We start from the raw sequence: 57,223 nt of genomic DNA, 5'->3' as shown, positions 1-57,223 counted from the left end.
ATTCACCCGCCAACCTTCCCGGCGCAGCAGGATGTAGATCCGGTAGTACCCGTAGCGCACCCGGCTCTTGGCCAGATCGCAGATGCGCATCCGCAGCGGTGCCTGATCGGGCTTGGTCGAGCAGTAGCGGACGCCCGACCGGCCGACGCCGAGCGCGGCGCAGCCGCGCCGCTCACTCACCCTGTGCGCCTCCTGAACCTGGTGCACGAGTTCGCGGCGCCGAGCAGGCGTCAGAGCTTTTTTGCGAGCACGTCCTGCAGGATGTGCTTGTCGAGGCTCAGATCGGCCACGAGCTGCTTGAGCTTGCGGTTCTCGTCTTCGAGCTGCTTCAGCTGCCGCAACTCGCCCGTGCCGAGGCCGCCGTAGAGCTTCTTCCAGCGGTAGAATGTCTGCTCGGAGATGCCCATCCGCCGCAGCACCTCCGCGACCGGTGTCCCGGTCTCGGCCTGCTTCAGTGCAAAGGCGATCTGCTCTTCGGTGAACCTGCTCTTCTTCACGGCTCTGCTCCTCCCCTCAGGGTCTCACGAAACCGGAAAACTCGCACTCACGCAGGACCAAAGCGATGGGGGGACGTCAGCCTACGACGAGACCCTGCCGCTGATCCGCCCGTTATTCGAGGCGGTGTTCGGAACGCCGCCGCAGGGGCAGGCGACGGCCACTGCCCCAGACCTACGCATCCTGCTCCGAATGGCGTCGGGCATGGGTTGGACGGTGCTGCCCGATTATCTCTGCGCCGAGGCCTTCGCGTCGGGCCTGCTGGTCCGGTTGCCGATGATGCGGCCGGGGCCAGACAACCGCCTCTATCTCGCCTGGAACCACGGCGCGCTGCGCCATCCCCGCGTCGTCCACGCCCGCGACCGGCTCATGGCGGCTCTGGCCTCAATCGATCGGACCGAGAGCACGCGCGATTCCCCGTGATCGACCGGCAACGTGCCGCCTGCCCGGGTCGAAACGCGCGCCTTCGCTCAGGCCGACAGGCCAGCCTTGGCCGCGCGCATGGGGGCGGAGCGCTCGCCGATTCCCGCGGTGAAGACGAGGGCGTCGAGACCACCCGGAGCGGCCATCAACGAGCCGGCTTCGCGCACGACGCGGTAGGCGAACAGGTCGAGGGCTTCCGTTTAAGCGGCGGCTCCCACGTCGTTCTCCTCCGGGCGCCGCCGCCTGTCTCGGCGTGCCCCCGCGCTGAGCCATGCCGCGCCGTCCGTGTTTCGGCCGCTTCCGGCAACTAATTGCTCGCTGGCGTGACGCCCGCCGGGTCTAATCCGTCTGCCCTCTGGCACCCGTGGAGGACGGACCCATGCAATTGCCCGATTCACCGCCTTTCGATCCCGACGCGGTTCCGACCGACGCGGTGCTCTCCCGCGGTGGGCGCGATCTGCGCCTGGTCTGGGGCAACGGCGAGGAGGCCGTGCTCCCGGCGGAGACCCTGCGCCTGCGCTGCCGCTGCGCCTGGTGCACCCGCGACCGGATCGAGGGGCGCTTCCCCGAGGCCTTCGACGCGGTGGCCGTCACCAAGCTCGATCCGCTCGGCGGCTACGCCGTGAATATCGGTTTCTCCGACGGGCATGCCCGCGGGATCTTTCCCTGGATCTACCTGCGCGATCTCAGCCGCGCGGCCTGAGCGCCCCCTCCCCGTCCCTGCCGATTTCCGCGCGCGGCCCCGGCCTGCGCCCGACCAGCGAGTGCCCGTCATGCGCGTCAGCAGCCCCGAGACCGAGATCATCGAGACCGACCTTCTGGTGATCGGCGGCGGCACCGGCGGCCCGATGGCCGCGATCAAGGCCAAGGAGGCCGATCCGAAGCTCCGCGTCGTCCTGATGGAGAAGGCGAACGTGAAGCGCTCGGGCGCGATCAGCATGGGCATGGACGGGCTGAACAATGCCGTCGTGCCGGGCTACGCGACGCCGGAGCAGTACGTGAAGGAGATCACGGTCGCCAACGACGGCATCGTGAACCAGAAGGCCGTGATGGCCTATGCGCAGGGCTCCTTCCCGATGATCCAGTACCTCGACAAGCTCGGGGTGAAATTCGAGAAGGACGGCTCGGGCGAATACAATATGCGCAAGGTCCACCATATGGGGACCTACGTGCTGCCGATGCCGGAAGGCCACAACGTCAAGAAGGTGCTCTACCGGCAATTGCGCCGCCTCCAGGTCGGCGTCACCAACCGCTACATGGCGACCCGCCTGCTCAAGGGGCCGGACGGGCGCATCGCCGGCGCGGTCGGCGTCAACACCCGCACCTCCGAGTTCCTGGTGGTGAAGGCCAAGGCCGTGGTGCTCGCCTGCGGCGCCGCCGGGCGGCTCGGCCTGCCGGCCTCCGGCTACCTGTTCGGCACCTACGAGAACGCGGCCAATTGCGGCGACGGCTACGCCATGGCCTACCACGCGGGCGCGCAGCTCGCGAACCTCGAATGCTACCAGATCAACCCCTTGATCAAGGACTATAACGGCCCCTCCTGCGCCTACGTCACCGGTCCTTTCGGCGGATACACGGCCAACAACAAGGGCCAACGCTTCATCGAGTGCGACTACTGGTCGGGTCAGATGATGCTCGAGTTCTGGCGCGAGCTGCAGGGCGGCAACGGCCCGGTCTTCCTCAAGATGGACCACCTGCGCGAGGAGACGATCTCGGAGATCGAGACCATCCTGCATACCAACGAGCGGCCCTCGCGCGGGCGCTTCCACGCGCGGCGGGGCACCGATTACCGGCATCGCCCGGTGGAGATGCACATCTCCGAGATCGGCTTCTGCTCCGGCCACTCCGCCTCGGGCGTCTTCGTCGACGAGAACGCCCGCACCACGGTGCCCGGCCTCTACGCCGTCGGCGACATGGCGAGCGTGCCGCACAACTACATGCTCGGCGCCTTCGTGAACGGCGGCATCGCCGGCGCGGACGCCGCCGCCTATTGCGCGGCGACAAGCCTCGCCGATTACGACGAGGGCGCCCTCCTCGCCGAGCAGGCGCGCGTGCTCGCCCCGACGCGCCGGGAGGACGGCCTCACCCCGCACGAGATGGAGTTCAAGACCCGCCGCCTCGTGAACGACTATCTGGAGCCGCCCAAGGTCACGGCCAAGATGGAACTCGGCCAGCGCCGCTTCGCGGAGATCCGCGACGACCTCGACCTGCTCTGCGCCCGCGATCCCCACGAGCTGCACCGTGCGCTGGAGATGCAGACCATCCTCGATTGCGCCGACATGGCGGCGGCGGCCTCGCTCTACCGCACCGAGAGCCGCTGGGGCTTCTACCACCTGCGCACGGATTTCCCCGAAACCGACAACGCCAACTGGAACTGCCACACCGTCCTGTTCAAGGACGATACGGGCCGCATGGCGAGCGCCAAGCGCGCCGTCGATCCCTTCATCGTGCCCGTCGCCGAGGCGGAGATGAGCGCCTACCACCAGCTCCGCATCAAGACGCCGGTCGCCGCGGAATAAGTCGCTAGCTTATCCGGAGATTTCCATGCCGATCATCACTCAGGCCAAGAGTGCCGCAGTCGTCATCGACGACGACAAGTGCATCGCCGAGAAGGGCTGCCGCGTCTGCGTCGATGTCTGCCCGCTCGACATCCTCGCCATCGATGAGGACAAGCAGAAGGCCTACATGAAGTACGACGAGTGCTGGTACTGCATGCCCTGCGAGGTCGACTGCCCGACGAACGCGGTGAAGGTCAACATTCCCTACCTGCTGCGTTGAGGTCGACCATGGCATCCCTGTTCGAAAGCTTCGATGACGACCTTGAGGATCTCGCCGAGCGCGCCGCCAGCCCCGATGCCGGCATCCGCCGCGTGGCGATGATGGAACTGGCCGAGGCGGTCGGCGCCGAGGCCAAGGTCCTGCTGCTCAAGGGGCTCGGCGACGACGATGCCACGGTGCGCGCCGCCGCCGCCAAGGCCCTGGACGAGCATGACGGGCCGGAGGTGGTCGAGGGACTGGTGCGTTCCCTCGAGGATGCGGATGCCGAGGTGCGCCGCACCGCCGCCGAGACGCTCTCCGAGAAGAAGGAGCCCGCCTGCGGCCCGCTGCTGATCGCGCGCGCGGAGCATGCCGATCCCTTCGTCCAGGCCGCGGCCCTGCGGGCGCTGCGCGAGCTGGTCCTGCCCGATGCGCTCGCCGCCGCCCTGAAGGCCCTGCGCAGCCCGAGCCCGGAGGTGCGCCGCGAAGGGCTCGGCGTGATCGGCTACCTCAAGGCCGAGGAGGCGCTGCCCGCCCTGATCGCCACGGCGCGGGATCCCGACGCCGGCGTGCGCCGGGCCACGATGTCGGCCCTGGTCTTCCTGCGCTCCGGCGGCCCCGGCGTCACGACGCTCCTGGCCGGCCTGCAGGACGAGAATTGGCAGGTGCGCGAGGAGGCCGCCCTCTCCATCGCCAAGAGCCGGCTGTCCGAGGCCGTCGAGCCGCTGATCGCCGCCATGGCCGATCCGGTCTGGCCGGTGAAGACCAAGGCGGCCCATGCGCTGGGCCGGATCGGCGCCTCCGCCGCCGTCGACGTGCTCGGTCAGGCCCTGGAGTCCGAGGTCAGCAACCTGCGCAAGGAGGCCGCCGCGGCGCTCGGCGAGATCGCCCATCCCCGGGCCCTCGCCTTCCTGGAGCGCGCGGCGGAGGATCCCGATCCCGACGTGCGCAAGCTGATCCGCTGGGCCATCGGCCGCTGCCAGGCGGAGGCCTGAGCCGGGCACGAGCCCGATCCGGCCAACTCGCCAGCATGATCCCTCTCGTCGGATCGGCGAAGTATCTCGGCGCGCGGGTCGCGCCGGCGCTGGCGCCCCTCGCGGCGGAGGGGCCCTGAAATGAAGCGGGACGGGGCTCCGCTAACCCCGTCCCGTCATGCTGGGGAGCGTTTGAAGATCAGCGTCCGGTCCGAGCCGCCGCCGCCCCGAACATGATCCTCAGGCGCATTTCCCGGAAGGCGCCCTCCGCCCCATCCTCCTCGGTCAAGAGCGAGACGATGACCGCGACGAAGAAGGACAGGGGCATGCTGATGAGGGCCGGGTTCTTCATCGGAACGAACCACCAGGCTTGCGAGACCTCGGCGAGGCTCCGCCCGAGCACGTCCACTTGGACCGTGGGCGAGAGGCAGATCAGCAGCAGCGAGGAGAACGTCCCGACCAGGATGCTGGCGACCGCCGCCGGGGTCGTGAACCGCTTCCAAGTGATGGACAGCAGCAGGGCGGGGAAGTTGGCCGCTGCGGCGACGGCGAAGGCCAGCCCGGCCATGAAGGCGACGTTCTGGCCCTCGAACACGATCCCGAGGAACACAGCCAGGACGGCAATGGCGACCGTCGCGATCCGGGCGACGGTGAGTTGCTCGCGCTCCGGCGCATGGCCGTTGCGGACGACGTTGACCCAGAGATCGTGGCAGACCGTGGCAACCCCGGAGAGCGTCAGCCCGGCGACGACCGCGAGCATCGTCGCGAAGGCGACCGCGCAGATGAACCCGAAGAACCCGTTGCCGCCGACCGTGAGGGCGAGGAGCGGGGCCGCCATGTTGCCGCCGCCGCCGGCCTTGATCACGGTCTCGGGCCCGACGAGGACCATGGCCCCGAAGCCGATCACGAAGACCAGAAGGTGGAACGAGCCGATGATGCCGGTGGCGTAGAGGATCGACATCCGGGCTTCCTTCACGTCGGGAACCGTGAAGGCGCGCATCAGGATGTGCGGCAGTGCCGCCGTTCCGAACATCAAGCCGACGCCCAGCGAGATCGCGTCCCATCCGCTTCCCGCGACCTTGGAGCCCGGCTGGAGCACGCGCTCGCCGTATTTGTCGGCGGCCGCCAAGAAGAGCCGCAGCGGGTTCATGTCGAAATGGGCGAGCACCAGGAGCGCCAGGACGAGCCCACCGAGGGAGAGAAGCACGGCCTTGATGACCTGAACCCAGGTGGTCGCCAGCATGCCGCCGAAGATCACGTAGGTGAGCATCGCCGTGCCGACCACGATGACCGAGGCGACATAGGGCAGGCCGAAGAGGAGTTTGATCAGCGAGCCCGTCGCGACCATCTGCGCGATCAGGTAGAGCAGGATGACGGTCAGCGTGCCGATGGCGGCGGCCATGCGCACCGGCCGCTGTCGCAGGCGGTAGGCGACGACGTCCGCAAAGGTGAACTTGCCCAGGTTGCGCAGCGGCTCGACGATCAGGAAGGAGATGATCGGCCAGCCGACGAGGAAGCCGATGGAATAGATCAACCCGTCGAAGCCGTTCGACGTGATGATGCCGGCGATTCCCAGGAGCGCGGCCGCGCTCAGGAAGTCCCCCGCGAGGGCCCAGCCGTTCTGCCACGCCGTAATCTGGCCCCCCGCGGCGAAGAACTGTTCCGTGGTGCGGGTTCGCCTGGCGGCCCAGTAGGTGATGCCGAGCGTCAGCGCCATGAAGACGAAGAAGAAGGTGACGGCCAGTGGATTGTTCGCTGCCTGCATGGTCCCCTCCTCAGTTCAGGATGCGGCGCACGGCCTGGTCGTAGAACCGGTTCGCCCAGACGACGTAGACGAGACAGAGCGCGAACGATCCGACGATGGTGCCCGCACCGAGCAGGATGCAGAGCGACAGGCCAGGCACCAGGATCGTCCCCATGATGGGCTTCGCGAACGCAAACATGCTCATGAAGCCAAAATACATCGCGATCATCACAACGCTCAGAACGAGCGCGACGCGAGATCTTGTTCGCGAGAGTCTTGCGAATTCTTCGTCTTTTTCGTGCAGGGCTATTCTGTCCGGTGAAAGCATGCTGCGCCTCCGTCAATCGGCGTGTGGTCCGGCGAAACCCTTCCCGGAGACCGAAGCCTCCGAAGCCAGGGCGGCGCGTCTCGAAGACGGGTCGTGCCCGCGCCCTCAGTGGCCGCCGCGGCGATGCGGTTCGGCCGCCCGCTCTCCGAGGCCGGGTTGTGCTGCGCCGGCCCCCGGGCCGAAGGCGTCCGGACCGTCGCCGCTGTCGGCGCCGTAGCCCAAGGTCTGGACGGCCGCGTCGAAGCTGACCGGCTCCCGCGGCGTGCGGTCGACGTTGAGTTGGAAAATATCGAAGCGGTTGTAGTAGCCGACCACGTCGTGAAACTGCTTGGGTTCCACGCAGGCGGAGACGTCGATATCGGCATAGACGATGGCCTCATCGCCCTGATGCGGCTCCACGACATGCGAGCCGGTGGGGTCCAAGACCATGGACACGCCCGCGGGGGTCCGCTCGACGATGTCGGCCAGCGATGTGTCACCGCCGCAGACCGCCTCCTTCGCCGCCGCGTCCAGGACCGCGGAGCAGACGATGTTGAACACCTTGGCCTCGAAGGCGTGGGCTCCGGCGCGGATCTCGATGGCCCGCTTCAGATCGTAGGCCGCGCTCTCCCCCGGCGGCCGGGTCGGCCAAGCTGGCGGATAGGTCGAGATATGGACCTGCTCGCCCTGCGCCATCAGCGCGTATCGGGCCAGCGGATTGGTGTTCTCCCCGCAGATGAGCATGCCGATCCGGCCGATCTCCGTGGGCGTCACCCGCAGACCTCGGGCATCTCCGTTTGCCCAGACGAGCTTCTCGTAGAAGGTCGGCACGAGCTTGCGGTGGTGATTGAGGATAGCGCCGTTTCGCCCGATCAGGACGTTCGCGTTCCACAGGCAGCCGACGCTGGCCTCGGTGCTCTCGCTGAAGCCGAGCGAGACAAGGACGCCATGGCGCCGGGCGGCCGCACGTACCGCGCCGATCTCCGGCCCGTCGAGGCGGACGGACTGGGCCGCCAGGCGCTTGAACAGGTCGTGGTTGTGGATCGGGGCCCGGAGGGCCACCCAGAGGGGGAAGCCCGGCATGTAGCCCTCGGGGAACACCACGAGACCGGCACCCGCGCGCGCCGCCTCGCCGATCAGGGCCACCGCCTTCTCGGCCGTGGCAGCACTGTCCAGGAAGACCGGGGCAACGTGGCAGGCGGCAGCCTTGAACTGCGGATACGGTACGGACATCGACGCGGCTCCAGATCGGGATGCCGCATTTGCAGCAGAGGCCGCCGAGGCCGCGAAGGCGGAAAATCCGCAACGGCCCCTGCAATCCTGCCGTCCCATGCTCAAAATCGGTTCAAGTAATCTGCCTCTTGCGTGAACAGGTCGGCCAGGAAGCGCGTCACCGCCCGGATACGCCCGACATGCTCGATGTCTTCGTGGACACCGAGATAAAGCTCGCGGCGTACGACGATATCCTCGGGCAAAACCGGTACGAGGGCCGGGTTGGTCTTTGCCGAGAAAAGCGGCAGCAGGGCGATTCCTGCCCCCGTCGCGACGGCGGTCTGCTGGGCCGCCATGCTGGTCGACCGGAAGACCACGTTCGTCGGCTTCAGGACCTCGAGCAGCCAATGCACCGGCTCGATGGCGACGAGGTCGTCGACATAGTCCACGAAGTCGTGGTCCTGGAGGTCGGCGCGCGACGCGGGTCGGCCGCGTCGGGCGAGGTAGGGTTCCGAGGCGAACAGGGCCAGGCGAAACTCGCCGACCCGCCTTACCTTGAGCCGCGGACCCTGAGGAGGCACAAAGGACACCGAGATGTCGGCCTCGCGTTTGGTCAAATTGATCAGATGCCGCTCGGTGACGAGTTCGACGACGAGGCCCGGCATGGTCGCGGCGAACTCGGCGAACTTGGCCGACAGGTAGAACGCGGCGATGCCTTCCATGCTGGCGACCCGCACCCGGCCGGCGGGCTGGGTGCTACCGGGCAGGCCGAGGGCCTCGGGCACGGAGAACATCTTCTGCTCGATGGCTTCCGCGATCACGAAGAGCTTGTGGCCGCCCTCGGTCAGCAGGAAGCCGTCCGAGCAGCGCTGGAAGAGCTTCGTGTCGAGGCTCCGTTCCAACTCGGCGATGCGACGGCTGACTGTCGTGTTGTCGACCTTGAGCCGGCGGGCGGCCGGCATCAGCCGGCCATGCCGTGCCAGCTCAAGGAAAAAGGTAAGGTCGTTCCAGTCGAACATCGGGTGCGCCGGTGCGAAGCACGGCCAGAATCTATTCCCTCTGTTTCCACGGTGGAAGCAATGACTTGGCGGCGGGGAGCCACGAACCCCCTCCCCCTGCTGCCTGGAGGCGCGCTGGCGAGTTCCAGCGGGATTCTGCCGGATCACCCTGTCGCTCTGAGGAGCGGGACGGCCCGTGCGCGCTGCGCGTCTTGGACCTCGTTCCGTCCGGCCTTGACCGATCCCAGACCTCCGGCGCCGGGTTTGATCGACACAGCCCGCGACCCTTCGCGGCTGCGACAAGCATCCCAAAAGAGGTTCACGGCGTCCCAACACTCTTGTTGAGGGAGATATGTTTCGCGCGCGGCATAGTCAGTCGCACGAAGGGCTTTTAAGCGCTCGGCCTGAAGTATCGTCTCATCGTTGTGGAGGCTCTCTGCCGTTGAGGCGCGAACAGGCAGGGGGATCTGGTGATCGCGAGGGGATATTTGCGCTTCGGGCTGCACGTCCTGTTGGCATCGACGATGCTCGCGGGCGTCCGCATCGCCCCGGCGAGCGCGCAGCAGGCGGGCGGCCTCGATCTCGCGACCTTTCCCTATTTTCCGCAGCGATCCTCTCCCGGGGCGCCGGGGGATCCTTACGGCTCTCTCATCGATCGTCCCTCCTTGGCGGCCGGCACGCCGAACGCCACCCTCCTCGAATTCAACGCGAACTGGGGCAACCGCGCCATCGGTCAGGGGGCCGCTCTCACCGCCACCGAGACGCGCAACGGCATGCCGGTCGACGGCCTCACCGGCCGCGGAGTCACCGTGGCCGTGATCGACTCGGGCATCGATGCCAGGTTTCAGACGGCCAACCCCGCCGAGGGCTTCTCCGGCGTCCACCCCGAGTTTCTGAATCGCCTCGACATCCGCAGCAGGGCATTCATCGAGAACGAAGGGTCGTCGCTGGACATCTTCGACCGCGACGGACACGGCACCCATGTGGCCGGGACGGTCGGCGCGGCTCGCGACGGCGTCGGCATGATGGGCGTCGCGCCGGAGGCGAACCTGCTGGTCCTGAAGGGGATCGGCGCCAAAACGGAGACGGCGTCCTTCGATTCGACGAGCGCCCTCGTCTACGCGGCGAGCCTTCCGGACGTCCGCGTCGTCAACGGCAGCTACGGGCCGATGATTCCGAAGGGCTCGACCATCTGGAACACCGAGCAGGGTGGAGCGTCCCTCGATCGAGAGTACCGAGCGGTCTACGCCGCGTTGGCGGCGGGCAAGGTGCTCGTCTACGCGAACGGCAACGACGGCATCGACTCTCCGATCCAGGCGCGCAATCCCTCCGGCGTGCCACTGTTTCCGTTCATCCGTCCCGCAAATGCGCGGTCAGGCGTCTACAACGACGCAGGCAAGAACTACGATTTCTCCGCGCTCGCGAGCCTCCCGGGCAGCATCGTGGCGGTCGCCAATCTCGATGCGAGTCTGACGATTTCTCCGAACTCGAACCGGTGCGGCGTCACGGCGCGCTGGTGCGTCTCGGCTCCGGGCGGTGGCGAGGGTTCGGGAGCCGAAGGCATCCTCTCGGCCTATCCGCGGACCCTTCCCGGCCTGCCGGGCCTGCCCGCCGGGACGAACTACGTCTACGAGGCCGGGACATCCATGGCCGCCCCGCATGTCGCCGGCGCGCTGGCGGTGCTGTTCCAGGCCTACCCGACCTACCTCGCCCTCGACATCGTAAGGCTGCTCTTCGCCACCGCCCAGGATCTCGGCGCGAAAGGCATCGACGATGTCTACGGGCATGGCCTGATCCGACTCGACCGCGCGCTGAGCGCGCCGCTGATCGATCCGAACGCCGCCGCGAACAGCGAGAGCCTCGGTGCGGGCGAGACGCGCTACTGGTCGGCACCGTTCACGGCGGCGGGCAGCCTCGTGGTGACGGGCGCGAGTCGCGAGCCGGGCAACGGCAGCGAACTGGTGGTCGCCGGCCGCACCACGGTGCGGGGCGCCGTGCGGGCCGAGAGCGTCGACATCGAGGTCGACGGCACGCTGACCACCCCCCATCTCACGATCGCGACCAACGCCTCCCTCAGCGGCGAGGGCGACATCTTCGGCAATGTCGATGTTCGGGGCCTCTTCAGCCCTGGCTCCGGCAATTCCGGCGACCTTGTGATCCACGGCAACCTCAGCATGGCCAAGGGCTCCGCGTTCCTGGCCTTTCTCGACGGCTCGGACCACGAGGAGGCCGGGATCGGCTACAGCCTGGCGGTCGTCACCGGCGTAGGCAACACCTTCACCGCCGGCGGCCACCTCGTGTTCGACATGGTCGGCATGCCGGCCGGCACCGTGGTCGTCCCGCTCGGAAGCAAGATCCCCGTCGTCCTGGCCGAGAACGGCGCACGCATTCTCGGCCGCTTCGAGAGCATCGAGGTCACGTCCGAGAACGGCGCAACCGGTCTTCCCGACGCCTCGCGCATCGATCTCCTGTATCGGCCTGACGCCATTGTCGGCGCGGTCACGCCGGCGGCCTATGCGCGCCTGGAAGCGAACGGTGTCGCGATGACCGGGCGCCAGCGGGCGGTCGGGGGGGCCCTCGACCGCGCCCGTGGTGCTCCGGGCGATCCGATGTCCGAACGGGCGCTCGACCTCTTCGATCCGCTGTTCGATCTCTCCGCGCAGGCGCTGCCGAGGGCCTTCGATCAGCTCTCGGGCGCGGGCAGCAGCGCTTCCGCGCAAGCGTCCGTGGAGGATGCCCGCCGGTTCGGCGGGGTCATCGGACAGCGCCTCGCCGCCGTGAGGGGCGGTACGGCGGGGGTGCAAGCGGGCTTCGCCCCCAATCTCGGCACCGTCGAGAGCGGGACCGGTGGCCTCTTCGTATCGCCGACGAACCTTCTTCCGACCCGCTTCGCGGCCCTCGACGGCGAGGCCGCCGCGGGCCTCGCCCCGATCCAGAGGGCCGGCGCGGGCGTCTGGGGGCTCGGGTTCGGCAGCGGCTTCCGGATCGGCCAGGATGCCTCGGGCCCCGGCCTGCGGGCGCAGGGTGGCGGCATCGCGTTGGGCGTCGATCGCGCCGTCGATGCGGAGTTCGTCCTCGGCGGAGCCTTCGGCTATGCGCGCTCCGGCGTGTCCTCAGCCGGCGTCAGGGGCAACGCAGACACCTATCTCGGCGCCGCCTATCTCGGCTTCCAGCGAGGCGGCCTCGAGGTCGATGCCAGCGCCGGCCTTGCCTATGCGATCCTCGACACGGTCCGTACCTTCCAGCCCTTCGGCACGCCGCTGACGGCGCGCCAGAAGGCGGATGGGCTCGGCGCCCTCGCCTCGGTCGAAACCGGGTACCGTGTCGCGATCCCGACGTCGGCGGGGCGCCTCGACGTCAAGCCGCTCGTCGGCTTCGCCTATCACGACCTGCATCGGGGCGCCTTCACGGAGACGGGCCGCTTCGGCCTCGGTTTCGCGGCCCAGACCTTCGGCCGGGCGACCACGCTCGTCGGCGCGAGGACCGGGCTCGACCTCGTCGGCGCGGATGGCCTCAGGTTTCGGCCGGAGCTTCGCATCGGCTGGACGCACGATCTCCTGCAAGCGTCTCCTTTCGGGACCGCGGCGCTGCTCGACCAACCTTTTCTCGCCCGTGACGCCCGGCCCGGCCGCGACGGGGCGCTGATCGAGGCGAGCCTCAGCGTCTGGTCGAGCGAGAGCGTGAGCGTTTTCGCCGGGTTCCGGGGCGAGTACCGGGCGCAGGGGGCCAGCCATCAGGGCCATGCGGGGCTGAGGCTCGCATGGTGAGAACGGCGATCTTGGCGGCGGGGCGGCGAACGCAAATCCGCCCCTCAAGGCCCGCCGCGGATTCGCCGGGCGCGGCTGTCAAAACAGCTCGATCATCGATGTCTCGGTGTCCTGCAGCCGGGTACCGAGCGCTTTGGCGTCCGTCTCGCGCTGGACCTGTGACACGTAGCGGGCACGGACCGCCTCCAGCAGGCTATCCGGCTGGATCGGATGGGAGAGCTCGAAGCCTTCCAGCGACTGCCTGAGCGCGTCCAGCAGGCCGTGCAGCATGCGCACCGCCTCGCCCACCGCCTCGATCTGCTGCCGGACCACGTCTTGGAACTGGACTTGGCCGAAGACCATAAGCACCTGCTCGCCGACCTGCCCGCTCAGCGCCTCGATCTCCGTGAACTCGGCCTGCGCCATGCCGGCGACGGCCCGCGTGGTGCGCTCGGCGATGCCGTTGAGATCGGCCATCAGCGTCTGGATGCGCGTCTCTTCCGCCTGCGTGCGCTCGGCGTCGCGGGCCGCGACCACGACGCCTTCGATCGTCTGCTGGACGGCCGCGACTTGGCGTCGTGCCTGCGCGATGGCCTCCTGAGAGCCCTGGGCCAGGGCCTGGAGTTCGCGGGCGATGACCTGAAAGCCGATGCCGTGGCTGCCGGCACGGGTCGCCTCGATATTCGCGTTGAGGGCGAGCATGCGCGTGGATGCGCCGACCTTCTCCAGACCCGCGGTCAGCGCATCGAGGTTGCGCATCTGCTCGCCGACGCTGCAGATGGAATCGCGTTCCGCGCGGGTGCTCTCGAGGCGGTCGCGCAGATAGGCGTTGAGAGTGCCGGCAAGGGCACGCAGCGCCGCGTCGCCATCCTCGGCGAGGCCGACCATGCCGTCGCGTGTCCGGGCGACGCAGGCGGCACTGCGGGCCTGCGCCGCGTCGAGGGTCTGAAGGGCCGCGATGATGTCGCCGGCCGCCGTTTCCGTCTGGGTGACGACGCTGTGCAGCTGCTGCTCGGTCACGCTGAAGAAGGGATCGAGCTGCGCGAGCGTGGCGGCGGCCTCGGTCATCCCGCCGGAAGGCGCGGTCGGAGCCGTGGCGTCCCGTGCCGCCTCCGGCGGAGCGGAGGGAGCCGCCGGCGCTTCCTCGGCCCGCGGCGGCGCACGATCGTCACGCTGCAGAAGCCGCACGGCCAGGCCGCCGCAGCCCGCATAGGCCACCCCATGAAGAAGGTACCATGGCTGCACGACATCAAGGAGCGAGAGCACGGTGCCTGCGGCCATGCCTGCGGCCCCTCCGAGCAGGAGCGCCTTCTGTTCGAACCGGTCCAGGGGGAGGATGTCTGCGATCTGCATCGGGGCATGAGCCATGGAAAGGGGAACTGGCGTGGCAGCCCGAGACGCCGATCCGAGCTTGCGGCGTTGCATGCGCCGGGTCCGAGGTGGCCCGGCGGGAAATCAGGCGGCGCGTGGCTGGACGGCGGGCGCGACCTGCTTGATGACCTGCAGGAGCTTGTCGGGCTGGACGGGCTTCACCAGCCAGCCGGTCGCGCCGGCCTTGCGGGCCTCGTCGCGCTTCTCCTGCTGCGACTCCGTCGTCAGCACGAGCATCGGCACGAAGCGGGTGGGAGCGAGCTTGCGCAGCTCCTGGATCAGCTGCACGCCGTTGATGCCCGGCATGTGGAAGTCGGTGATGACGAGGCCGGGCACCAGGCCCGCCCGCACCTTGGCCAGCGCGGCCTCGCCATGGGCGGCCTGCTCCGTGGCGTAGCCGGACCGGGCGAGAATGCCGGCCATGCTCGACAGGATCGTCGGAGAATCATCGACAAGTAGGATCGTACTCATAAGACTCAACCCCTGATCAGAATTCCGGAGGACGGCCCTTTTTCGTTGAGAGGGCAGATTCGACAGTGAGTTCGCGTACAACGATGACTCAAACGAAGAATATGATTCTTTGGTAATCAGTTCGTTTCGTCGTTGTGTGCGGCTATTTTTTACTATAAGAGATAATCCTGCGGATCACATTTTCACAGAGTAGTTCAAAATCTTCAACAGAACGTGTTTTTGGTTTGAAATATTTGACGGGTCGCTGGTGTCCGAAGGCTTCGGCCAGGGCGATGTCGGACCGGATCCCGGCGAGCAGGCGCTCCCGGCCGAACCGGGTGCCGAGCTGCTCCAGGACCTCCCGCTGCATAGTCACCCGCAGATCGAGCTGGACGGGCAGGATCGACAGGCCCTGGAGGTCGGCATTCAGGGTGGTGGCGACCTGGAAGAAGGAACGCGCGAACTGGCTGACGCCGTCGATGGCGAGGTGGTGCAGGGTGGTGGGGACGAGGACATGGTGCGCGCTGGCGAGCGCGCTCACGAGCAGCGCGTCGGCGGTGGGCGCGGTATCGATCAGGATCACCTGATACATCTCGGCGAGCGGCTGGAGCGCCAGGGCGAGGCAGAGGGGCGGGATCGGGGCGGACACGCCCTCGAAGCCGCGATCGGCCGGCAGGATGTCGATGTTGGGATAGGCGGTCGTGCGGATACTTCCGGCAAGGGGCGCCCCGATGCCCCGGAACACGTCGTGCACCGTCGGCTGGCCGGGGGCCGCCTTCACGCCGAAGCCGAGACCGGCATGGCCCTGGCTGTCGAGATCGACCACGAGCACGCGGCAGCCACGATCACCGAGCGCGGCGGCGAGATTGACCGTGGTCGTCGTCTTCGCCGTCCCGCCCTTGCGGTTGGAGACGGCGATCACCCGCCCGCTCATCCCACGCGCTCTCCCCTCGGTGCCTCCGCCCGCGGCAGCCCGTCCAGACAGGCCGCGGCCGCGGGATCGGCCGGGCAGCCGCGGATCGTGGGGGCGGCCGCCATCAGCACCTGGAGGACGGCGGTGTGGGCCTGTTCGAGGCCGGAGAGATCGACGACGGGATCCGCCGCCCCGCGCAAGACGTCGAGCAGCCGCTCGGCCTCCTCGATGGGGCAATGCCCGGTGAGCAGAACGCAATCGTCGCGAAGGTCGAGGGGCATCAGACGAGGTCCGGCAGGTTGAGGATGAGGAGGACGCGGCCATCGCCGAGGAGCGCCGTGCCCGAGAAGCCCGAGAGCCCGGCGAGCAGCCCCTCCAGGGGGCGCACGATCACTTCCATCCGCTCGCGGAAGCCGTCGACGAGGATCCCGACCCGGTCCCGCCCGACCCGGACCACCATCACGGCCTCCTCCTCCGGCGGTTCGTCGTCCGCAGGCGGCAGGCCGAGGCTGTCGGCGAGCCGCACGAGGGGGATCACCGCGTCGCGCAGGACGAAGGTCTCACGCTGCTTGATGCGGTGGATCTGGGCATGGGGAACCTTCACCGTCTCGGCCACGGATTCCATGACCACCCCGAACTGCTGACCGCGCACCGCGATGGTCACGATGCGCGTCACGGCCATGGTGAGCGGCAGCTGCACGGTCACGCAGGTTCCCGCACCGACCCGGCTGGTCAGCCAGACATCGCCGCCCGCCTTGCGCACGGCGGAGCGGACCACGTCCATGCCGACGCCCCGGCCCGACAGGTCCGAGACCTCCTCCTTGGTGGAGAAGCCGGCGGCGAAGACGAGGTTGATCGCCTCCTCCGGGCTCATCTGCGCCGCCTGCTCGGCGGAGATCAGGCCGCTGCGCAGGGCTTTCTCGCGCACCGCCTGCGGGTCGATGCCCCGGCCGTCGTCGGAGACCTCGATGATGACGTTGTCGTTCTCCTGGCGCGCGGTGAGGCGCAGGGTGCCCTGGGCCGGCTTGCCCGACGCCCGCCGAGCTTCGGGGGATTCGATGCCGTGGTCCAGGCTGTTGCGGACCATGTGGATGAGCGGGTCGGCCAGACTTTCCAGCACGGTCTTGTCGGCCTCGGTGTCCTCGCCCTGGATGACGAGCGCGACCTCCTTGCCGAGCTTACGCGAGATGTCCCGGACGAGCCGCGGGAAGCGCTGGAAGACCTGGCTCACCGGCATCATGCGGATCGCCATCACGCCGACCTGCAGGCTTTGGGCGATGCGGTCGATGAAGGCGTATTGCTCCTTGATTTCCCGCCCGAGCTGGCGCGAGCCCGAGACCTGCTCGACCCGCTCGGCGAGATAGGCGAGGCCGTTCTTGGCCACCGTCAGCTCGGCGACGAAGTTCATCAGCGCATCGACCTTGCCCTGTTCCACCCGCAGCATGCGGGCCGGTGCCCGGTTCTCCTCGCCGGGCTTCGGCTCCGCCGGGCCGCGGGCGGGAGGCACGGGGTCCGCAGGCGGGCGTTCCGGTGCGGCGATGGCGATCGGCACCGGTGCAGACCGGTCGGCCTGCGCCTCGCGGGCGAGCAGGGCTTCGGCGAGCCGGGGTCCGTCGCCGCCATGCGCGGCGAGGGCTTGGCGCAGCTGCGTCGCCCGATCGGGGGCGAGATGCGGGAGGCAGCGTTCGACGACAAGACGCACGGCCTCGAGCCGGCCTTCCGCGACGCCGTCGTCGGTGATCACGCCGAGAAGTTCGGCCTGGGCGATCAGGATCTCCTCGGCCACCCGGCGCAGCCCCGAGGGTGCCCCCGCTCCGGGGGCGAGAGGCGGCACTGCGTCATCCTCTTCCGCCGGTATCGGGCGGCCGCCCGCGACCGCCTCGACGAGGCGCAGGAGAAGACCGGCTTCCTCCGAGGAGGCGAGAATGGCGATCCAGCGCAGGGCAGAGGCCTGCCGGCTGCCGGAGCCGACGATCCGCAGGAGCGCGGCGGCCGCGGCGGCGAGGCCGTCCCGATCGTCGGCGGCGAGGGAGCGCCGCGCCCCGGCGGCGAAGTCGCCGAAGACCTCGGATCCGTCCTGCGGTCCCGTCAGCGCGATCAGATCGCCCGGCCGGATGGTGGCCACGCTGGTCTGGTCGCTGACGTATCGAAGATGATCGGCGACCGCCTCTGCGGGGGCCGTGGAGAGCGCCTCGAAGCGCAGGACGCACAGGAAGGGGTCGAAGGTCTCGATCGGCGGGAAAGGTTGGCGCGCCACCACGCGCAGACGGACCAATCCGGGCGAGAAGGAGACGAGATGGGCCGGGTCGTCGCCGCGGAAGAAGCAGGCCTCGTCCGGCTCGTAGCTCCAGGCGGTGAGCGCTCTGCCGGCCGCCGCGCGGTAGGCCTCGCGCAGCGATTCCTCCGGCCAGCCGGCGATCCAGGCCGGCGGCGCATGCGGCGCGGAATCCGCACCCGCCGTCCCCTGCGAGGCGGGGGCCTCGAGCCAGCGGCGCAGGGCGGCGACGCGCTCCGCCATCACCCCCTCCGCGTCCTCCGGCAGCCGCTCGCGGCTCTCGAGGGCGTCGATCCAGTGGCCGACGAGGTCGAGGCTGTCGAGCAGCCCGTCGACGATCTCCGGCTCCAGGGCGAGGGCGCCGGCCCGGACCTCGACGAGCAGATCCTCCGCCGCGTGGACGAGGGCGGTGAGGGGGGCCACGTCGAACAGCCCGGAGGTGCCCTTCAGGGTGTGCACCGCCCGGAAGATGTCGTTCAGCGCGTCGGCGTCCTGCGCCTTCTCGAGCTGCAGCATGCCGCTGCCGGCGACCTCGAGGAGCTCCCGCGCCTCGGGGATGAACTGGGCGAGCAGGGCGTTCTTCACGACGCGGCTCCGGCCATCACGCGCGCGGCCTCCGCCAGCACCTGCGGCTGGACCGGCTTGACGAGGTAGAGATTGGCCCCGGCCGCGTAGGCGCGGGCCCGGTCCTGCGGCTCGCTCTCCGTCGAGATCATCAGAGCGGGCACGCCCCGCAGCTCGGGGGTGACGCGGCCCTGGCGCAGGAAGGCGTAGCCGTCCATCTTGGGCATGTTCACGTCGACCACGAGCAGGTCGAAGCTCTGCGCGATGGCCTTCTCCAGGCCCTCGAAGCCGTTCACCGCCTCCTCGACGGTGAAGCCCGCCTCTTCCAGGACGTCGCGGTAATACATGCGGACGGTCGTGGCATCGTCCACGACAAGGACACGCGCCATCTCAGGCCTCCGCGTCGAAGGGTTTCTGGTAGACGATCGCCTCCGCGAACTTGCGGATGGCGAACAGCGACGAGATCCGGCTCATCGATTCCGAATGGCCGAGGCAGACGAAGCCGCCGGGCCTGAGGGCCTCGAAGATCGTCTGGGCGGCGTCGCGCCGCGAGGCGTCGTCGAAGTAGATGAGCAGGTTGCGGCAGAACACGACGTCGAAGCCGCGGAACTGCCGGGTCGACAGCGGGTCGGACAGGTTGACCTGGTGGAAGGCGATCGAGTCCCGGATGTCGGGGAGCACCTCGTAGGCGCCGCGCACCCGCCGGGTGAACCGGTCCAGCGTGGCCTTCGGCACGTGCTGCACGGCGCGCTCCCCGTAGAGGCCGCGCCGGGCCTGCTCGATCACCGTGGTGTCGATGTCGGAGGCGACGATCTCGATGTCGTAGCGGTCGACCTCGGCCCAGTTGTCCAGCAGCTGGAAGGCGATGGAATAGGGCTCCTCCCCGGTGGAGCAGGGAACCGACCAGATCCGCACCGGCGCGCCCGGCCGCTTGGCGCGCACGACCTCGGGGAGGATCGAGCGGATCAGGCAGTGGAACTGGTATTCCTCGCGGTAGAAATAGGTCTCGTTGACCGTCATCAGGTTGACGAGCGCCTGGAACTCGGCGCCGCTCGCCTGGAAGCGGAGCGTGTTGAAGTAGTCGCGGAAGGCGACCTGCCCGGTCGCCAGCATCCGTTCCTGCAGGCGCTTGTCCACGAAGTAGCGCTTGTTGTCGCCGAACATGATGCCGGTCTTGCGGTAGAAGAAGTCGCGGAAGCGCGTGAAGTCGCTCTCGGAGACGTCGGGGTTGTGGGCGGCGGGCAGCGCGCTCATCGGCACCGGGCCCGTCAGGCGATGCGGCGCTGGGCGGCCTTGGCCGCGAAGCGCAGGAAGGGCTCGTCGGGGAAGCGCGCCACCACCGCCTCGATCTCCGGGATCATCTCCGGCGTGCCGATCTCGGCGAGGACGTCGAGGGCGGCGGCGCAGACATTCACGTGCGGGTCGCGGGCGAGGGCGCGCAGGGCGAGGGTGGCCGCCTGCGGATGGCGCAGGGACACGAGCACGTTGACGGCGAAGATGCGCCGGTCGCTGTCGGGATGGTCGAGGCCGCGCTCCAGGGCGCCGAGCATCCCCGCCTCCATCATCTGCAGGGTCTCGATCGCGGCGTTGCGCAGCCAGACGTCCTCGCTGCCGAGCAGGCCGAACAGATGCTCGGCCGCCTCCGCCGTGCCGATCCGCCCGAGGGCCGCGAGGATCGCCTCGCGCACGCTGGTCTCGGGCTCGCGGGCGAGCTGCGCGGCCAGGGCGTCGATGGCGCCGACGGTGTCGGGATCGGCGGCGAGGCGGCGGGCGGCCTCGCGCCGCACCGCCGCCGCGGGGGCGCCGAGGGCCGCGCGGGGATCCGGGAGGTCGTCCGCCGGAGCGGGGGCGGCGATGCGGCGGACAAGGGCCATGGCGACCTCAGGACACCCAGCTGACGAGCTGGGTCGGAATGGAACGGGCCGGGAGCGTGAGCGTCGCGCCCCCGCGGCGGATGAGCTCGGCCGGCATGCCGAACACGACGGCGCTCGATTCCGCCTCGGCGATGGTGCGGCCGCCGGCGGCGTGCAGCTCGCTCATCGCCGCGGCGCCGTCGTCGCCCATGCCGGTGAGCTCGACGGCGACGAGGCCCTGGGGGGGCAGCACCGCCAGGGCGGAGCGCACCAGGCGGTCGACGCTCGGATGCCAGCGCAGGGCCGGGTCGCTCGGCAGCGAGGCGACCACGAGCCGCCCGAGCCGGCGCTCGATCACCACGTCGGAATCGCCCTGGCCGATATAGACGTGGCCCGGGGCGAGGGGCACCGGCGTGGTCACCTCGCGGACGGTGAGGGCGCAGATCCGGTCGAGGCGCTGGGCGAAGGGGCCGGTGAAGGAGCCCGGCATGTGCTGGGCGATCACCACGGGCCAGGGCAGGTCCGCCGGCAGCTCGGGCAGGATGTCCTCCAGGGTGCGGGGCCCCCCGGTGGAGACGCCGATCAGGATGCAGCCCTCCGGCCGCCGGGCCGCCGGCGCGCGGCGCGGCTGGGGCGGCGGGGCCTGCCGGGTGCGGCGCATGCGGTCGAGCAGCCCGTGGGCGCGCCGCGGCTTCGCCCGGGCGGCGACGCGGACCTTGTCCACCATCGCCTCGCGGATGGTGCCGATGTTGAGCGAGACCGTGCCCCCCGGCTTCTCGACATAATCGACCGCGCCGAGCTGCATCGCCTCCAGGGTCACCGCGGCGCTCTCGCTGGTCAGGGAGGAGACCATGACCACCGGACGGGGCGTCTCGGCCATGATCTCGCTGAGGCAGGTCAGGCCGTCCATCTCCGGCATGTTGATGTCGAGGGTGACGACGTCGGGATCGAACAGGGCGACCTGTTCGAGGGCGTCGCGCCCGTTGCGGGCGGTCCGCACCTCGGAGAAGCCGCTTTCCTCGAAGATCATGCGCAGGAATTTGCGCATCAGGGCCGAGTCGTCGACGATCAGGAGCTTGGTCATCGGGGCAACGGGGTCGGGTTGTCGTCCGGGTCCGGCCGCCGCGCCTCGCGGCGCGGCGGCTTCGGGGCACGCCGCCTCAGGCGGCGCGGCGCAGGTCGGCGACTTCGCGCCGGTTCAGGAGCCGGTCGACGTTCAGCATCAGGATGATGCGCTTGGCCTCGGCGAGGTTGGCGATGCGCTCGATGGCGCTGCCCTCGTCCTGGGCGAGGTCCGGCGCCGGGGCGATCGCCGAGCGGGGGATCCTCAGCACCTCCGAGACCGAGTCGACGATGAAGCCCGTGCGCACGTTCTCGATCATGAACACCATGATCCGCTGGCGGTCGTTGCGCTCGGTGTCCGGCAGCTGGAAGCGGCGGCGCTGGTCCACCACCGGCAGCACCGCCCCGCGCAGGTTGACCACGCCCTCGATGAAGCGGGGCGTGCGCGGCACGCGGGTGAGCTGCTCGGGCACCCGCACGATCTCGTGCACCGCGTCGATCGACACGCCGTATTCCTCGTCGGCGAGGCGGAAGACCACGAACTGCTCCTCCTCGTCGGCCGACACCGTCCCGTCCGTCCGCATGTCCCGCATCGTCTCCTCCTTCCCGGCCGTGTCGCCCATGGTCAGGGCCGCGCTGTCGAACAGGCGCTCCGCCGACAGGATCGAGACGAGGCGGCGGCCCTGGTCGATCCGGCAGATCGCCTCGATCTCGCGCAGGCCCCCCGAGCCCGAGAGCAGGTCCGGAAGCGGGTCCACGATCCCGCGGGCCACGCGCAGCACCTCCTTGACCGTGTCGGTCACGATCCCGACCGAGCCGTCGGCGGCGCCGTTCCAGGACACCACGACGATGCGGCTCTGCTCGCTCAGGCCCGTCTCGGCGAGGCCGAACAGCTGGCGCAGGCTCACCAGGGGCAGCAGGCGCTCGCGCAGGGTGATCACGCCGATGACGTGGCGCGGCGCGTTGGGCACGGCGCTCACGATCTCCGGCACCTGCACGATCTCCTGAACGTGCTCGATCGGCAGGGCGTATTCCTGGCCCGCGAGCTCGAAGGACACGAGCTGGATCTCGTCGGAGGTGCCGCCGGCCTCGGCCTCGCCGCGGGAGCTGGAGAGCGGGCCGGCTTCCGCCAGCAGCTCCGCCCGCGGCCCGGCGACGACGGCGCGGGCGCCGCCGCTGCGCTGCAGCAGGCGGGCGGGGTCGATGATCATGACCATGCCGCTCTCGCGCTTGATCACCCCCGACAGCATGTCGGTGTCGACGCTGCCGCCGAGGCTCTCGGTGCCCTCGATCTCGCCGAGCTCGGCGGTGACCACGCTCGCCATGCGGTCGACGACGAAGCCGAAGGGCGTGCCCTGGCTGACGACGACGACGCGGGTGGCGTCGTCATGCGGGCGGTCGGCCAGGGCGAACAGGCGGCGCAGGCTGGCGATGGGCAGGACCGAGCCGCGCAGGTTGGCGAGCCCGGCCAGGCAGGTGGGGGCGAGGGGCACGTCGACCATCTCGGGCAGCCGGATGATCTCCTGCACCTCGGCGAGCGGGACGGCGTAGGTCTCGCGCTCGATATGGAAGGTCACGAATTGCCGGACGTTCTGGCCGGTCTGGGCCGCGGCGCCCTCGCGCTCCGCGGTCTCGGGCTGGGCTGAGCTGGACATCGGATTCCCTCGATCCCGCTGCGCGGTCCGCGGACCGGCCGGTGCTCGCTGTGACGGGGGCCCGAAGGCGGTGCCCGGGGCCACCGCCTTCTCGGATCGTCCCGGCCGGAGGGCGCGGGACGCGCGCGGTTCGCTGGCCGGGGGCGGGCGTGGCGGAGGCCGCGCCCGCGCCCCGCGCGGCGGGCGACCGGATCAGTCCTGGTTCTGCAGCTCGTCGGCGAGCGAGGCGATCTCCTCGATCGCGGCCGCCAGCTCCTCGGCGCCCTTGGACTGCTCGCGGGCCGCCTGCTGCGCCTCGACCGCCGCCTGGCCCGCCTGCTTGGCCGCGGCGGCGATCTGGTCGACGCCGCGCTGGGCCTCCTGGACGTTGCGCAGGATCATGTCGGAGCCCTGGAGGATCTGCCGGTTGCCGTCGAGCACGATCACCATGTCTTCGGCGGTGGTCCCGAGATCGCGGGTGATCGCCTTGTTCTTCTCGACCTCGGCGGCGGCGGCGGCGGAGATCTCCTCCAGGTCGCGGCGGACGAAGACGATCTGGTCCTGGATCGCCTTGACGAGATCCTTGATCCGCTCGGCATTCTCCGAGGAATCCCGGGCGAGATTGCGGATGTCGGTGGAGACCACCATGAAGCCCTTGCCGAACTCGCCGGCCCGGGCCGCCTCGATCGAGCCGTTGACGGCCAGCATGTTGGTCTGGATCGCTACGGTGGTGATGGCATCGACGATCTTGTCGATCTTCCGGCTCACCTGCTCCAGCGCGTTGATCTGCTCGCGGCTCTTGTTGGTCTCCTCCAGGGAGCGGGTGACGCCCTCGACGAGGCCATCCACCGCGGCGCGGTTCTCCTGGAGCTGGGTGCTGATCATGCCGCCGCGCTCCAGCGAGTCCCGCGCCCGTTCCTGCGCCAGGGCGGCGCCCTTCTCGATCTGGGTGATCGCGGCGGCGGATTGCTGGGAGGCGGACGATTGCTGCTGGGCGCCGCGGTTGATCTGGTCGAGGGCGGTCATGATCTGGCTGGCGGCCCGGTTGATCTCCTCCACCGCCGAGGACAGCTCCTCGGCCGCGGAGGCGACCTCCTCCGCGCTCTTGCCGATATCGGTGGCGTTCTTCAGCTCGTCGGCGAGGGTCGAGAGCTCGGTGGCGGCCTGCTCGCTCTGCTCGAGCGCCGTGGTCTGCTGCTCGACCGTCTTGAGCGATTCCTGGCAGGCGGAGGATTGCTCCTCGGCCGCGGCGGCGATGGCCTCGGACCCCTTCTGGGCCTCGAGCGCCGCCTTCTCCGCTTCGAGCGCGGCCCGGCGGATGTCGTCGCCCGCGCTCATGATCGCGACCATCGCGGAGCGCACGCTCTCGAGCTGCGCCGTGATCGTCTTGCCCTTCTCCACCTCCTGCCGGGTGCTCTCGGCGGCGCCGTTGATGCCGTCGGCGATCACCTTCACGTCGCCCTGGATCCGGCCGATCAGCTCCTGGATCTCCTGGGCGCTCTTCTCGGAAGTCTCGGCCAGGGTACGGACCTCGTCGGCCACCACCGCGAAACCCTTGCCGTGCTGGCCGGCCCGGGCCGCCTCGATGGCCGCGTTGAGGGCAAGGAGATTGGTCTGGTCGGCGATGCGGGCCACCGCGCGGACGATGTCGCCGATATTGGCGGCCTGACGCTCGAGCTCGACGATGAGCTTGACCGATTCCGACTGGCGCTCGGCGGCGGTGGCGATCGAGACGATGCTGCCTGCGATCTGCTGGCTGACGCCCGCGATCAGGGTCTGCAGGGCGCCGCTCTTCTGGCTGGAGATCTCGGCCTCATTGCGCGAGGCGATGATCGCCTCGGAGACGCCGGTCACCGCGCGCTGCGACTGCTCGGCGGCGCCGGCCGCCTGCTGCGCGCCGCTGGCGATCTGCTCCATGGCCTTGCGCAGCTCCTCGGCGGCGGAGGAGGCCTCCGTGACGCCGCTGGCGAGCTCGGTGGTGGCGGCCGCGATCCGCTCGGCGGCCTTCTGCTGCTTGGCATAGGTGCGCGCCTTGCGGCGGTGCTCCTCGTTGAGGCGGCCGAGCTGGTTGAGGGTGCTGTGCTCACTGCCGCGCGCGAGCGATTGCTGCCCGGAAAGGGCGGCCTTTTTGACGAGAGCCATGGAGACGGTCCCTGGGCGTGTGGCCAAGATTGCACGCCCCGGCACTGATCATGTCGATGATCCAGTCACCCGCGGAGCGGACGGATCATGGATAGTATTGCCTGGTTAATTTTTGGTAAATCTTTCGGCTATACGCGTAAAAACGTCAAAATAAAATCACAAGTTGTAAATAAATATGAGTCATACTTTGGATAATAGCTACGCGAGGGCAAAAACGGCAAGACCATCGCAATTTTTGACTATTCCGATTCGAGGCAGCAGGGCCCTAAAGGCTTGTCCGCGTTGTCGGATCGCTTCGGAGAGCCCGCGCGTTCCGCGTCCTAAAGAGATTCCCCCGTCGCAAACTCATCTTCCGTCAGGTTTAGCCGTGCAATCTGAGGGTTATAAAGGGCGCGCTGAGCGATAGGGTATTGCACGGTGTAAGGCTTTTATTGGTCGCGCTTGTGTTGTTGCGCCCCGCGCCACTTGCGACGGTGCCCACCCTCCCCTGTCGGAACGGTCAGGCCGTTTCCCCGACGCTCAGAGGCGTGCGCGTCAGATAGGAGGCGATCGCTTCGGGCGGCATGGGCCGGGCGAAGTGATAGCCCTGGAAGACGGTGCAGCCGATGGCCTTGAGATGTTCCAATTGCTCCGCTGTCTCGACGCCCTCGACGATGCAGGTCAGGCTCATGTCGCGGCACAGGGCAATGAGGGATCTGACGATCTTGCTCGAATTGTTGTCGGTGCCCAGATCTTTTACGAAGCTCTTGTCGATCTTGACCTTGTCGACCGGCAGGCAATTGAGATAGCTGATGCTCGAATATCCCGTGCCGAAATCGTCGATCGAGATCTGAATCCCGATCTTTTTGAGCATATTGACGTGTTCGACGGCGGTGTCCGCATTCGACATCATCGCGGTCTCGGTGATCTCCATGTCGATGCGGCGCGGATCGAACCCGCTGGCGGCGATCACCGCCATGAGGGCACGGATGTTCTCGGCGCTGGCGACATCGTGAGCGGAGAGATTGAACGACAAGCGGATCGGGGGCGGCCAGGTCGTGGCGACTTGCAGGGCCTTGCGCAGGAGGATGGGCGTGAGCCCGGTGATGAGCCCGGCTCGTTCCGCCGCCGCGATGAAGGTCGCCGGTGCGACGGCCCCCAGCGTCGGGCTCGTCCAGCGCGCCAACCCCTCGAAGGCCAGGGGACGCCCCGTCGCCGCCTCGACGATGGGCTGGAAGACGAGATGCAGTTCCTTCTCCAGATCGGCGGTCCGGAGCGCGGCCTCGATGGCAGCCTGTTCCTTGATGAGGTCTTCGTGACGTTGGCTCGACATCACGATCCGGCCGCGCCCCAGGCGCTTGGCATGATACAGGGCGTGGTCGGCCCGGTCGTAGAGCCGCTCGGGCGTCTGCTCCCGGTCCGTCAACACGGCGAAGCCGATCGAGCCGCTGACCGTCAGCACGACGTCGTCCAGTCGGATCGGTTGCCGCAAGGCGTGTAGGGCGCGCTCGCCGAGGGCCACGAGGAACTCCTCGGAAAGGGCGCCCTGTACGATCAGGGCGAATTCATCGCCGCCGAGGCGACAGGCGATGGCGTCATCGCCGAGGGTCGCCCGCAGCCGCCGGCCGACTTCCCGCAGGACGCCGTCCCCGATTCGATGGCCGTGCAGATCGTTGATCTGCTTGAAGCCGTCGAGGTCGATGATCCCGATGGCAAGTTTCGGTTCGCCGGGCGCAAAGCCTTCGAAGAGGGTGGCGAGTTCGGAGAAGAAATGCCGTCGGTTCGGCAGATCCGTCAGCATGTCGATATTGGCCAGGCGCCGATTCTCGCGGCTCAGATGTTCCGTCTTCGCATGCTCGCGCGCGATCGAGTCCCTTGCCTCGACCAGGTTCGCGAACTCCCGCGTATAGCTCTGTGTCGCGAAGACCATCGCGGCCGTGACGACGGTGATGTTACAGGCGATCGCCCAGGCGCTGCTCGTGTCCTGGCTGAGCAGCATGCACAAACAGGGGATCGTGATCAGGCAGACCATGATCAGGGCCGCCGACCGCAGCTGCATCAGGCAGAAGAAACTGCACATCGCCGATGAAAGCATCGAAAGGATGAGCATCATCCTCGTGTCTTGATCGCCGTAATGATAAAGCGCAAAATTTATCGCGATATAGATCGCGGTCATGCCGAAGAGCCACTTCTGGGCTCTTGCGAGAATGGCCGCGGCAGCCTCGGCCGTGAGATCGTCGTCGCGATGTTTGATCCACCATGCCGCGCGCAGGAGGCTTGCCGATGGTGCGAAAATGCCAAGGAGCAAGCACAGCCATCCCGGCGCTTGAGACGAGAACACGTAAGCGATCGCCATCTTGCTGGCGCCGACGGACAGGTAGAGGGCGGGCATCTTGTGGGCGAAGGCACGGAACTGCGCGAGTGCCAAACTTGATGAGGTTATCTCCTGGTTGAATGTTGTATTGGTGCCGGGCATTGATCGATGTGCCTTGGAAAGCAGTTTAGGCTTGGATCACCTCACGATCATTTGAAGTTTTTCTCGAAAATCTGCATCTGTAGAGCTGGATTCCTGCAATTTTTGATGTGGATAATTCGGTAAAATCCAATGAAACTCGCCCTTCGTGCGAGGATTTCGCGGCCCTGAGAGGGCGCGCGCCCGGGCGCAGGGTGCAGATCTCTCCCGCGAAGCGCCGTCGGCTGCTTGTGAGGCGGCGTCGCCAGGAACATCTGGCCTGGCCGCGGGCCTGCCTTCGTGGCGGGCCCTCCCCGCGCGGGCCAGCGACGGCTGCGGCGATCCGGACGCCACGCCGTCTGCTCCGGCGTGCCCGAACGGCCCTGATCGCGCGTCCCCGATCGTACGTCCTGCCCGGGCCTCCCGGCCTAGGTCGTGATCTCGGAAATCGCCAATGTCTCGGCGCGCTGGACATGCGAGAGGCTGGCCTGGAAGGCGGTCTCGCCGTCGCGGGCCCGGATCGCGGCCACGATGCGCCGCATCTCCTCGGGGCCGTCCGTGGCGCGGCCGGGCGTGGCGATCGTGATCGAGCGCAGATGCGTGATGCGCATGTGCAGCGCCGACACGATGTCCCAGGCGATCTCCCGGCCGCTTGCCAGGAACATGCGCTCGTAGAACTCGGCGGTCGCTTCGAGGATCAGGGCGGCATCGTTGGTCGCGTAGCCATGGGCGATGCGGTGCAGCCGCGCGTCCAGCGCGTCCGCCACCGCCGGCGCGTCCGGACTCTCGGCGCAGCCCCGGGCGGCCAGCGCCTCCAGATAGCCGCGCACCTCGTAGATCTGGCGCGCCTGCGCGCGGGTGAGCACCGCGACGATCGGGCCGCGATTGGGAACGATCTCGACGATGCCCTCCGCCTCGAGGTGCCGGAGCACCTCGCGGACGACGGAGCGGCTGACGGCGAGCTGGTCGCAGAGCTCGCGCTCGACCAGGCGGTCGCCGGGCTTGAAATGCTGGTCGAGGATCGCCCGGCGCATCTTGTCGAGCGTCATCTCGCGCAGCGACTTGGTTTCCCGCTCGACCCGTAAGATCCCCGCCACCATCGAAGCCCGCTTCCTGCCTCGCTCGCCCCCCGCGACGCCTCATGGCGAGGGCGCGGGCGGGTGCCCAGACGTCACATAGCATACCGAATCGGTACGGCCCCGCCTGGTGTGCGGCAGACGGACCGCCCTGCCCGTTCCGATAGGCTGGGCGGTAGCCGGCCCGCAAGCGCTGACCTCCGAACCGGGTCCGATCCGTGGGCGCTGCAAAAGTTTTGTGCATGTCAATAATTTCATCGGTCCGGCTTTGTGCCGAATAGACTGATTTATATTGCGATTTCTCGATAAATGTCTGCAGGGAACACTTTGTGCGCTGCAATGTGGATGAGAAATTGAGCAAAATGATGCGCAAAACGCCTTGCGGTCTTATGGTATACCGTAATACGGCTACGCCCATCGCAGGGAGTTGCCCGTGTCGTCGATCCGCAAGCTCGTCGCTTATCAAGAGACCACCTTCATCGAGGGCGGACGCTCCGCCCCAAGGCCGCTCAAGCTGTTCGGCATCGCCGCCGTCCTGAAGAATCCCTGGGCCGGCCGCGGCTTCGTCGAGGATCTCCGGCCCGAGATCCGCAGCATCGCGCCGGAGCTCGGCGCCCTGCTGACCGCCGAGATCATCGGCGCCGTCGGGTCCGGCGAAGCGGTCGAGGGCTACGGCAAGGCCGCCGTCGTCGGCACGGATGGCGAGGTCGAGCACGCCTCGGCGCTGATCCACACCCTGCGCTTCGGCAATCATTACCGGCAGGCGGTCGGGGCCAAGAGCTACCTGAGCTTCACCAACACCCGCGGCGGGCCCGATTGCCCGATCGTGATCCCGCTCATGCACAAGCACGACGAGGGCATGCGCTCGCATTACCTGACCGTGCAGTTCTCGATCCTCGATGCGCCGGCTCCCGACGAGATCGTGGTCGCCCTCGGCGCCTCGGTCGGCGGCCGCCCGCATCACCGCATCGGCGACCGCTATCAGGACCTGCGCGAGATCGAGGCAGGCGATGCCTGAGGTCGCCTCCCGAAGCGTCCCGACCGGCGGCACGGGGCGGCGTACCCTGATCGTCTCCGCAGGCGCGGAGACGGGCGCGACCCCGATCCTGTTCATCCACGGGGTCGGCCTCGACCACACCGTGTGGCGGCCGCAGATGGCGGCCTTCGCCGGACAGCGTCCGATCCACGCCTACGACATGATGGGGCATGGCGGCTCGGACGGCCCCGCGGGCAAGCCGGAGCTGGCGGATTACGCCGCCCAGCTCGTCGGCGTGCTCGATGCCCTGAAGATCGAGCGCGCCCACCTCGTCGGCCATTCCATGGGGGCGATGGTGGCGCTGGAAGCGGCCCTGTCGCATCCGGAGCGGGTGGGCAGCGTCACCGCCCTCAACGCCGTCTATCGCCGCAGCGCCGAGCAGAGCCAGGCGGTCCTGCGCCGGGTCGAGGCCCTGGAGGCGGGCGAGGCCGGCCCCGGCGTCGAGACGACGCTGGCACGCTGGTTCGGCTCTCCGGTGCCGCCGTCTCTCGCCGAGGAGGCGGAGCGGATGCGGGCCCTGCTGGAGCGGGCCGACGGGCGCGGCTACGCCCTGGCCTACCGGGTCTTCGCCACCGCCGACGCCGCCTATGCCGCGCGTCTCCCGGGTCTGTCGGTGCCGGCCCTGTTCATGACCGGCCAGCACGATCCCAACTCGACCCCGGACATGACGCGGGCCATGGCCGCGGCGGTTCCCGGCGCCCGGGGGCTCGTCCTGTCGGGCGAGCGCCACATGATGCCCCTGGTCGGGGCGGCCCGGGTCAATGCCGAGATCGCCCGCTTCCTCGCCGGCCTCGAGGCGCAGGAGCCCGCCGCGGCGCCGAAGCGCTTCCGCAACGCGCTGGGCGCCTTCGCCACCGGCGTCACCGTGGTGACGACGCTGCAGGAGGATGGCGAGCCGCGGGGATTCACCGCGAACTCGTTCAGCTCGGTCTCCCTCGATCCGCCGCTCGTCTCGATCTGCATCGCCCGCACGGCGTCGAGCCATCCGGTGTTCAAGGCGGCGCCGCGCTTCGCCGTGAACATCCTGGCCCAGGATCAGCGCGACGTCTCCGGCGTCTTCGCCTCCAAGCGGCCCGACAAGTTCGAGCAGGTGGCCTGGGCCTCCGGCGCCACCGGCTCGCCGGTCCTGGAGGGCTGCGCGGCCTGGTTCGATTGCCGCCTGCATCAGGTGGTGGCGGCGGGCGACCACGACATCCTCATCGGCGAGGTGGTGGATTTCGACGGCAGCGGCCGGATGCCCCTCGGCTATTGCCGGGGTGCCTATGTCGAGTTCGGCCTCGCCCAGGAGGCCGTGGCCGCGGCCGCGCGCTCCATCGAGGTCAAGGCGATCCTCGAAGCCGAGGGCGAGATCCTTCTGGTCGAGGCGGCCGACGGGACGCTCGCCCTGCCCGCCGCGCACCGCCTGGAGCCGCTTTCGGATCCGACCAGCCTCCACGGCAAGCTCGCGGAGCTGGGCGTGGCGGCGGAGCTCGGCTTCCTGTTCGCGGTCTACGAGGATCCGGACGCGCCCGGTGCGCCGACCTCGATCGTCTATCGCGGCGCCTTCTCCGGCACGCCGGGGCGCGGCACGCGGCTGTGGCCGGTGACGGAACTGGCCGATTGCCCCGTGCGGGATCCGGCGAGCCGGACGATGCTGGAGCGCTACGCCCGCGAAAGCCGGGAGAACGCCTTCGGCGTGTATTCGGGCAATGCCTCCGAGGGCCGGGTCTACGCCCTCCGGCACGATTCCGCAGCCTGAGCCCGGCTGCCGCTCGCAACGCCCCGCTCGCGAGGAGCGGGGCGGACCAGAGATGACGAGACCCGGCCCTTACCGATCTGGGCATGGCTCTCGCGTTCCGAAGCCGAGGCCGACATGAAGTTCTCTCTCTTCGTCCATATGGAGCGCTTCGACGACGCGCAGCCCCATGCCGCGCTGTTCGACGAGCTGACCGATCTCGTGCAGACCGCCGAGCGGGGCGGCTTCGAGACGGCCTGGATCGGCGAGCACCACGGGATGGAGTTCACGATCGCTCCCAACCCCTTCATCAATCTCGCCTATCTCGGCGCGCGCACCACGCGCATCCGCCTCGGGACCGGCACGGTGATCGCGCCGTTCTGGCACCCGATCCGGCTGGCCGGCGAGGCGGCGATGACCGATCTCGCCACCGGCGGGCGCCTCGATCTCGGCATCGCCCGCGGCGCCTACAGCTTCGAATACGAGCGCCTGATGCCCGGCCTCGACGCCTGGGGCGCCGGCCAGCGGATGCGCGAGATGATCCCGGCGCTGCGCGGCCTCTGGGCGGGCGATTACACCCACGAGGGCGAGTTCTGGCGCTTCCCGAAGACCACGGCCTCGCCCAAGCCGGTGCAGCGGCCGGAGATCCCGATCTGGGTCGCGGCGCGGGACCCGAATTCCCACGCCTTCGCCGTCGAGAACGGCTGCAACGTTCAGGTCACGCCGCTCGCCTCGGGCGACGGCGAGGTCGAGACCCTGATGGGCCGCTTCAACCAGGCCTGCGCCAACGCCCCCGCGGTGCCGCGCCCTCAGATCATGCTGCTGCAGCACACCTTCGTCTCGGACTCGCCCGAGGAGACCGCGCGGCTGAGCCAGGATCTGAGCCGGTTCTACTGCACCTTCGGCGCCCTGTTCCAGAACAAGCTTCCCATCGAGCAGGGCTTCCTGCGCGGGGTCGATGCCGCGGTGCAGGCCTCCATGCCGCAATACGCGCCGGAGACCATCGCCCGGAACCTCGTCATCGGCGAGCCCGAGGCGGTCGTCACCCGCCTCAAGGCCTACGAGGCGATGGGCTACGACCAATACGCGGTCTGGATCGACAGCGGCATCGAGCACGCGCGCAAGAAGCGCTCGCTGGAGCTGTTCATCCGCGACGTCATGCCGGCCTTCGCGTGAGCACCCCCGCCATGCTGCCCACCTTCCGCGCCTATATCGACGGCGCCTTCCCCGAGCCGGCCGCGACCTTCGAGAGCCTCGATCCGGCGACCGGCCGCCCCTGGGCGCGGATGCCGGCGGCGAGCCCCGCCGATGTCGACGCAGCGGTGCGGGCCGCCGACCGGGCCCTGCGCGATCCGGCCTGGGCCGACCTCGTGCCGACCCGGCGCGGCGCGCTCCTGATGCGGCTCGCCGACCTCGTCGCCGCGCGGGCGGGCTATCTCGCCGGGCTCGAGACCCGCGACACCGGCAAGATCATCCGCGAGACCCGCAGCCAGATCGGCTACGTCGCGGAGTATTATCGCTATTTCGGCGGCCTCGCGGACAAGCTGCACGGCGCCCACCTGCCGGTCGACAAGCCGGACATGGAGGTGTTCACCCGGCGGGAACCGATCGGCGTCGTCGCCGCGATCGTCCCCTGGAACTCCTCGCTGTTCCTCTCGGCGGTCAAGCTCGGGCCGGCCCTGGCGGCGGGCTGCACCGTGGTGCTGAAGGCCTCGGAAGAGGCGCCCGCCCCGCTGCTCGCCTTCGCCGAGCTGGTCCACGAGGCCGGCTTCCCGCCGGGCGTGGTCAACATCGTGACCGGCGATGCGGCGGGCTGCGGCGCGCCGCTGACGCGCCACCCCCTCGTCGCCCGCGTCGCCTTCACCGGCGGCCCCGGCACCGCCCGCCACATCGTGCACAACACCGCCGACAACCTCGCGGCGACCTCGCTGGAGCTCGGCGGCAAGTCGCCGGTGCTCGTCTTCGCCGATGCCGACCTGGAGAGCGCCGCCAACGCGGTCGTCGCCGGCATCTTCGCCGCCGCCGGCCAGAGCTGCGTCGCCGGCTCGCGCCTGCTGGTCGAGCGCCGCGTGCACGACCGCTTCGTCGCGATCCTGGCCGAGAAGGCCCGGGCGATCCGCCTCGGCGTGCCGGAAGACCCCGAGACCGAGGTCGGCCCGCTCGCGACCGCGCGCCAGCGGGCGCATATCGAGACGGTGGTGGAGGCGAGCCTCGCGGCGGGCGGCCGCCTCGTCGTGGGCGGCGCGCGGCCGGAGGGCTTTTCGGAGGGCTTCTACTACCTGCCGACCATCATCGCCGACGCCCGGCCCGACACGCCCTGCGCCGCCGAGGAGCTGTTCGGTCCGGTCCTCACGGTCATTCCGTTCGAGGGCGAGGACGAGGCGGTCGCGCTCGCCAACGACTCGCCCTTCGGCCTCGCCTCGGGCGTGTTCACTGCGAACCTGACGCGGGCCCACCGCTGCATCCGGCGGCTGCGCGCGGGCATCGTCTGGGTCAACACCTATCGGGCGATCTCGCCGATCGTGCCGTTCGGCGGCTTCGGCCTCTCGGGGCTCGGACGCGAGGGCGGGCTCGAATCGATGCTCGACTACACCCGCACCAAGTCGGTCTGGATCCGCACCTCCGACGACCCGATCCCCGACCCGTTCGTGATGCGCTGAGGAGGAGCCGGTGATCTACGAGATGCGGACCTACCGGCTCAAGACCGGCACCGTCCCCGCCTACCTCAAGCTCGTCGGCGAGGAGGGCATCGCGATCCAGCGCGGCCATCTCGGCAACCTCGTCGGCTACTACGCGACCGAGATCGGTCCGCTCAACGAGATCGTCCATGTCTGGGGCTACCGGGACCTCGCCGACCGCGAGAGCCGCCGGGCCGCGCTCGCCGCCGATCCGGCCTGGACGGCCTTCCTGCCCAAGATCCAGGCGCTGATCGAGACGATGGAATCCAAGATCCTCCGGGCCGCTCCGTTCCACCCGTAGCCGGCCCGAACCCACCACGAAGACGAACCGCTCAGCCGGACACCGCAACCAGCCACACGCATCACAGCCAGAGGGGGCCAGTATGAAGCGCAGGACCATCATCGGCATCGGCGCCGCACTCGGAGGCGTCGCCCTTGCGGCGCTGCCGGCCGCATCCCTGCTGCCGCCGGCCATGGCGGCGGCGGGCAGTCTGGTCTTCACGAGCTGGGGCGGCACCACCCAGGAGGCGCAGAAGACCGCCTGGGTCCGGCCCTTCACCAAGGCCAGCGGCGTCCGCGTGCAGATGGACGGCCCGACCGATTACGGGAAGCTCAAGGCCATGGTCGAGAGCGGCAATGTCGGCTGGGACGTCGTCGACGTCGAGTACGACTTCGCCGCCCAAGCCGCCCGGGACGGGCTGCTGGAGCCGATCGATTTTGCGGTGGTCAAGCGCGACGCGCTCGATCCCCGCTTCGTGACCGATCACGCGGTCGGCAGCTTCTACTACGCCTTCGTCCTCGGCTACGGCACGAAGGCCGTGCCGGCGGCGCCGAAGGGCTGGGCCGACCTGTTCGACACCAAGACGTTCCCGGGCAAGCGCACCTTCTACAAATGGTCGGCGCCGGGCGCGCTGGAGATCGCGCTCCTGGCCGACGGCGTGGCGCCGGACAAGCTCTACCCGCTCGACCTCGACCGGGCCTTCGCCAAGCTCGACACCATCAAGTCCGAGATCATCTGGTGGTCGGGGGGCGCGCAGTCGCAGCAGCTCCTGGCCTCCGGCGAGGTGGCGCTGGGCCAGTTCTGGAACGGGCGCATCGCCGCCCTGGAGCAGGACAAGCAGCCGGTCGGGATCGCCTGGGAGCAGAACCTCACCACCGCCGACATGCTGGTGGTGCCCAAGGGCAGCCGCAACAAGAAGGCGGCGATGGAGTTCCTCGCCGCCGCCACGGACGCGAAGGAACAGGCCGATTTCGCCGCCGCCACCCGCTACGCCCCGATCAATCTCGGCTCGGCCAAGCTGATGGATCCCGCGATCGCCGAAACCCTGCCGGATCGGCACAAGGCGTCTCAGATCAACCTCAACATGGAATACTGGGCCAAGAACCGCGAGGAGATCGGCAAGCGGTGGTACGCGTGGCAGGCCCGGTGATGGGCCCGATGCGAAACGGAGCCGCCACCATGACCCTGGCACGGATGCAGCGGGCCCTGCCGTTGCCAGGGGCGCCCCCTGCCTGGACCCGGCGCCTGCGCGGTCTCGGCGCGGTCCTCCCCGCCCTCGCCCTCGTCGCCCTGCTGTTCGTCGTCCCGGTCTTCGGGCTGCTCCTGCGCAGCGTCACCGAGCCGGCGCCGGGCCTGGGCAACTACGCGACCTTCTTCGGCGGCACGACCTACCTCAAGGTTCTGGGCAATACCTTCCTCGTTGCCGGCCTCGTCACCGCCGCGACCCTCGTCATCGGCTTCCCGACGGCGTGGTTCCTGGCCATCGCGCCGCGCCGGGTGGCGGGACTCCTCACCGGCATCGTCGTCCTGTCGATGTGGACCAACCTGCTGGCGCGGACCTATGCCTGGATGGTGCTGCTCCAGGGAACCGGCCTGATCAACCGGGCCCTGATGAGTCTCGGCCTGATCGCGGCGCCGCTCACCCTGACCAACAACCTCGTCGGCGTCACCATCGGCATGACCTACATCATGCTGCCCTTCATGGTGCTGCCCCTGGCCTCGGCCCTGCGGGCGATCGATCCGAGCGTGCTCCAGGCCGCCTCCCTGTGCGGCGCCACCCGGTGGCAATGCCTGACCCGCATCCTGCTGCCCATGGCCTCGGGCGCCATCGCCTCCGGTGCGCTGATGGTGTTCGTGATGTCGCTCGGCTACTTCGTCACGCCCGCGCTGCTCGGCGGCACCGCCAACATGATGCTGCCCGAACTGATCGCGCAGCTCGTCCAGTCGCTGCTCGACTGGGGGCTGGCTAGCACCGCCGCGACCATCCTGCTGGTCCTCACCCTGATCCTCTACACGATCCAGATCCGGTTCTTCGGAACCCGCGGCGCGGCCTGAGGAGGGACGGATGCTTCTCAGCTATTCCCGCCTCGGGGCCCTGCGCTTCGTGCTCGGCGGCATCGGCCTCGCGGTGGGGCTGTTCCTGCTCCTCCCGATCCTGGTGCTCGTCGCGCTGTCCTTCGGCGACTCGCAATGGATGCAGTTCCCGCCGCCGGGCTGGACCCTGCGCTGGTACGCGGAATTGCTCGACGATCCGGACTGGATCTTCGCCTTCCTGACGAGCCTGCGGATCGCCGCCTGGGTCACGGTCCTGAGCGTGCTCCTCGGTCTCGCGGCCTCCTTCGGCCTCGTGCGCGGCCGCTTTCCCGGCCGGGAGGCGGTGCGGGCGCTGTTCCTGATGCCGATGATCCTGCCGGTCGTCGTGCTGGCGGTGGCGCTCTACGCCCTGTTCCTCAGGCTCCAGCTCAACGGGACGGAGGCTGGCTTCGTCCTCGCCCACCTCCTGCTCGCCCTGCCCTTCTCGGTGATCGCGATCAGCGGCGCCCTGGAGCGGTTCGATCCGGCCATCGAGGATGCCGCCGTGCTGTGCGGCGCCTCGCCCCTCGAAGCCAAGCTCCGCGTCACCCTGCCGGGGATCATGCCGGGCATCGCCACCGCGGCCCTGTTCTCCTTCCTCGCCTCCTGGGACGAGGTCGTCGTCGCGATCTTCATGGCCAGCCCGGACATCCAGACGCTTCCGGTCCGGATCTGGGGCGTGCTGCGCCAGGATCTCTCCCCCGTCGTCGCCGCCGTCTCGACGCTGCTCGTCGCGCTCACGGCCGTGCTGATGCTGCTCTCCGCCGCGCTGAAGAAGAAGGACCTCCGCGCATGAGCGCTTCCTCCGGCCATCCCTTCCTCGCCATCCGCGGGATCCGGCGCAGCTACGGCGCGGTGGTGGCGGTCGAGGCGGTCAGCCTCGACATCGCCCGCGGCGAGTTCGTGACCTTCCTCGGGCCCTCCGGCTCCGGCAAGAGCACGACGCTCTACGTCATCGCCGGCTTCCAGGAGCCGAATGCCGGCGACGTGCTGATCGAGGGGCGCTCGATCCTGAACACGCCCTCGAACAAGCGCAACATCGGCATGGTGTTCCAGCGCTACACCCTGTTCCCGCAGATGACGATCGCCGAGAATGTCGGCTTCCCGCTCAAGGTCCGGCGCTGGAGCCGCGCCGACATCGACGCGCGGGTCAAGGCGATGCTCAAGCTCGTGCATCTGGAGGCCTATGCCGACCGCAAGCCGGCGCAGCTCTCCGGCGGCCAGCAGCAGCGCGTCGCGTTGGCCCGGGCGCTGGCCTACGAGCCGCCGCTCCTGCTGATGGACGAGCCGCTCTCGGCCCTCGACAAGAGCCTGCGCGAGGAGCTCCAGCACGAGATCAAGCGGGTCCACCACGAGACCGGCGTGACCATCCTCTACGTGACCCACGATCAGGAGGAGGCCCTGCGCCTGTCCGACCGGATCGCCCTGTTCCGGCAGGGGCGGATCGAGCAGCTCGGCACCGGGCGCGATCTCTACGACGCGCCCTCCTCCCGCTTCGTCGCCGGCTTCATCGGGCATTCGAACTTCATGCCCTGCCGCATCGACCGTCGGCTCGGCGGTGCGGGGGACGGGGCGATCCTCCTCGCGGACGGGACGTCGCTCGAAGGCCTGTCGCTGGCGGCGATGCCGGCGCAGTGCGAGGCCGGCGTGCTGATGGTCCGGCCCGACGCGATCCGGCTGCACGCTCCCGACAACGCCCCGGCGGGGGCGATCTTCGGGACCGTCGACGAGGCGAGCTTCTGCGGCGAGGCGATGCAGTACAGCGTCGCCACCGCCTGGGGCGACAGCGTCACGGTGCGCATTCCCTGCGATGCCGGCCGCGCACGGGTGGGCGAGCGGGTCGCCCTGGCCTGGCGGCCGGAGCAGGCGCAGATCTTCCCGAACTGACCCGGTCTCGGCCCGGCCCCTCCCGCCGGGCCGGCCGCCGCTGATGTTTCGAGACGAGGACGCGGGCACCGCGCCAGCGGGCGGGCCTTCGATGGGGCACGCACGCCTCCCGGCCTCTCTCATCTTGCGATCGGCACGTCGGATCCGGCGAATATTTGGCGAAATCTAACATTTCATCGAAATGCCTCTCGAATTGGCTTGTCATCTTACGGTCTTCCGTAATACGGTAAGACATCGGAACAGAGGCAGGGATCCGCTCCCCCGCGCAGGGCAAGCGTCGATCCCGCCCGGCTTCAAGTATTTGCAAGATCATTTCAAATATTGATTGCAGTCAAAGAATGCGCGGTCATGGCCGTGCATGGCAATTCGTGTGTCCGGCGCTGTTCGAAGCGACGATCCGCGTAGTGCCTGTTCGATGAATGCGAGAAACGCTCGATCCCTCCCGTGCGGCAACCTTTTCACGGTCTCCGCGCGGTGAGCGCAAGCCCGACGACGGGGCGTGCGCGGTCGGACCGAAGGCCGGGGTCACCCCATTCATCCTCCGTGGGCCGACTCGGCCGCGACACGGATCCCGTCACCCGGACAGGCGAGAGGTAGCGCACCATGAAGTCGATGAAGCTGGCAGCCGTTCTCGCTCTCTGTGCGGGCGCAGGCCCGTTCTGGGAGCATCCCGCCCGCGCCCAGGACCAGGGGACGCAGGAGATCGATGCCGAGCCGAGCCCGGTCAATCGCGAGCAGCCGATCGCGGTGCCCGACCCGACGCCGAATCCCGAGCCGTCGACCGCGATCGGCAAGTTCACCTTCGGCGGCGCGTTCCGGATGCGCTACGACATGCGCTTCGACGATGTCAGCCGGGGCGGCGTCCCCAAGACCTCGGAGCACTTCTCCTTCGATGCGCTGTCCCTGAAGGCGGTCTACGATTCCGACACGATTTTCGGCGCGGCGCAGTATCGCTTCTACGGCGGCAACTTCCTCTACGGGCCGCGCTTCGGTTACGACGGCCATCCGGGCGAGGTGAACTTCCCGATGTGGGCCTATATCGGCCTCAAGCTGACGCCGGAGGACAGCCTCACTGTCGGCATGAATCAGGTGCCGTTCGGCCTGACCCCGTACTTCTCCAACACCTTCCTAGGCTCGCTCGGCTTCGTGATGGGCGTCGAGGAGGTCTACAATCTCGGGCTGAAATACGCCCATGTCGAGCCGGACTTCAATTACCAGTTCGGCTTCTATCCCGGCGCCAACCCCAATGCCTTCGGCCTGAGCCGCGACAGCGCGCGCTATTCGACGAACGTCGTCATCGCGGACAGCTACATCCCGTTCGGGACGCACAACAGCGAAGAGAACATGTTCGTCGGCCGGGCGGAGTACTTCTTCGTCAAGAACGACCTCGCCTCGCTCGCCCTCGGCGCCTCGCTCTGGCATTCGGACATCTACAATTTCGACACCCGGCAGACGGGCTCGAAGCAGCTCGAAAGCGTGCATCTCAACGCCACCTACGGCGCCTGGGGCTTCAAGGCGGTCTATGTCCGCCAGGACATCGATCCGAGGAACCCGATCCGCAACGACCTGCTGACGGTCGGCGGCTTCGACGTGTCGTACAACATGGCCACGCGCGGCAACTTCGTCTCGGCCGACATCTCCTACAAGGTCGCCGATCCGATCGGTCCCTTCACGATCGTGCCCTATCTGAACTACAGCGCCTACTTCAAGGACCGCGCCGATTTCAAGACGTCCGAGCGCTACACTCTCGGCACGATCTGGACACTGACGGCCGACCCGAGCCTCGTGATCTATACGGAAGGGTTGTTCGGCCGGAACGATCCCTATGTCGGCGCGGGGCAGTACACGAGCGGTCTCGCCATGGGCGGCGACAGCAAGTGGAAGAAGGCGTTCTTCGTCAATATCGGATATTACTTCTGAAGAGACCGGGCGTCTCGCGCCGGATCCGATGCCGGCGCGAGACCCGAGAGACCCCTCATGGTGTCCCGGCCGGCGCGCGGCGCGGGCACGGGACAGGAATGCGAGCACCCATGGCCTATCCGAACACCGGACTGCAGATCGGTGGCGCCTGGATCGCGGCGGAAGCCCGCGCGGCGCTCCCGGTCGTCAACCCGGCCACCGGCGCGGTGATCGGGGCGGTCGCCAAGGCCACCGCCGACGATCTCGACCATGCGCTGGCCGCGGCCAAGCGCGGCTTCGCGGCCTGGCGGGCCGTCTCCGCCCTCGAACGCGGGCTGATCCTGCGCCGGGCCGCCGATCTGCTGCGCGCGCGCGTCGAGACGATCGCCCGGCTGATGACCCTGGAACAGGGCAAGCCCCTGCGCGAGGCGCGGGTCGAGACGCTGGCCGCCGCCGACACCCTGGACTGGTTCGCCGAGGAGGGCCGGCGCGCCTATGGCCGGGTGATCCCGGCGCGGGCGGAAGGGGTGATGCAGACGGTGATCCGCGAGCCTGTCGGGCCGGTCGCCGCCTTCACGCCCTGGAACTTCCCGCTCAATCAGGCGGTGCGCAAGGTTGCCGCCGCCCTCTGCGTCGGCTGCAGCGTGATCCTGAAAGGGCCGGAGGATACGCCGGCGAGCTGCGCCGCGCTGGTGCAGGCGCTGCTCGATGCCGGCGTGCCGGGCGAGGCGCTCGGCCTGCTCTACGGCGATCCGGCCCCGATCTCGGCCTACCTGATCGCGGCGCCGGAGATCGCCAAGATCTCCTTCACCGGCTCGACCGCGGTCGGGAAGCTGCTCGCGACGCTGGCCGGCACCCACATGAAGCGGGTGACGATGGAGCTCGGCGGGCACGCTCCGGCGATCGTCTGCGCCGATGCCGATCTCGAACGGGCGGTCGAGATCCTGGCCGCCAACAAGTTCCGCAATGCCGGCCAGGTCTGCGTCGCGCCGACGCGCTTCCTCGTCGAGCGGCCGGTCTACGAGGACTTCGTCGAGCGCTTCGCCGCGCGGGCGGCGGCGATCACGGTCGGCGACGGCCTCGACGAGGCCACGCAGATGGGTCCGCTGATCCACGAGCGCCGCCGCCGCGCCGTGGAGGAGCTGATCGCCGAGGCCGAGGCCGCCGGCGGCCGGATCGTGACCGGGGGCCGCCGCCCGCACAACCAGGGCTTCTTCCTGGCACCGACGGTGCTCACCGAGGTGCCGACGACGGCCCGCATCCTGAACGAGGAGCCGTTCGGCCCGGTTGCGACGGTGGCGGCCTTCTCGGATCTGGACGAGGCGCTGGCCGAGGCCAACCGTCTGCCGTTCGGGCTGGCGGCCTATGCCTATACCCGGTCGAGCCGGACGGCGTCGCGGCTGGGGTCCGGCCTCGCCTGCGGCATGCTCGGCATCAACCATCACGGCCTGGGCCTGCCCGAGACGCCGTTCGGCGGGGTGGGCGATTCCGGCTACGGCAGCGAGGGCGGGCCGGAGGCCCTGGAAGGCTACCTCGCGACGAAGTTCATCACGATGGCAGCGTAGGGCTCTCCCCTCGCGACGGGATGCCCCTTGGCCGCCCTGCCGCGTCGACACCAAAACCCCGCCCTTCGGGGCGGGGTCGGGAAGCGTGCGATCGGGGCGGCTCCGAGCCGTCGTCGTGACGCGCCCTAGGCGGCGCGCACCGTCGCCAGGAAGCGCTGAACCTCGGCGGACAGATGCTCGGATTGGCGTGAGAGTTCCGAGGCCGATACCAGCACCTGGCTGGCCGCCGCGCCGGTTTCCTCCGAGGCCTGGGCCACGCCGGCGATGTTGTTCGTGACCTCCGTGGTGCCGTTCGAGGCCTCGGCCACGTTGCGCACGATCTCCTGCGTTGCGGAGCCCTGCTGCTCGACCGCGGCGGCAATGGTGGAGGCCACGGCGTTGATCTCCTGGATCCGTGCCGTGATCGCGCCGATCGCACTGACGGCCTGCCCGGTGGAGCCTTGCACCTCGCCGATCTGACGGGCGATCTCGTCCGTGGCCTGGGCGGTCTGGCTGGCGAGTTCCTTGACCTCGGCGGCGACCACCGCGAAGCCGCGCCCCGCCTCGCCGGCCCGGGCCGCCTCTATGGTGGCGTTCAGGGCGAGCAGATTGGTCTGCCCCGCCACGGTCGAGATCAGCTGAACCACGTCCCCGATCTTCGCCACGGCCGTGCTCAGGTCATGCACCAGGGAGGCGGTCTGATCGGCCTCGCCGACCGCCTGCCGGGCGAGATCCGACGAGCCGGAGACCTGCCGGCTGATCTCCTGCACCGAAGCGCCGAGTTCCTCGGCCGCCGACGCGACCGTGCTGACATTGGCCGAAGCCTCCTCGGCCGCCTCTGCGACGGTGCTCGACTGGCTGGCGGTCTGGGTCGCGGTCACGGTCATCTGCTGCGCGGTGGCCTGCAGCTCGGTCGCCGCGGACGAGACCAGCCCGACGATGCCGCCCACGGCCCGCTCGAACTCGTCCGCGAGTTCCATCATCGCGCGCTTGCGCTCGGCCGCGGCCGCGGCCTCCCCGATCTGCTTGCGCTCGGCCTCTTCGGCGGCCCTCTCGGCGACCATCGCCTTGATGCCCTCGACGGCCCGGCCCACGTCTCCGATCTCGTCGCCGCGCGCGGCCTCCTTGATCTCGGCCTCGATCTCGCCCCTGGCCATGCGCTGGAGGACGCCGACCAGGCTCCCGAGCGGGCGCGTGATCCCGAGGACGGAGATGAGCGCGGCGGCGATCAGACCGATCATCAGTCCCAGGGCGCTGAAGATCATGAGGTTGTGGCGGGTGGCGTTCGTCTGCACGGTCAGGTCATCGGACGCCCGCTGCACGTAAGCGACGATCTGGTCGCTCAGCTTGCCGGTGTCCTTGGCAAGATCCAGGAAGATCGGATCGACCGCGCGGTGCATGAGCGCCAGCGCGTCGCCGTTGCGCTGCAGGTTTGCCAGGCGGGCCGCCTCGGAGGCTTCGAGAACGAAGGCTTCGATCCGCTTTTCGAGATCGGCGATGTCCGATCCGAACGTGGGTGCTTTCGCTTTCAGGTTCTCGAAGTCCTTGCGCAGCGCCGGCCGTGCCCTGTCGAAGCCGGCGCTGGCCCGTTTCATCTCCTCCGTGTCGGTCTCGGCAATGAGGCGGTAGATCCAGTAGTTCAGCTCGAAGAGGCGTCGATCGATACGCTGCGCTGTCGCCTCGGCACGGGCGTCACGCTCGAGATACACCGTGTAGGCGTCGTCGATCCCCGTCATGCGCGCCTGCGCATACCAGATACAGGCGCCGACGGTCAGTCCGATCAGGACAATAGCCAGCGAAAGCTTGGGAAGGATTCGAAACCGAGCCAGCAGCGGCATGCAGACCTCAATCATGACAGATCGTGGCTTGATGCAATAGGTTCTGCTCTGGTCCCATTAATATGATCTGCTCAAATCTCCGTATTAATTCATGCCTAAATAGAAATTCCGCAAAAGCACATGTAATAGTTGTTTTGGTGGAATGGTGCATGGTCGCGCCATTGGCCGTTCACGCACCGTCTCGCCTATGTTCAAGACTTCACCATCCCCGGCCGCAGAACCGCACCGGCTCCGATCGATCGCCTCCGGGAGGCAGCCCGGCGGGATCATGGGACGGCTCCTGCAGAGCCGGTCGGGCGGCCATGCGATGGTTCGCGCCTTTCGGCGGCCCTGCACGGCGGGCCGAAGCCTGTCCGTTCGAGGCCGCCAGGACGTCGAGCCTCACCGTGGCGCGATCGTCCTCGGCCGGACCGTCCAGAGACGCCACGGGCGAGCCCGCCTCTGCCGTCGCGGCAAGCGTGTGCAGGATCAGGTCTTCGAGGACGACCTCCATCGACAGGCCCGTCCTGCGGGCGTGCCGGGACAACAGCTCGTAGGCCGCGGCGGATGTGCGAATACGATGGGTCATGCGACGCGCCCCGAACCCTTGCCAGCGCAGGATGTGCGGGTGAACGGCCACGCTGGTGCTTGGCTCCCTCAAAGGGTCTCGCGCCTGCCGGGATGGGAAAGGAAACGTTGCGCAGCCAACCATCGGTCCGTGCCGTTCCGATATCGCGCCTGACGGCCAGGGTTCGGGGCGCCTCGTCTTCCCCGCGCATCCCGGGATCCGCGGGAGGCGCATCACCGGGCGCTGCCGTCTCCGGCCGGAGGCCATCCTGCGTCGTGCGATCCTGCCTCCGCCGGCGCGCAGAGGATCCGAACCCGGCGAAGCCGTTCCCCGAGGCTCACCGCCAGCCGAGCGCCGGGGCGACCTGCGTCAGGATGGTCTCGATGACGTGGGCATTGTAGGCCACGCCCAGCTGGTTCGGTACCGTGAGGAGGAGCGTGTCGGCCTCGGCGATCGCCGCGTCGGCCCGGAGCGCCTCGACCAGGGCCTCGGGCTCCGCGGCGTAGGAGCGTCCGAAGACCGCCCGCATGTTGTCGATGATGCCGATCTGATCGCTGCTCTCGCCGCGCCCGAAATAGGCGCGGTCGAGGTCGTTCACGAGGGCGAAGATCGACCGGGAGACGGAGACCCGCGGCTCCCGCGCATGGCCCGCCGCCTTCCAGGCCTGCCGGTAGCGGCGGATCTGCTGGGCCTGCTGGATGTGGAACGGCTCGCCGGTCTCGTCCGCCTTGAGGGTCGAGCTCTGCAGGTTCATCCCCTGCCCCGCCGCCCATACGGCGGTGGCGTCGGACGCGGAGCCCCACCAGATCCGCTCGCGCAAGCCTTCGGAGTGCGGTTCGAGGCGCAGCCGTCCCGGCGGGTTGGGAAACATCGGTCGCGGATGGGGTTGGGCGAAGCCCTCCCCCTTCAGCAGGTCGAGAAACACCTCGGCATGCCGGCGGCCCATCGCCGCGTCGCTCTCGCCCTCGGCCGGCGCGTAGCCGAAATGCCGCCAGCCCTCGACGACCTGCTCGGGGGAGCCTCGGCTGATGCCGAGCTGCAGGCGCCCGCCCGAGATCAGATCCGCCGAGCCGGCATCCTCGGCCATGTAGAACGGGTTCTCGTAGCGCATGTCGATGACGCCGGTGCCGATCTCGATGCGCCGGGTCCTGGCGCCGATCGCGGCGAGCAGCGGAAAGGGCGAGGCGAGCTGCCGGGCGAAATGATGGACCCGGAAATAGGCGCCGTCCGCTCCGAGTTCCTCGGCCGCCACGGCGAGGTCGATCGACTGCAACAGGGTGTCGCGCGCCGAACGCGTCGCCGAGGGCGATGTCGGCGACCAATGCCCGAAGGACAGGAACCCGATCTTCTTCATCGCTTCACTCGTTTCACGGCCCGGCGCGACTCCCTTACGCCACCGGCTCGGCCGCGCGAAATGAGCGGACTATTCCCATGAGCGGATGGTCTGCCTGCGCCGCAAGAGCTGCGCCATGACCGACCATCGATCTGCCGGATCCCGTCGGTGTTTCCTGGGAGGACTGCGCGGCGGCACGGCGATTACGCCGGCAAGGTCAGGCGTGCTTCGAGCCCGCCGAATTCGGATGCCGCGAGCGCGACGGACCCGCCATAGAGCTCGGCCAGCTCCATGGCGATGGGCAGGCCGAACCCGTGGCCGGGCCGGCTCTCGTCGAGGCGGCGGCCTCGCATCATCGCCTCGGCTCTGGCGGCCTCGTCCAGGCCCGGCCCGTCATCCTCGACCCGGACGACGACAGCGCCGTCTTGGCGCGCCGCCCGGATCCGCACGCGCCCACGGCACCATTTGCACGCATTCTCGGTCAGATTTCCCAACATCTCGTCGAGATCCTGCGGGTCGCAGGCGACCGTGAGACCGTCGGGCACCGCGGTGACGATGTCGATGTCCTTGTCGGCATGGAGGCGTACCAGCGCCATCGCCAGGTCGGCCACCTGCGCGGCGAGGTCGGCCCTGATCCGGGAGGGGCCGGCGATGGCGGCGGCCCGGGCACGGCGCAGGTGATGGCGGATGCGCCGGTCCATGCCCTCGACATGCCGCGCCAGGCCGAGATCGCGCTCGGAGCCGGTCTCGGCGAGCGCCATCGCCAGGGTCGCCAGCGGCGTCTTGAGGCCATGGGCCAGGTTCGCGACATGAGCCCGGGCATGCTCCAGATTGGCCGCGTTCTGGGCGAGCAGCGCGTTCATCTCGGCGACCAGGGGCCGGACCTCGGCCGGCTGCGGACCGGGCAGCCGGTCGAGCCCGCCGGCCCGCACCGCCGCGAGCTGGTCGCGCAGCCGGTGCAGCGGGCGCAACCCGAGGCGGATCTGGAAGACGACGCCGGCGAAGAGGAACAACCCGATCAGTCCGAGGCAGACGGCCAGCGTCCGCAAGGCCTCCAGGACCGGCCCGCGCAGGGCCGCGGACGGGGCCGAGGCGGCGTAGACGGTCGGAGGCGCGCCGCCCTGACCCGGCACGGCCAGCACCCGCAGGATCAGGCTGTCGCCCCACGGGCCGATGCCGTCCGCGGATACCGGGGCATCGTCCGCCCGGCGCTCCGCCGGCAGCGCCGGAACGGCGAGAGCCCGGCTCTCCAGGGAATCGGAGCGCAGAACCGCCTCGCCGCGGCGCACCTGCCAGTACCAGCCGGAGCGGGGCCGGTCGAAGGGCGGTCCATCGCGGTCGCGCCCCAGGGACAAGCCGCCTCCGGCCGCCGGGCGCAGGTCCGAGACCAGGGACAGAAGGCGGTCGTCGAGCCGGCCGTCGACCTGCCCGCGGACGAAGCGGTGCAGGATGAAGCCGATGGACAGGCCGGCAGCGACGAGCGCGATCCCCAGGAACGCGCCCGCCGCCAGCAGGAGGCGGCGCTGAAGGGAGCCGGACCTGCCGAACGGCCGCAGCCGCGACGGCAACCAGGCGCGGGACGGCGCCGGCGGATTCACGCGGCGCCCGTCGGCATCAGCCGGTAGCCGTACCCGCGCACGGTCTCGATCGCGGCCGGGGCGATCTTGCGGCGAAGCCGCGTGATGATGACCTCGACCGAGTTGGAATCGACCTCGGCGTCGCCGTCATAGACCCGCTCGATCAACTGCCCGCGGGGCACCACCGCCTCCTTGCGCAGGATGAGCGTGCACAGCACCCGCCATTCGAGCCCGGTCAGGCGCAGGGGCAACCCGTCATGCTCGAAGGTGCCGAGGCCGGCGTCGAAGGTGAGCGGGCCGCAGGCGACCCGGGCGGCGCCGTTGGCCTGGGCGCGGCGCATCAGGGCCCGCAGCCGCATCACGAGTTCCTCCACCCGGAACGGCTTGACGAGGTAGTCGTCGGCGCCGGCCTTGAAGCCCGCGACCTTGTCGCTCCAGCCGTCGCGCGCCGTGAGGACGAGGACCGGCATGGTACGCCCGGCGGCCCGCCAGCCCTGCAGCACCGAGACGCCGTCGCGCTGGGGCAGGCCGAGATCGAGCACGACCGCATCGTAGGCCTCGGTCTCGCCCAGGTGCCCCGCATCCACGCCGTCCCGCGCCAAGTCGAGGGCGAAGCCTTCGGTGCGCAGAACCTTGGCGAGCTCTGCGGCGAGCGCCTCGTCGTCCTCGACCAGCAGGATCTTCATCGCGACCCCTTCCCCCCTTGATGGCGCCCCTATCGGTGGCCCTTTAACCGAACCTGAACGAAGTGGTTCAGGGTGGGTTTCGGCCCCTGTCCTAGACGTTGGCCACCCGAGAGGAACGACAACGAACAGGAAAGCCAATCATCATGAGCGACGACAAGACTATCGAGGGTCAGGCGCAGGAGATGCCGCAGCAGGCGGGGTCCCCGGCCCGGCCCCATCGGAACCGGCGCGGTCTCGTGGTCGGTGCCATCGCCGCGCCGCTCGCCCTCGGCGCCATCGGCCTCTCCCTGGCCAAGCCCGGCCCGTCGGTGGCGCCCACGCCGGTGGCACCGAGCGCGATCTCGGCGCTGGCCCCGTCCGGCGCCATCGCGGCCAGGGGCGAGGTCGCCGAGGTCTTCGGCAACAAGTTCGTCATCCAGGACGCCACCGGTCGCGCCCTGGTCGAGACCGGCCGCGACGGGGAGGACGGCAAGCTCGTCACGAAGGGCGAGACCGTCACCGTCCAGGGCCGCTTCGAGAAGGGCTTCCTGCACGCCAAGCTGATCACCGGCGCGGACGGCAAGCAGACCGTCCTCGGCCGGCCCGGCGGCCCGCCGCCCGGGACCGCGGACTGGGCGAAGGACAGGATCGGCCTCGGCCCCGCGCTCGACCTGCCCGGGCTGACCGCGGCGGTCGAGAAGGCCGGCTACGGCGATGTCCGGATCATCGGCCGCGGCCCCCGCCACCTGGAGGTCGCCGCCAAGGGCCCGGACGGCGGCGAGCGCCTGCTCCATGTCGACTTCGACGGTCGCATCCGCGAGCGGCCGCTGCTCTGACGCCGCCCTAATCGGGCGCGCCGCGCGCGAAGGTGAGCCGACGAACCGTCGGCTCGTCCTCGCGGAGAGGGCCTGCCGTCGCTCGCCGCGCCTCCGCAGGACGGGCCAAGCCGGACGCGCCGAGCCGCAGAGCGCTCATGGTTGCGCATGGCAGAAAAGACCCTCGACGCCAGCTTTCTCGGAGAAAACCATCGAAGATCTCGATCATGTTGCCGTAAGATCACAGTGTTATGCAACTAAAAAATGTGACTTGCATGTCACATCCGCGTCATCCGCCAAGATTAATGCGCCCTCAAGGCCAATAGATAGGCCATGAGTGGGTCATGATGAAGAAATTTATTTCGCTTTTGCTCGCATCGACGGGTATGATTCCGATCGGTGCCCTCGCACAACAGGTGCCGACTGCGCCCGGCATCGGGTTCGCGAACAGCACCTCGGTCAATCCGGGAACCGTGATCCCGCGCCTCCTCGACGCCTATGTCGGGCTGATGGCCGGCAATCCTGCGGTCCTGACGCAGAACTATCAGACCGTCATTGCCATGACCCAGGGCCGGACGGCGGATCAGACGCTGGCCGCGATCCATGACGACCGGACCGGCCAAGCCTACAGCATCCTGAACGGGCTCGGGCCGCTGACCTCCGCCTATCTCACCGGGGCAGGCGCCAGCTTCACCGGCACGAAGCCGAACGCCCTGACCCCGACGACCTACGCGACGACCAAGCTTTCGGATTACGCCGCCAACCTCAACGCCGGCTCCGACGCCAATGGCGGGAGCACGACCTTCGGCAACGGCAGCGCCACCCCTCTCGCTGCGGCGGTCGCCTTTATCGACAACACGGTCCGGGCCAACGCCTCCACCGAGCCTTCGAAGCGCGTCTTCGGACGCTTCCAGGGCGCCAACCCGGCGATCGATCCCCTGGACCCCCGCTTCAACACCTACAACGCCGCGACGAACAAGCGGGGCCTGTCGGCCGCCGACACGGCCGGCATGGTCGTGCCGGGCTATCTGTCGAACTTCACGGTGCCGGCGGTCTACGGGACGACGGAACGCTGGGTGAAGGGCTTCACCGTCACCCAGGCGATGATCGACGCCAATGGCGGGCGTCCGCTGACGGCGCCCAATGTCGGGTCCTACGATTCGACCGGCGCCTTCACGCCCACGACCTTCGGCGTCGGCGACTACGTCCCGGGCATCGGCACCTCCCCGCGCCCGTTCCGGGTCTCGACCGGCGTGGCCGTGCCGACGCTGCTGAATCCGCGGGTCAACGGCACCAACGCCTACGCGGATGGCGGCTTCCCGAGCGGCCACACCAATTCCGGCTATCTCCAGGCCCTCGGCGTCGGCTTCCTCGTGCCGCAGCGCTGGCAGGAGATGCTGACGCGGGCCTCCGAACTCGGCAACAACCGCATCCTGGCCGGCATGCACTCGCCCCTCGACGTGATGGGCGGCCGGATGCAGGCGACGGCCATCGCCGCCACCAACATCTATGCCGCGCTCTACGACGACCAGGGCAACCGGGTCGACTGGACGAACCCCGCCAACACCAAGGCCTATGCCGTCTACCAGGCCTACCAGCAGACCCAGGCCTATCTGGCGGCGAGCTGTGGCGCGGTGAGCGTCAATGCCTGCCTCGCCAACGCCGCGGCCTCCGGGACCGCCGATGCCTTCGGCGATGCCGCCCGGAACAAGGCCGATTACACTGCGCGCCTGACCTACGGCTTCCAGCCCGTCGGCCCGAGCGCGCCGATGACCGCGGCGGAGGTGCCGGTCCAGGCGCAGGTTCTGCTGCTGACCCGCTTCCCCTACCTAACGGATGCGCAGCGCCGGGAGGTGCTGGCGACGACGGGGCTGCCCTCGGGCTACCCGCTCCTGAGCGGCAACACCTATGACGGCTGGGGCCGGCTCAACCTCTACACGGCCATGGACGGCTACGGCGCCTTCAACGGCACGGTCACCGTCACGATGGACGCGGCCCAGGGCGGCTACAGCGCCCTCGACACCTGGAAGAACGACATTTCCGGCAGCGGCGGCCTGACCAAGGCAGGCAGCGGCACGCTGATCCTGACCGGCCGGAACAGCTATGCCGGCGGCACCGCCGTGGCGGGCGGCACCCTGGTGGGCTCAGCAACGAGCTTCGGCTCCGGCGCCATCGTCGACAATGCTAGCCTGATCCTCGACCAGGCCGCCGACGCCGCCATGGCCAACCCGATCTCCGGCACGGGCAGCCTGACCAAGACCGGGGCCGGCACGCTCAGCCTCACCGGCACGAGCACCTTCACCGGCGCGACCGGCGTGGCCCAGGGCCGTCTGGCGGTGAATGGCAGCCTCGCCGGCTCCCTCGTCACCGTCGGCTCCGGGGCCAGCCTCGGCGGCACCGGCACGGTCGGCGGCGTCGTCGCGACCTCCGGCGCCACCGTGGCCCCGGGCAATTCCATCGGCACCCTGAACGTGGCCGGCGCCGTGACCTTCGCGGCCGGTTCCATCTACGGCGTCGAGGCCAACGCCTCCGGCCAGTCCGACCGGATCGCCGCCACCGGCAGCGCCACCCTCAACGGCGGCACCGTCCAGGTCACGGCGGCCGGCGGCACCTACGATCCGCGCACCCGCTATACCATCCTCACGGCGGCCGGCGGCGTGACGGGGCAGTTCGCGAACGTCACCGCGAATCTCGCCTTCCTCTATCCGACGCTGACCTATTCGGCGGATGCGGTCGCCCTGAACCTGACGCGTAACGACATCGCCTTCTCGACCATCGCCCAGAACCGGAACCAGGCCGGGGTGGCGGATGCGATCCAGGCCGGCGGCCCGAACACCGCCCCGTTCCAGCGCACCGTCGGCCTCACGGCCTCCGAGGCGCAGGCGGCCTTCCAGGCGCTCTCGGGCGACGTGCATGCCAGCACCGTCTCGACCTCCTACGCCACCGCCTTCTTCGTGCGCGAGGCCATCCTCGACCGCCTGCGCTGGGGCGCCACCCCCGGCACCGCCGAGGGCCTGAACTACGGCAGCCTGCCGGCGACCTACACCGCCGACCTGCCCGGCCGGGCGGCGCCGGTCGTCGCGATGCCCGCCCGCCTCCTCGACCCGCGGGTCTTCGGCCTCTGGGGCCAGGGCTTCGGCAGCTTCGGCACGGCGCGCTCGGACGGCAACGCGGCGGGCTTCGACCGCCAGATCTCGGGCTTCGCCCTCGGCGCCGATGTCAGGCTGGAGAACGGGATCAAGCTCGGCGTGGTCGGCGGCTACACCACCGCCAGCCTCGACACGACGGGCCGGCTGCAATCCGGCACGATCGAGGGCGCCTATGGCGGCGTCTACGGTGGCTACGAGGTCGGGCCGGTCTCGCTGCGGCTCGGCGCGACCTATGCCGATGACGGCATCCGCACCCGCCGCACCGTCGCAGTGGCGGGTCTCTCGGACTCGGCCGGCGCCCGCGCGGGCGGGGCGACGATCCAGGGCTTCGGCGAGATCGGCTACCGCTTCTTCCTCGGCGCGGAGGGGCCGGCGCCGCTCCTGTCGAAGGACGGCCCGGTGCCGGTCCAGGCAGCCGCCAGCTTCGTCGAGCCGTTCGTGGGCGGCTCCTATGTCGCGATCGGCCGCGACCGCTTCGTCGAGACCGGGGGCGTGGCGGCCCTGACGGGCTTTGCCCGCGACTACGACGTGGGCGCGGTCACCGCCGGCCTGCGCGGGCAGACCGCGCTCGGGTTCGAGGCCGGGGCGCCGCTCTCGGCCCACGGGCTGGTGGGCTACCGTCGCGCCTTCGGCGACGTGGTGCCGGCGGCCCTGCTGTCCTTCGGCAACGGCCCGACCTTCCTGAGCGCCGGCATCCCGATCGCCCGGGACGCCCTCGTGGCCGAGGCCGGGCTCGACCTGCGGGTGGCGCCGAACGCGACCCTCAGCGTGGCCTATACCGGCCAGGTCGGCGACCGGATCCAGGACCATGCGGTGAAGGGCAATTTCACCTGGCAGTTCTGACCTGCCGGCCTCCAGGCCGCGTCGCGACGGCCCCCGCGGATCGCGCGGGAGGCCGTCGCGGCGTCTCTCGGGTTGTTGGGACGGTATTCCGGCGGACCGGGGGACGCTCCCGGACTGCGCTCAGCCCGAGGCGGCGCGGATGGCCTCGCCGAGGGCTTCGGCCGTCGCCGCCCCGTCATGGCGGGTGTCGTTCACGTAGAATGTCGGCGTCGCATGGACGCCGAGCACCGAGGCCGCCCGCGTCTGGACGAGGGTCACCGCCTCGTAGAGGGCCTGGTCGTTCAGGGTCGCCTCGAAGCGCTCCCGGCTGAACCCGGCCTGGCGCATCAGGTCGCGAAGCGCGTCGAGGGGCTCGGGCACGAATGCCCAGAGGGCCTGCTTCTCGAACAGTAGGTCGGTGATCGCGTAGTAGTGGCGGTCGTCGCCCGCCCGGGCGAGCATGAAGCCGGCCGTGTCGAGCGGGCTCAGGGCGAAGCCGCGCAGGGCGAAGCGCAGCTGCCCGGTATCGACCCAGCGCGCCTTGAGGGCCGGCCAGGTCCGCGCGTGAAACGTCGCGCAATGCGTGCAGGTCACCGCGGCGTAGGCGATCAGCCTGACCTTCGCCGGCGGCGCGCCGATCCAGACATCGCCGAGCGGACCGGCGAGGGCGGCGTCGCCGACGGAGGGGGCGGGCGCCGTCCGGGACCCTGTCACCGCGGCCAGGCCGAGGGGCGCGAGCCCGACGGCCGCGGCGGCGAGCGCGGCGCGGCGGGTGATCCGGGGCGGTGTCGATCGTGGGACGGGGGCCATCCGATGCTAGGCTCCGCGGGTGAGGGGCGCCGGGGCGAGGCGTCCGTGCCGGTCGCCGCGAGAGGCCGCGACCCCGGGAGGGGCCTGCCCCGGGGCCGCGTGCACGGCCCGCGGGGCCGCCCTGGCGCCGCCACCGTGGCCCGTCATCGACGCGAGCACGCCCATGGCGAGGGCCGTCGCGACCTGCCAGAGCGGCGATGAGAGGTTGGATGACGCCATCTGTCCGTTCCTCCGGCGTCGCGCCGCCCGTGACCGGTTCGTTCGACGGGGCGCATCGTCGGATCTTCGAAATTCCGCCGTGTGACCGGGCGTGAAGCCCGTGTAACGTTTTGTGACAGCGGCCGCTTTCGCGTTGCCGGCGCGCGCGGGCCTCCTATGGTCGGTTCATGAACGACGGCACCACCATCGCCATCGTCGAGGACGATCCCGACATCCGTTCGCTGCTGGCGGGCTTTCTGGAGGGCGAGGGGTTCCGCGTCGTGGGCTTCGACGGCGGCGCGAGCCTCGACCGGAGGCTCGCGGCGGGGCCGGTGCCGGACCTGATCGTGCTCGACTGGATGCTGCCCGGCGAGGACGGCCTCTCGATCTGCCGCCGCCTGCGCGAGGCGGGCGGCCCGCCGATCATCATGCTGACGGCCAAGGACGAGGATATCGACCGGGTGCTCGGCCTGGAGATGGGGGCCGACGACTACGTCTCGAAGCCCTTCAACCCCCGCGTGCTGCTCGCCCGCATCCGCGCGGTCCTGCGCCGCTCCCTCGCGAACGGCGCACCGGCCTCCGAGGCCGAGCCCGAGAGGCTCGGCGTCGCCGATCTCGTCGTCGATCTCGCGGCGCGCCGGGTCACGAAGGGCGAGGCCGCCGAAGAGATCCTCCTCACGAGCGCCGAATACGACCTCCTGCATTGTTTCGTCACTCGCCCGCAGCGCGTGCTCTCGCGCGACCAGCTGCTCGACTGGACGCGCGGCCGGACCGCCGACGCCTTCGACCGCACCATCGACGTGCAGGTGAGCCGGCTGCGGCACAAGCTCGCCGCCGCCGGCAGCGGCGCGGCGGCCCTGCTCAAGACCGTGCGCAACGCCGGCTACATCCTGGCCGCCCCGGTGAAGCCCGCGCCATGATGGCGCGGATCGGCCTGCTCGGCCGGATCATGCTGCTCCTGCTCGGGGCGCTCTCGCTGCTCGTGCTCGTCACGGTCACGATCGACCGCTGGCAGATCGCGCACCGGCCCTTCCCCTGGGACAGCGGCTTCCCGCGCGTCGATCAGGCCGCGCATATCATGACCCTCCTGCGGGACACGGACCCCTCCCTGCGGCCGGCCATCCTGAGGGCGGTGAGCGGCGAGGCCTTGCGGGCCGAGATCGCCGACCAGCCCCCGCCGGAGGCCGCGCTGATCCGCGAGCCGCGCCTCGAGGCGCGGCTGCGGCGGCTGACGGGGGACACGGACGGCCGGATCGCGGCCTTCACCAGCAGCGCCCTGCTGCGCCGGGGCGTGGATGCGGCGGATGTCGGGGACCAGGACCGGCGCCTGCCGATCGGCAGCCTGTCGCTGGCGACCTACCGGCTCGCCGATGGCCGGATCCTCGTCATCTCCGCCATCGTCCGCCACCGCTCGCTCATGCCCTGGCTGCTCGGGCTGCCTGTGAGCCTCTGGGTGGCGATCCTGGGCGTGGCGGTGGCCGGTCTCGTCTTGGTCGGGGCGCGCCACGAACTCACGCCCCTGCGTCGCCTGACCGAAGCCGTGTCCCGGTTCGACGGCCGCGTGCCGGAGCCGGCCATCCCGCCCCAGGGCGCCCCGGAAATCCGGCATCTCGCCCGGGCCGTGCAGGCGATGCAGGAACGCATCGTCGGCCTGATGGCCGAGCGCTCGCTCCTGATCGGCGCCATCTCCCACGACCTCAAGACCTACCTGACGCGCCTGCGCCTGCGGGCCGAGGGCGTGTCGGAGCCGGAGCGGCGGGAGCGGCTGGTCGAGGACCTCGATGCGATGACGGCCCTGATCGACACCTCCCTCGGCTTCGCCCGGGGCACCGCCATCGGCGTGGAACGCTCGGCGGTCGATCTCGCCGACCTGGTCGCGGTGGAGGTCGCCGAGCAGGCGGCGCAGGGAATCGCGATCCGGCTGATCGGCGAGGACGTGCAGGATGCGGTGACCGTGGGGGACGCGGTCGCCCTGCGGCGCGTCCTCGCCAACCTGATCGAGAACGCCGTCAAGTTCCGCCGCTCCACCGTCGCCGTCACCGTGCGCCGCACCGGCGCGGTCTGCGCCGTCGTCGTCGAGGATGACGGGCCGGGCATTCCGGAGGCGGAGCGGCGGGCGGTGTTCAGCCCCTTCTACCGGGTCGAGCGCTCCCGGAGCCGGACGACCGGCGGCACCGGCCTCGGCCTCGCCATCGCGCGGCAGATCGCGGAGGCCCATGGCGGCACCGTCGCCGCCGAGGCCGGCGCCCTCGGCGGCGCGCGGCTCGTGCTCACCCTGCCCGCGCTCGCCTGAGGCCGCCCTCCGGCCCCGTTACAAAACGTTACGCCGACGCAGCGGCCCGTCACATCCGGGAAGGCGGCGTGGGCGAGCCTCCGTGCACCCGTCGCGGCGGTCCATGCCGCCGGGACCGAAGCCGGGGATCGGCCCCGGCCCCACGCGCAAGGAACCCGTCGATGAAGACCCTCGCCTCAACGGCTCTCCTCGTCCTCCCGCTGGCCGTGCTGGCGGCCCCGGTCTCGGCCCTGCCGCTGGTCCAGGATGCCGTGTCCGCCGGAGGCGGTGAGGCGCGGATCATCCAGGTCTATGGCGGCTGCGGCCCCTACGCGCATCGCGGCCCCTATGGCGGCTGCCGGCCCGGCGGGCAGTGGGGCGGCTATGTCCGCGGCGTGTCCTGCCCGGCGGGCTTCCACATCGGTCCCTATGGCCGCCGCTGCTGGCCGAACTGACCTCCCCGTCCACCCGGCCTCCGGCCCCGGGCCGGACGCGCAAGGAGCCCGTCATGATCCGCAAGCTCGCCCTGCCCTTCGCCCTCTCCCTGGGGCTTCTCGCCGCCGCCTCCGGCGCCGAGGCCCGGGACGGATGCGGCCCCGGCTTCCATCGCGGCTATTACGGCTGGTGCCGGCCGAATCTCGGCGTCCGCGCCTACGGCTACGGGCCGGTCTATCCCCGCTTCGGCTATCACCGCTGGTACGGTTACCGCTGGCATGACGGTTATCGCTACCGCTGGCACCGCGGCTACGCCTGGCATCACGGTGGTTTCCGCCATGCCGGCTGGCACGGCGGGTGGGGCTGGCATCGCCGCTGGTAGGCGAGCCCGCGACGAGGTCGGCTCGGGAAGATCCGGCGCCCGACCGGCCCTCCCCTCGCTTCCCGGAGGCGGACGGCCGCCTTTCCTGCTAGGAGGCTCGCTCGATTCTCCTTCCCGAACGAGCGGGCAAGAACGAGCGGGCAAGACGGATGAAGGCCATCGCTTCCCTCGCGCATTACGCGCATCACGTCCTGGACGATGCCGAGATCGCCGGGCTGCCGAACCGGTACCGGGGCAAGGTCCGCGACAATTACGACCTCCCCGACGGCCGCCGGATCCTCATCGCCACAGACCGGATCAGCGCCTTCGATCGCCCGCTCGCCGCCATCCCCTTCAAGGGGCAGGTGCTGACCCAGACGGCGCGCTTCTGGTTCGAGCGGACCGCCGATCTCTGCCCGAACCACGTGCTCGCCTATCCGGACCCGAACGTCGTCGTCGGACGCCGCCTCGCGATCCTGCCGGTCGAGATCGTGGTGCGCGGCTACCTCGCGGGCACGACCTCGACCTCGATCCTGACCCGCTACCAGCGCGGCGAGCGCGCGATGTACGGCCACCGCCTCCCCGACGGCCTGCGCCCGAACGAGCGCCTGGCGGAGCCGATCATCACGCCGACGACGAAGGCCGCGGACGGGGCGCATGACGAGCCCCTCACCGCGGCGGCGATCCTGGAGCAGGGGCTGCTCACCGCCGCGCAGTGGCGGACCGTGTCCGAGGCGGCCCTGGCCCTGTTCGCCCGCGGCCAGGCGCTCGCGGCCGAGCGCGGGCTCATCCTCGCCGACACCAAATACGAGTTCGGGACCGACCTGGAGGGACGGATCGTGCTCGCCGACGAGGTCCATACC

General features: G+C 69.7%; 49 protein-coding genes and 2 pseudogenes (2 of these 51 running past the window's edge). 24 read left to right on the top strand and 27 right to left on the bottom strand.

Annotated elements, in window-relative coordinates; genetic code table 11:
• Together MMB17_RS19070 and MMB17_RS19065 are read right to left on the bottom strand one after the other, a co-directional pair.
• Positions 1–378, bottom strand: the 5' end (the start) of a protein-coding gene (locus MMB17_RS19070; protein WP_241102239.1) for an IS3 family transposase. 603 nt of this gene lie to the left of the window's left edge; only the first 378 of its 981 coding nucleotides appear in the window; it begins with the start codon at positions 376–378; the stop codon falls past the left edge of the window.
• Positions 345–497 (bottom strand): annotated as a pseudogene (locus tag MMB17_RS19065) (transposase); the annotation flags it as partial. The gene MMB17_RS19070 and the pseudogene MMB17_RS19065, both read right to left, overlap by 34 nt.
• Between MMB17_RS19065 and MMB17_RS19060 the strand changes: the two are divergent.
• Positions 478–918 (top strand): LysR substrate-binding domain-containing protein, encoded by a 441-nt coding sequence (locus MMB17_RS19060; RefSeq protein ID WP_241099925.1) that lies wholly within the window; start codon positions 478–480, stop codon positions 916–918. The pseudogene MMB17_RS19065 and the gene MMB17_RS19060 overlap by 20 nt on opposite strands.
• Positions 919–965: 47 nt before the next feature.
• On the opposite strand, the pseudogene MMB17_RS19055 reads toward MMB17_RS19060, so the two are convergent.
• A pseudogene (locus tag MMB17_RS19055) lies at positions 966–1,115 on the bottom strand (acetate/propionate family kinase); the annotation flags it as partial.
• Between the two features lie 182 nt (positions 1,116–1,297).
• Between MMB17_RS19055 and MMB17_RS19050 the strand changes: the two are divergent.
• From MMB17_RS19050 to MMB17_RS19035, 4 genes are all read left to right on the top strand, one after another.
• A complete protein-coding gene (locus MMB17_RS19050; RefSeq protein ID WP_241099924.1) occupies positions 1,298–1,621 on the top strand; it encodes a DUF971 domain-containing protein in 324 nt (107 codons plus the stop codon).
• A gap of 70 nt (positions 1,622–1,691) precedes the next feature.
• Positions 1,692–3,437 carry a fumarate reductase/succinate dehydrogenase flavoprotein subunit gene (locus MMB17_RS19045; RefSeq protein WP_241099923.1) on the top strand — a complete coding sequence of 582 codons (1,746 nt, stop codon included), beginning with the start codon at positions 1,692–1,694 and terminating at the stop codon, positions 3,435–3,437.
• Positions 3,438–3,462: 25 nt separating this feature from the next.
• Complete coding sequence (locus tag MMB17_RS19040; protein ID WP_238311446.1) at positions 3,463–3,696, top strand: 4Fe-4S dicluster domain-containing protein; 234 nt, start codon at positions 3,463–3,465, stop codon at positions 3,694–3,696.
• Positions 3,697–3,704: 8 nt separating this feature from the next.
• Positions 3,705–4,670 carry a HEAT repeat domain-containing protein gene (locus MMB17_RS19035; RefSeq protein ID WP_241099922.1) on the top strand — a complete coding sequence of 322 codons (966 nt, stop codon included), beginning with the start codon at positions 3,705–3,707 and terminating at the stop codon, positions 4,668–4,670.
• A gap of 178 nt (positions 4,671–4,848) precedes the next feature.
• Here MMB17_RS19035 and MMB17_RS19030 read toward each other — a convergent pair whose 3' ends face one another.
• The 4 genes from MMB17_RS19030 to MMB17_RS19015 all read right to left on the bottom strand — a co-directional run bounded on the left by MMB17_RS19030 (position 4,849) and on the right by MMB17_RS19015 (position 8,931).
• On the bottom strand, positions 4,849–6,414 hold the full coding sequence (locus tag MMB17_RS19030; RefSeq protein ID WP_241099921.1) for a sodium:solute symporter family transporter: 1,566 nt from the start codon (positions 6,412–6,414) through the stop codon (positions 4,849–4,851).
• A 10-nt stretch (positions 6,415–6,424) separates the two neighbouring features.
• The gene (locus MMB17_RS19025) at positions 6,425–6,721 is read right to left on the bottom strand and encodes a DUF485 domain-containing protein (RefSeq protein WP_241099920.1); all 297 of its coding nucleotides are present in this window, start codon (positions 6,719–6,721) and stop codon (positions 6,425–6,427) included.
• A 105-nt stretch (positions 6,722–6,826) separates the two neighbouring features.
• Positions 6,827–7,933: a carbon-nitrogen hydrolase family protein gene (locus MMB17_RS19020; RefSeq protein WP_241099919.1), complete on the bottom strand. Its 1,107-nt coding sequence runs from the start codon at positions 7,931–7,933 to the stop codon at positions 6,827–6,829.
• Between the two features lie 101 nt (positions 7,934–8,034).
• Positions 8,035–8,931 (bottom strand): LysR family transcriptional regulator, encoded by an 897-nt coding sequence (locus tag MMB17_RS19015; protein WP_238311451.1) that lies wholly within the window; start codon positions 8,929–8,931, stop codon positions 8,035–8,037.
• 503 nt (positions 8,932–9,434) lie between these two features.
• Between MMB17_RS19015 and MMB17_RS19010 the strand changes: the two genes are divergently transcribed.
• A complete protein-coding gene (locus MMB17_RS19010; RefSeq protein ID WP_241099918.1) occupies positions 9,435–12,677 on the top strand; it encodes a S8 family peptidase in 3,243 nt (1,080 codons plus the stop codon).
• 78 nt (positions 12,678–12,755) lie between these two features.
• Here MMB17_RS19010 and MMB17_RS19005 read toward each other — a convergent pair whose 3' ends face one another.
• The 13 genes from MMB17_RS19005 to MMB17_RS18945 form a co-directional block, all read right to left on the bottom strand.
• Entirely contained in the window at positions 12,756–13,937 is a 1,182-nt protein-coding gene (locus MMB17_RS19005; protein ID WP_241099917.1) for a methyl-accepting chemotaxis protein, read from the bottom strand.
• Between the two features lie 174 nt (positions 13,938–14,111).
• Positions 14,112–14,450: a response regulator gene (locus MMB17_RS19000; protein WP_238311454.1), complete on the bottom strand. Its 339-nt coding sequence runs from the start codon at positions 14,448–14,450 to the stop codon at positions 14,112–14,114.
• A 190-nt stretch (positions 14,451–14,640) separates the two neighbouring features.
• Positions 14,641–15,411: a ParA family protein gene (locus MMB17_RS18995; protein ID WP_241099916.1), complete on the bottom strand. Its 771-nt coding sequence runs from the start codon at positions 15,409–15,411 to the stop codon at positions 14,641–14,643.
• A complete protein-coding gene (locus tag MMB17_RS18990) occupies positions 15,408–15,671 on the bottom strand; it encodes a hypothetical protein (RefSeq protein WP_238311456.1) in 264 nt (87 codons plus the stop codon). Before MMB17_RS18990 ends, MMB17_RS18995 begins: the two co-directional genes overlap by 4 nt.
• Entirely contained in the window at positions 15,671–18,250 is a 2,580-nt protein-coding gene (locus MMB17_RS18985; RefSeq protein ID WP_241099915.1) for a chemotaxis protein CheA, read from the bottom strand. Before MMB17_RS18985 ends, MMB17_RS18990 begins: the two co-directional genes overlap by 1 nt.
• Positions 18,247–18,618, bottom strand: a complete 372-nt coding sequence (locus tag MMB17_RS18980; RefSeq protein WP_238311458.1) for a response regulator — start codon at positions 18,616–18,618, stop codon at positions 18,247–18,249. The genes MMB17_RS18985 and MMB17_RS18980 overlap by 4 nt, the downstream gene beginning before the upstream one ends.
• Before the next feature lies 1 nt (position 18,619).
• Positions 18,620–19,483, bottom strand: coding sequence for a CheR family methyltransferase (locus MMB17_RS18975; RefSeq protein WP_238311459.1), 864 nt, complete (start codon positions 19,481–19,483; stop codon positions 18,620–18,622).
• Positions 19,484–19,497: 14 nt separating this feature from the next.
• A complete protein-coding gene (locus MMB17_RS18970; RefSeq protein WP_238311460.1) occupies positions 19,498–20,103 on the bottom strand; it encodes a HEAT repeat domain-containing protein in 606 nt (201 codons plus the stop codon).
• A gap of 7 nt (positions 20,104–20,110) precedes the next feature.
• Positions 20,111–21,166 carry a chemotaxis-specific protein-glutamate methyltransferase CheB gene (gene cheB, locus MMB17_RS18965; RefSeq protein WP_241099914.1) on the bottom strand — a complete coding sequence of 352 codons (1,056 nt, stop codon included), beginning with the start codon at positions 21,164–21,166 and terminating at the stop codon, positions 20,111–20,113.
• A 76-nt stretch (positions 21,167–21,242) separates the two neighbouring features.
• Positions 21,243–22,799, bottom strand: a complete 1,557-nt coding sequence (locus MMB17_RS18960) for a chemotaxis protein CheW (RefSeq protein ID WP_241099913.1) — start codon at positions 22,797–22,799, stop codon at positions 21,243–21,245.
• Between the two features lie 192 nt (positions 22,800–22,991).
• A complete protein-coding gene (locus tag MMB17_RS18955) occupies positions 22,992–24,920 on the bottom strand; it encodes a methyl-accepting chemotaxis protein (RefSeq protein WP_241099912.1) in 1,929 nt (642 codons plus the stop codon).
• A 499-nt stretch (positions 24,921–25,419) separates the two neighbouring features.
• The gene (locus MMB17_RS18950) at positions 25,420–27,327 is read right to left on the bottom strand and encodes a putative bifunctional diguanylate cyclase/phosphodiesterase (RefSeq protein WP_241099911.1); all 1,908 of its coding nucleotides are present in this window, start codon (positions 27,325–27,327) and stop codon (positions 25,420–25,422) included.
• 452 nt (positions 27,328–27,779) lie between these two features.
• Positions 27,780–28,451, bottom strand: a complete 672-nt coding sequence (locus MMB17_RS18945; RefSeq protein ID WP_241099910.1) for a GntR family transcriptional regulator — start codon at positions 28,449–28,451, stop codon at positions 27,780–27,782.
• Between the two features lie 403 nt (positions 28,452–28,854).
• Here MMB17_RS18945 and MMB17_RS18940 point away from each other — a divergent pair, with 403 nt between their 5' ends.
• The 11 genes from MMB17_RS18940 to MMB17_RS18890 all read left to right on the top strand — a co-directional run bounded on the left by MMB17_RS18940 (position 28,855) and on the right by MMB17_RS18890 (position 41,559).
• Positions 28,855–29,445, top strand: coding sequence for an amino acid synthesis family protein (locus tag MMB17_RS18940; protein ID WP_241099909.1), 591 nt, complete (start codon positions 28,855–28,857; stop codon positions 29,443–29,445).
• Positions 29,438–31,201: an alpha/beta fold hydrolase gene (locus MMB17_RS18935; protein ID WP_241099908.1), complete on the top strand. Its 1,764-nt coding sequence runs from the start codon at positions 29,438–29,440 to the stop codon at positions 31,199–31,201. Before MMB17_RS18940 ends, MMB17_RS18935 begins: the two co-directional genes overlap by 8 nt.
• A gap of 114 nt (positions 31,202–31,315) precedes the next feature.
• Positions 31,316–32,353: an LLM class flavin-dependent oxidoreductase gene (locus MMB17_RS18930; protein WP_241099907.1), complete on the top strand. Its 1,038-nt coding sequence runs from the start codon at positions 31,316–31,318 to the stop codon at positions 32,351–32,353.
• A 14-nt stretch (positions 32,354–32,367) separates the two neighbouring features.
• A complete protein-coding gene (locus MMB17_RS18925) occupies positions 32,368–33,837 on the top strand; it encodes an aldehyde dehydrogenase (RefSeq protein WP_241102238.1) in 1,470 nt (489 codons plus the stop codon).
• 10 nt (positions 33,838–33,847) lie between these two features.
• Complete coding sequence (locus MMB17_RS18920; RefSeq protein ID WP_238311469.1) at positions 33,848–34,156, top strand: NIPSNAP family protein; 309 nt, start codon at positions 33,848–33,850, stop codon at positions 34,154–34,156.
• Positions 34,157–34,328: 172 nt separating this feature from the next.
• On the top strand, positions 34,329–35,285 hold the full coding sequence (locus tag MMB17_RS18915; protein ID WP_238311500.1) for an ABC transporter substrate-binding protein: 957 nt from the start codon (positions 34,329–34,331) through the stop codon (positions 35,283–35,285).
• A 44-nt stretch (positions 35,286–35,329) separates the two neighbouring features.
• Positions 35,330–36,190, top strand: coding sequence for an ABC transporter permease (locus tag MMB17_RS18910; protein WP_238311501.1), 861 nt, complete (start codon positions 35,330–35,332; stop codon positions 36,188–36,190).
• Positions 36,191–36,200: 10 nt separating this feature from the next.
• Positions 36,201–37,004: an ABC transporter permease gene (locus tag MMB17_RS18905; RefSeq protein WP_241099906.1), complete on the top strand. Its 804-nt coding sequence runs from the start codon at positions 36,201–36,203 to the stop codon at positions 37,002–37,004.
• Positions 37,001–38,095 carry an ABC transporter ATP-binding protein gene (locus MMB17_RS18900; protein WP_238311471.1) on the top strand — a complete coding sequence of 365 codons (1,095 nt, stop codon included), beginning with the start codon at positions 37,001–37,003 and terminating at the stop codon, positions 38,093–38,095. Before MMB17_RS18905 ends, MMB17_RS18900 begins: the two co-directional genes overlap by 4 nt.
• A gap of 603 nt (positions 38,096–38,698) precedes the next feature.
• The gene (locus tag MMB17_RS18895; protein ID WP_241099905.1) at positions 38,699–40,015 is read left to right on the top strand and encodes a hypothetical protein; all 1,317 of its coding nucleotides are present in this window, start codon (positions 38,699–38,701) and stop codon (positions 40,013–40,015) included.
• A gap of 110 nt (positions 40,016–40,125) precedes the next feature.
• The gene (locus MMB17_RS18890) at positions 40,126–41,559 is read left to right on the top strand and encodes an NAD-dependent succinate-semialdehyde dehydrogenase (RefSeq protein WP_241099302.1); all 1,434 of its coding nucleotides are present in this window, start codon (positions 40,126–40,128) and stop codon (positions 41,557–41,559) included.
• Positions 41,560–41,684: 125 nt separating this feature from the next.
• Here MMB17_RS18890 and MMB17_RS18885 read toward each other — a convergent pair whose 3' ends face one another.
• From MMB17_RS18885 to MMB17_RS18865, 5 genes are all read right to left on the bottom strand, one after another.
• On the bottom strand, positions 41,685–43,376 hold the full coding sequence (locus tag MMB17_RS18885) for a methyl-accepting chemotaxis protein (RefSeq protein ID WP_241102237.1): 1,692 nt from the start codon (positions 43,374–43,376) through the stop codon (positions 41,685–41,687).
• 199 nt (positions 43,377–43,575) lie between these two features.
• Entirely contained in the window at positions 43,576–43,944 is a 369-nt protein-coding gene (locus tag MMB17_RS18880) for a hypothetical protein (protein ID WP_241099904.1), read from the bottom strand.
• Between the two features lie 316 nt (positions 43,945–44,260).
• Positions 44,261–45,277, bottom strand: coding sequence for an LLM class flavin-dependent oxidoreductase (locus MMB17_RS18875; protein ID WP_241099903.1), 1,017 nt, complete (start codon positions 45,275–45,277; stop codon positions 44,261–44,263).
• Between the two features lie 182 nt (positions 45,278–45,459).
• On the bottom strand, positions 45,460–46,854 hold the full coding sequence (locus MMB17_RS18870) for a sensor histidine kinase (RefSeq protein ID WP_241099902.1): 1,395 nt from the start codon (positions 46,852–46,854) through the stop codon (positions 45,460–45,462).
• A complete protein-coding gene (locus tag MMB17_RS18865; RefSeq protein WP_241099901.1) occupies positions 46,851–47,519 on the bottom strand; it encodes a response regulator in 669 nt (222 codons plus the stop codon). Before MMB17_RS18865 ends, MMB17_RS18870 begins: the two co-directional genes overlap by 4 nt.
• A gap of 143 nt (positions 47,520–47,662) precedes the next feature.
• Between MMB17_RS18865 and MMB17_RS18860 the strand changes: the two genes are divergently transcribed.
• A complete protein-coding gene (locus MMB17_RS18860; RefSeq protein WP_241099900.1) occupies positions 47,663–48,334 on the top strand; it encodes a DNA-binding protein in 672 nt (223 codons plus the stop codon).
• A gap of 395 nt (positions 48,335–48,729) precedes the next feature.
• Positions 48,730–52,305 (top strand): autotransporter outer membrane beta-barrel domain-containing protein, encoded by a 3,576-nt coding sequence (locus MMB17_RS18855; protein WP_241099899.1) that lies wholly within the window; start codon positions 48,730–48,732, stop codon positions 52,303–52,305.
• A 120-nt stretch (positions 52,306–52,425) separates the two neighbouring features.
• Here MMB17_RS18855 and MMB17_RS18850 read toward each other — a convergent pair whose 3' ends face one another.
• Positions 52,426–53,094 carry a thioredoxin domain-containing protein gene (locus MMB17_RS18850; protein ID WP_241099898.1) on the bottom strand — a complete coding sequence of 223 codons (669 nt, stop codon included), beginning with the start codon at positions 53,092–53,094 and terminating at the stop codon, positions 52,426–52,428.
• 6 nt (positions 53,095–53,100) lie between these two features.
• Entirely contained in the window at positions 53,101–53,313 is a 213-nt protein-coding gene (locus tag MMB17_RS18845) for a hypothetical protein (RefSeq protein ID WP_241099897.1), read from the bottom strand.
• Positions 53,314–53,480: 167 nt separating this feature from the next.
• Here MMB17_RS18845 and MMB17_RS18840 point away from each other — a divergent pair, with 167 nt between their 5' ends.
• The 5 genes from MMB17_RS18840 to MMB17_RS18820 form a co-directional block, all read left to right on the top strand.
• Complete coding sequence (locus MMB17_RS18840; RefSeq protein ID WP_241099896.1) at positions 53,481–54,212, top strand: response regulator; 732 nt, start codon at positions 53,481–53,483, stop codon at positions 54,210–54,212.
• On the top strand, positions 54,209–55,585 hold the full coding sequence (locus MMB17_RS18835; protein WP_241099895.1) for a sensor histidine kinase: 1,377 nt from the start codon (positions 54,209–54,211) through the stop codon (positions 55,583–55,585). The genes MMB17_RS18840 and MMB17_RS18835 overlap by 4 nt, the downstream gene beginning before the upstream one ends.
• 161 nt (positions 55,586–55,746) lie before the next feature.
• Positions 55,747–56,019, top strand: a complete 273-nt coding sequence (locus MMB17_RS18830; RefSeq protein ID WP_241099894.1) for a GCG_CRPN prefix-to-repeats domain-containing protein — start codon at positions 55,747–55,749, stop codon at positions 56,017–56,019.
• 53 nt (positions 56,020–56,072) lie between these two features.
• On the top strand, positions 56,073–56,381 hold the full coding sequence (locus MMB17_RS18825; protein ID WP_241099893.1) for a GCG_CRPN prefix-to-repeats domain-containing protein: 309 nt from the start codon (positions 56,073–56,075) through the stop codon (positions 56,379–56,381).
• Positions 56,382–56,530: 149 nt separating this feature from the next.
• Positions 56,531–57,223, top strand: partial view of a phosphoribosylaminoimidazolesuccinocarboxamide synthase gene (locus MMB17_RS18820; RefSeq protein WP_241099892.1) — the 5' portion only. The gene runs 309 nt beyond the window's last position; only the first 693 of its 1,002 coding nucleotides appear in the window; it begins with the start codon at positions 56,531–56,533; its stop codon lies beyond the right edge, outside the window.

The organism is Methylobacterium organophilum (assembly GCF_022533465.1).
Classification (GTDB): domain Bacteria; phylum Pseudomonadota; class Alphaproteobacteria; order Rhizobiales; family Beijerinckiaceae; genus Methylobacterium; species Methylobacterium organophilum.
Note: the sequence above shows the minus strand (reverse complement) of the source record. Positions and strands in the feature narration are given on the sequence as shown.

Excerpts from the sequence above, each read along its gene's own strand:
- MMB17_RS19045 (WP_241099923.1), top strand. The coding sequence starts at position 1,692 with ATGCGCGTCAGCAGCCCCGAGACCGAGATCATCGAGACCGACCTTCTG.
- MMB17_RS18945 (WP_241099910.1), bottom strand. The coding sequence starts at position 28,451 with ATGGTGGCGGGGATCTTACGGGTCGAGCGGGAAACCAAGTCGCTGCGC.
- MMB17_RS18935 (WP_241099908.1), top strand. The coding sequence starts at position 29,438 with ATGCCTGAGGTCGCCTCCCGAAGCGTCCCGACCGGCGGCACGGGGCGG.
- MMB17_RS18915 (WP_238311500.1), top strand. The coding sequence starts at position 34,329 with ATGGCGGCGGCGGGCAGTCTGGTCTTCACGAGCTGGGGCGGCACCACC.
- MMB17_RS18970 (WP_238311460.1), bottom strand. The coding sequence starts at position 20,103 with ATGGCCCTTGTCCGCCGCATCGCCGCCCCCGCTCCGGCGGACGACCTC.
- MMB17_RS18850 (WP_241099898.1), bottom strand. The coding sequence starts at position 53,094 with ATGGCCCCCGTCCCACGATCGACACCGCCCCGGATCACCCGCCGCGCC.
- MMB17_RS18860 (WP_241099900.1), top strand. The coding sequence starts at position 47,663 with ATGAGCGACGACAAGACTATCGAGGGTCAGGCGCAGGAGATGCCGCAG.
- MMB17_RS18885 (WP_241102237.1), bottom strand. The coding sequence starts at position 43,376 with ATGCCGCTGCTGGCTCGGTTTCGAATCCTTCCCAAGCTTTCGCTGGCT.
- MMB17_RS19005 (WP_241099917.1), bottom strand. The coding sequence starts at position 13,937 with ATGGCCGCAGGCACCGTGCTCTCGCTCCTTGATGTCGTGCAGCCATGG.
- MMB17_RS18840 (WP_241099896.1), top strand. The coding sequence starts at position 53,481 with ATGAACGACGGCACCACCATCGCCATCGTCGAGGACGATCCCGACATC.
- MMB17_RS18895 (WP_241099905.1), top strand. The coding sequence starts at position 38,699 with ATGAAGTCGATGAAGCTGGCAGCCGTTCTCGCTCTCTGTGCGGGCGCA.
- MMB17_RS18865 (WP_241099901.1), bottom strand. The coding sequence starts at position 47,519 with ATGAAGATCCTGCTGGTCGAGGACGACGAGGCGCTCGCCGCAGAGCTC.
- MMB17_RS18990 (WP_238311456.1), bottom strand. The coding sequence starts at position 15,671 with ATGCCCCTCGACCTTCGCGACGATTGCGTTCTGCTCACCGGGCATTGC.
- MMB17_RS18835 (WP_241099895.1), top strand. The coding sequence starts at position 54,209 with ATGATGGCGCGGATCGGCCTGCTCGGCCGGATCATGCTGCTCCTGCTC.
- MMB17_RS18845 (WP_241099897.1), bottom strand. The coding sequence starts at position 53,313 with ATGGCGTCATCCAACCTCTCATCGCCGCTCTGGCAGGTCGCGACGGCC.
- MMB17_RS18825 (WP_241099893.1), top strand. The coding sequence starts at position 56,073 with ATGATCCGCAAGCTCGCCCTGCCCTTCGCCCTCTCCCTGGGGCTTCTC.
- MMB17_RS18960 (WP_241099913.1), bottom strand. The coding sequence starts at position 22,799 with ATGTCCAGCTCAGCCCAGCCCGAGACCGCGGAGCGCGAGGGCGCCGCG.
- MMB17_RS19015 (WP_238311451.1), bottom strand. The coding sequence starts at position 8,931 with ATGTTCGACTGGAACGACCTTACCTTTTTCCTTGAGCTGGCACGGCAT.
- MMB17_RS18905 (WP_241099906.1), top strand. The coding sequence starts at position 36,201 with ATGCTTCTCAGCTATTCCCGCCTCGGGGCCCTGCGCTTCGTGCTCGGC.
- cheB (WP_241099914.1), bottom strand. The coding sequence starts at position 21,166 with ATGACCAAGCTCCTGATCGTCGACGACTCGGCCCTGATGCGCAAATTC.
- MMB17_RS18995 (WP_241099916.1), bottom strand. The coding sequence starts at position 15,411 with ATGAGCGGGCGGGTGATCGCCGTCTCCAACCGCAAGGGCGGGACGGCG.
- MMB17_RS19035 (WP_241099922.1), top strand. The coding sequence starts at position 3,705 with ATGGCATCCCTGTTCGAAAGCTTCGATGACGACCTTGAGGATCTCGCC.
- MMB17_RS19010 (WP_241099918.1), top strand. The coding sequence starts at position 9,435 with ATGCTCGCGGGCGTCCGCATCGCCCCGGCGAGCGCGCAGCAGGCGGGC.
- MMB17_RS18900 (WP_238311471.1), top strand. The coding sequence starts at position 37,001 with ATGAGCGCTTCCTCCGGCCATCCCTTCCTCGCCATCCGCGGGATCCGG.
- MMB17_RS18955 (WP_241099912.1), bottom strand. The coding sequence starts at position 24,920 with ATGGCTCTCGTCAAAAAGGCCGCCCTTTCCGGGCAGCAATCGCTCGCG.
- MMB17_RS18830 (WP_241099894.1), top strand. The coding sequence starts at position 55,747 with ATGAAGACCCTCGCCTCAACGGCTCTCCTCGTCCTCCCGCTGGCCGTG.
- MMB17_RS18980 (WP_238311458.1), bottom strand. The coding sequence starts at position 18,618 with ATGGCGCGTGTCCTTGTCGTGGACGATGCCACGACCGTCCGCATGTAT.
- MMB17_RS18880 (WP_241099904.1), bottom strand. The coding sequence starts at position 43,944 with ATGACCCATCGTATTCGCACATCCGCCGCGGCCTACGAGCTGTTGTCC.
- MMB17_RS18910 (WP_238311501.1), top strand. The coding sequence starts at position 35,330 with ATGCAGCGGGCCCTGCCGTTGCCAGGGGCGCCCCCTGCCTGGACCCGG.
- MMB17_RS19025 (WP_241099920.1), bottom strand. The coding sequence starts at position 6,721 with ATGCTTTCACCGGACAGAATAGCCCTGCACGAAAAAGACGAAGAATTC.
- MMB17_RS18875 (WP_241099903.1), bottom strand. The coding sequence starts at position 45,277 with ATGAAGAAGATCGGGTTCCTGTCCTTCGGGCATTGGTCGCCGACATCG.
- MMB17_RS18930 (WP_241099907.1), top strand. The coding sequence starts at position 31,316 with ATGAAGTTCTCTCTCTTCGTCCATATGGAGCGCTTCGACGACGCGCAG.
- MMB17_RS18975 (WP_238311459.1), bottom strand. The coding sequence starts at position 19,483 with ATGAGCGCGCTGCCCGCCGCCCACAACCCCGACGTCTCCGAGAGCGAC.
- MMB17_RS19020 (WP_241099919.1), bottom strand. The coding sequence starts at position 7,933 with ATGTCCGTACCGTATCCGCAGTTCAAGGCTGCCGCCTGCCACGTTGCC.
- MMB17_RS19000 (WP_238311454.1), bottom strand. The coding sequence starts at position 14,450 with ATGGCCGGCATTCTCGCCCGGTCCGGCTACGCCACGGAGCAGGCCGCC.
- MMB17_RS19050 (WP_241099924.1), top strand. The coding sequence starts at position 1,298 with ATGCAATTGCCCGATTCACCGCCTTTCGATCCCGACGCGGTTCCGACC.
- MMB17_RS19030 (WP_241099921.1), bottom strand. The coding sequence starts at position 6,414 with ATGCAGGCAGCGAACAATCCACTGGCCGTCACCTTCTTCTTCGTCTTC.
- MMB17_RS19040 (WP_238311446.1), top strand. The coding sequence starts at position 3,463 with ATGCCGATCATCACTCAGGCCAAGAGTGCCGCAGTCGTCATCGACGAC.
- MMB17_RS18890 (WP_241099302.1), top strand. The coding sequence starts at position 40,126 with ATGGCCTATCCGAACACCGGACTGCAGATCGGTGGCGCCTGGATCGCG.